The following is a 57,501-nucleotide window of genomic DNA, read 5'->3' as shown; positions in this document are numbered from 1 at the left end:
CGATGGAGGTCCTCGTTCAAGCTCATCGCAATGCCCAGCAACCCTTCCTGGGTTGCGCTGTGTGCATCCACGATGCCTTTGACTTGCCCCAGGTGCATCACCATGATCCGGTCCGACACTTCGAGCACTTCCTCCATTTCCGACGAGATGTAGATGATGGATAACCCCTGCTTCGTCAGTTCCCGCAGGAAGGACTGAATTTCGAATTTAGCCCTCACGTCGATGCCCCTCGTCGGTTCATCGAGAATCAAGATGCGGCACTGTTTCAGCAGCCATCGGGCAATAATGACTTTCTGCTGGTTACCCCCGCTTAAATTCCTGATGGGTGTTTCGGTGCGTGACGTCTTGATGCCGATGCGCGTGATGTAGTCCTTCGTGCTTTTAACCATCCGGCGCCGGCTCAAACCGTAAAAATTTCTAAACCGCTCAAAGCCGGCAATGCAAAGATTTTCCCGCACGCTCAGGATGGGAAAAATTCCTTCTTTCTTCCGCTCCTCCGGGAGGTAGACGAGGCCGCTCTTGATCGCGTCGGCAGGACCGCGATGAACCACTTCTTTACCATCAATGAAAACCTGCCCCCGATCCGCCTTCGTCAGACCGAAGATGCACTTGCCCACTTCCGTTCGTCCGGATCCGATCAGGCCTGACACCCCAAGGATTTCGCCCCGCCGGAGTTCGAAGCTGACGTTGTCGAACTCGCGTTTCCGGCTGAGTCCCTCGACGCTCAAGACGATTTCGCTTGTTTTCGCGTCCTTCACCCCCGACCGCAGATCGGCCTTCGTGAATTGCCGGCCCGCCATGTGGCGGACCATTTCGTCCTTGTTCGTCCGGCGCGGGTCGAGCTCCGTGATGTACGCCCCGTCACGGAGGACCGAAATGCGGTCCCCGTACTCAAGGATCTCATCGAGGCGGTGGGAGATGTAAAAGATGGCTCCGCCCCGTTCGCGGAAACGTGAGATGAACCCGAAAAGACTTTTGGCTTCGCGATCGGTCAGTGCCGCTGTCGGTTCGTCGAAAATCAGGATATCCGCGCGGGTGGCCGTTGCCCGAGCGATCTGCACGAGCTGCTGAGCGGCCGCGCTTAAGTCGCCAACCTTGGTTCCCGGATCGATTCGGTCATCGATCTCGGCGAGGTGTTCCTCCGCCACGCGCCGGGTCGCCTTCCGGTCGATGCTGATGCCGGCGGTGAGCTGGTTTCCGAGCACGATGTTTTCTGCCACCGATAACTGCGGGCACAAATTCAGTTCTTGAGGTGCGATCGCGATCCCGGCGCGATGCGCATCCAGGGGGGAGCGGAAGTTCAAGATCTGGCCGTCTCGCGCGAGTTCACCGGTGTCGGGCTGCAGCTTGCCGCAGATGATGTTCATGAGCGTGCTTTTGCCCGCCCCGTTCTCACCGATGACCGCGTGGACCTGGCCGGCACGAACGTTCAAACTTACATTTTTGAGAGCCTGCGTTCCCGAGAAGCTTTTGGAGATGTTGCGGACCTCAAAAAACAGCTCCTTTTTGCTTCGGGACTCCTGCATGTCGGTCGGCTGGTTTGTTGGGTTTGCGTTCGCGCCGTCTAGGCCGGTTAGTTCTCGCGTGATTAACGCGGGCGTCAATCGTGATTGATCCGTCAACGCCCGCTTGTTGGCGCGTGCTGCTACTTGCTGGCCTGAGCCTGCCCTATCTTCTTCAGGGTGTCGGCGGTTACCATCAGGATTCCGGTATCATGATCCTGGGGAATCGTCTGGCCCCGGTTCATCGCAACCAGGTATCGCAGGGTCCAATAACCGATCTCCCATTGGCGCTGGGCCATGGTGACCAGGATCACCCCTTCCCTGACGAAATCCAGCGTCTCGGGAAGATTATCGAATCCTCCGATCAGGATCTTGCCCGCTTTGCCCGCGTTTTTAACGGCCCGCGCCGCCCCGATCGGGTTGCTGGCGTTGCAGCACAAGATGGCATTGAGGTCCGGGTGCGCCTGCAAGGCGCTCTCGGTGACCGATACCGCCTGCTCGAGGTTGTCGTTGTCAGGTTGTTCAAAAACAATCTTGATGTTCGGGTACTCCGCCAGCGCCTTCTTGAAACCTTGGACGCGCCCCTGGTGCTCGGGCGCCGTCAGGCTGCCCAACAGGATGGCCACCTTTCCCTTCCCCCCCAGCTTTTCGGCCACGTACTTTCCGCACTGGTAGCCATCGTCAGTGTCTTTGTTTCGACCGACAAACGGGTATTTCGGGCCGCCCGTGGCGTTGAACGTCAGGAGGTTGACTTTCGCTTTGAGCGCCTCGTCCAGCAACTGGGCGTTGGTAGCCGGGTCCAGACACGAAACGCACAATCCGTCCGGCTTGCGGGAGATGGCGGCCTCGATCTTCCGGTTTTCTTCATCAACATCGGCCTGGGCCGGTGCGTCCCAGATGTACTCAACGTCAATGCCTTCCTTTTTCACTTCCTGAATGCCGTACTCGACGCCCCGCTTTACTTCCTCATACCAAGGGTGAACAAGCTTCGGGATGTAAATGAAAGTCAGCTTTTTGTTGATCGGTTTCAGCGGCGCGGCTTCGGGCTGATCCGCCGCGATTGCCGCGGTACAAAAAACCAGACCCGCAACGGCGAGCAGGGGAACAATTTTTGTCGTCTTCATGATGGCATCGACTGAGTTATGATTTGTCGTCTTTCGTGTTTATCTCTTTTCTTATCCTTTTTTACAAAGCAGCGGCCGGCGCTCCGGTGCGTTGGCCGCCGCCCGGTTCTCCAGTCGCTCCGCACTCAAGACATCACCAGCCCTCCATCGACGTTGACCGCTTGGCCGGTGATGTAGGAGGCGTCGTCAGAAGCCAGAAAGCTGACCAACCCGGCGATATCTTTGGCATTACCGCCACGTTTCAGGGGAACCCCTTGAATCCATTCTTTCATCAGCTCGCCTGGCTTATAGTTGCCAAGAAGCTTCCCCCAATGTTCGTCATTGTAAGCCCACATATCAGTCTCGATAATCCCAGGGCAGATGGCGTTAACGGTGATGCCGTGAGGCGCCAACTCCTTGGCCAGGCTTTGGGTCATGCCAATGACGGCGAATTTGCTGGCCGCGTAGTGAGGGGTATAGATGAAGCCTTGCCGGCCCTGGGCCGAAGAGCTGTTGATCAGGCGTCCGGAACGTTGCTTGATCATGTATCTGGCGGCGGCTTGGCAGCAGAGAAAGACGCCCGTCGAGTTAACGGCCATCACGAAGTTCCAATCCTTTTCGGTGAGGCTTTCGAGTTGGGCAATCGTGATGACACCGGCGTTCTGGACCGAAACGTCGATGGTCCCGAACTGCGCCGCCGCCCGCTCATAAAGGCTTTCGACTTGCGCCTTGTTGGTGACGTCACATTCCACGGCCAAGGCGCCGACCCCGAAAGATTTTTTTAGCTTTTCGCCCGCTTCCTCCACCTTCGGATCCCGATCAGCCACCACAAGGTTCGCTCCCTCTTCCGCGAAGCGCTCGGCGATGCCGAACCCGATGCCGCGGCCGGCCCCGGTGACCACCACAGTCTTACCGATGAAACGTTTCATCATAAATTCAGTAGCTCAGATAAGTATAAGCAGGCAGTTATGTGCGATGGGGTGATGGCCGTCTGCTTAGGACGGCAACCGGCTTGTGCAAGTCGATCGCCGTCCCGCGCGTGGGAGGACCGACCTGCACCAAAGTCCCGCGACGACCCACAGAATCCATAGTGGCGAGCACTTTCTCATTTCCTACGCATTCAATAGCAACGTTCACCCCGGCGCGGTTTTCGTCCACATCTTCCACCCACAACTCTTTAATGGCGTGGAAACGAAGCGCTTTCATGGAATGTCCGCCGATTTGCTACGCGTGTTCATCTGGTGACCCCTATGCGGGATGTGCACGATGTTCGAATGAGGGGAATACGCGACAATAGAGATAGACGGAATCCAAAAAGATGTCAAGCCGCTATGATCCCCTCACTAAAGCCGATGAAGCAGAGCAGAAGACCTGGCGTTTGGACGTGGGCCCGGTACTTCAGCAAAAGGTTAGATTCGATATCCCGGTTGAACGCCGCCATGGTGTACTGTAAAGCGACGCGATGCCCGGCTCCGTCGAAGAGGGCGGGGTAGACGTTGTTGTTCCCTCGAATGAAACGTCAGCCGGTAACGCCTAGCCGAAACGTCCATTGGGAATTTATCTGTCATACCTGGGGATTGGTTGCCTGCTTAGGGTTACGGGGTAGCTGTATGTGAAGGTGCCTCCACGAGGATCTTGATGTGAGCGCTGTCGGGGGCCGCCAGCGCGTCAAAGCCTTGCGAGACCGCCGCGTCGAGTTTGACCTTACCGGTGATGGCCTTTTCGACGGGCAGCTTGCCGGAGGCAACGAGGCCGATCACCTTTGGCCATGCCGTGTTCTTATAGGCCCAACTGCCGCGATAGGAAAGATCTTTGGTCACGAGCTTGTGCAAGTCTATGTTTGCGGGGCGCGTGGGGAGGCCTACCTGAACCACGGTCCCGCGACGACGCACCGCATCCATGCACGTTGCGAGCGCTCTCTCGTTGCCGACGCATTCGACCGCGACGTCCACCCCGACGCCGCTCTCGGTCTGTTCCCGCACAAGCGCGGGCACGTCCTGGCTTAACGGGTCGTAAATGCCGGTGAACACGTCCCAGGAGGCCAGGAATTCGCGGCGGACCGGGTTCGGTTCCGAAAGAAAGATTTTTGATGCACCGGCTGCGGAGGCTGCCATCCCAACCAGCGCCCCGATGGGCCCACCGCCGGTGATGAGGATCGTGTCTCCGGCCTTCAGGTCCCCATTTTCAATCGCATTAACCGCGACGGCGGCCGGTTCGATCATCGCGCCCTGCTCATCGGAGACCTCGGGCGGCAGTTTGGCGACGTTGTAATCGTAGACCAGGCAGCGCTCGGCCATGCCGCCCCACGGGTAACTTAAGCCGACCACCGACAGGTTATCACTCAGATGACTCCAGCCGCGCCGGTCGAAGTAGTCTCCGCCCGGGATGACGTTGGGTTGAATGGAAACGTGATCCCCGGGGTGGACGCTTTGCACCTCGGGCCCAACCGCCTCAACCACGCCGGAAAATTCGTGCCCGAGTATCAACGGGAGGACCGCTTTTGAGAAGGGGTGGGGCTTCTGCGGGATTTGGATCGGACCGTGCAAATACTCGTGCAGGTCAGTCCCGCAAATGCCGCAATAGGAGTTTTTAACCAGAACCTGGTGAGGCCCGCATGACTTCGGATCCTCCACGTCGTCCACCCGCAAGTCTTTCCGGCCGTGAAAACGAAGCGCTTTCATATGCTTGTCCTATTACCTATTATGACCCAGATTGTATGTTGTTAAGTTGTTTGCCGTCCGTCCCGTTCTGCATGCCGACAGCCCCTGAACGTTTCAACGGACCTACCGCTGCGTAAAAGGAGTCGATCGGCGGCTTGGTTCGCCTTCCGCCGCCAGGCACCGAATCCCACTTCTGCATCCGCGTCATTCATCGGCAGGAAAATATGCGCGGGTTTGCGGCCAACAGCCGCCCCGGCTCCGCCTTGATCGAACCTAACTAACGTGGCCTTTATGCGGCGGCCATTCACGCGTGCCTGGCTGTATGCTGGTGTGTTGTTTACCTGATTTGCGTCCTGCCGGAACGAAAGATGACTCAACCGGGTGCGGGTAGCTCGTCGTACGACGTCAATCCTCCGAAAGGACCTTGACCAGGGGCTTTCTTAAGGGGGAAGGAACTCAGGGGGGAGACATTCATAAAGAGCAACTTTAGGTAAGCTTAAGCTCCGAACCTAGCTAAGATTAACGCTGCGCCTACGTCAATCGATTTTACGTTGACAGAAAAGATTTTTTCCTTCCTTTGCCCATCGCCGCGCCGCCCGTGCGGTGCGCTTCCGCGTTCAGAAGTGCATAGAACGGCACGTTGCTGCAGAGAGACGGGAGTTGTTGGCAGAGATAGTTTAGGACCACAATTCACCATTCGCCGGTATAGATGCATGGTTAGTTGACGGTGAGCTGCATAGAATGGCATGGTGCAGCATAGAACGGCACGTCCTACCTTCGAAAAACGGTCGCTTAGAGTTATCTTTGTGCTCTGGGACGTGCTGGACATCAGTCACCGTCAAGCGGGTTCGCCGCTTCCGGCCCAACAACGATCACTTTCACGCGCGCGTCGTGTAAGGCATCTGCTAAATCGGCCGGCGGCGCTTTATCCGTAATGAGCACCTGCATGCTCGCGATCGGTCCGATCCGGGCGAAGGACCTTTTGCCGAGCGTGGAAGAATCCGCCATGACGATCGTGCGTTGTGCGGCGGCGATCATTTCTGAAGCCATCAAGGCGTCTTCGGGACGGTCTGCGGTGAGCCCGTCTTTTGCCGTGATCCCGTCAACGCCGATGACCGCAGAGTCGGCGTTGATGTTCATTCCAGAAAGCATCACCGGGCCGACCGTCAGCCGCGCGTCCGGGCGGCATTTTCCCCCAAGGACGTAAACGTCGGCACTGGTCACCAGTTCGAAGGGCAGGTCGAGGCTGTTGGTGACCATCCGTATGCTCCGGCCGCCTAACGCTTCGGCACAACACCACGTGGCGGAACCGCCGCTTAAGAGGAGCGTTTCGCCGTCCTTAACGAGTTGGTGAAGGGATTGCGCAAGGGGCGTTGGTTCAAAGCGATGGCCGGGTGCTCGCGGCATAAGCTTCCGTTCTTGCGGCACCTGCGATTCGATCGCGACGGCGCCCCCGTAAGCGCGGGCAAGCCGGCCCTGACGCGCCAGAAGGTCGAGGTCCCGGCGGGCCGTATCCACGGAAATTCCAAAACGATTCGCCACCTCCCTGACCGTCAACTGACCGCGGTTGCAAAGGAGACCTAAAAGTTCAAGGTGCCGTTTGACGGGGAGCACCGGGCAGAGGCGATCCTCCGCGATCCGCAACGCGACGCCCTGAGGGGTATCGGGCTGCCGGCGGTTCCGGCGCCAGGCAGATTTCGCGGCGCAGTCGATACCGCGCGAAAGATTTTCCTCGGAACCAAGGGGGGTAATGAGCGGATCCGTATTCATTTTGTTCAAATAAATGAACTTTATTTATATCTCCGCAAGGATGCCGGAAGATAAGGTCCCGAATGATAGAGAAACTCTTGGGCATGTCAAATATTAGTTTATTTAAATGAACTTTTGTAAATCTGTCCCGGCGGGGTAACGGTTTTCGGGGTGGCTCAACGAGCCTTGGCCAGGCCGTTGCCGGGGTACAGAGGTGTCCTGCCGGGTCGTGAAAGGGGCCGGCAGACCTCGCCGGGCGGTTTGCCCAATGGGCATTTCGTGAGGGCGACCGGCAAGTTTTGTTTTTGGCCCCGGAGGGACCGGCCGGCCTCTTTGAGAACGAAGGCGGTAAATACCCAATCTCCAGGACAGCAGTTATGCCGTCCTGGAGTGATTGGTCAATTGTGCCTTCGTCACCACCGCAGATCTGCGGTGAAACGTTTCACGTTGCGGTGAGCAGGTCTGCCTTGCGTTCAGCCAGCAGGCTGCGGCAGATGCCGCCGTTAAACTCGGCGTTGCGCCGCACCCCCGCCAGCCTGCGCAGGTAGCGCGACAGCTCCCCGGCCACCAAGGCCTGCCCGTCAAGCGTCACAAAGGCCAGGCGCTCCTCCCCCCACGCCGGCCACAGCCGCCGCCAAGCAAAGGCGTACAGCGCCCGCAACCGGTCGCCCTCGGCCTCCAGCGCCAGCCCCAGCAACCCCCGCAGGCTCAGCGCCGTCAGCCCTTCGGCCCGCTGCCCCCGCTCAAGCAGGTGGCGCACCAACAATTCCTGGCGCCGCTCGAAGGATTTGCCCAGGAACTTCTGGCGCACCACCGCCAGGTCGTCGTCTGACTCGCCGGGGAAGGCCTCCCGGAAGCCTTGCTTCAAGGCCACCCCCCGGTTGATCAACCCGGCGCTGAAGTGGTCCAACAGCTTCACCGAGACGCCCTGCACCCAGCTTAAGGCCCCCACCGCGTCGCGCATGTCGCTGGCCATCAGGAAGGCAAAGTTGGGCGCGCACCAGTAGGTCGGCAGCCGAAACTCGATTGACACCTCCCCGCGTTCGCCCACCTCCAGGGCGCTGATGAATTCCAGCGAGGTGACCGATTCGTCGATCTCCGGATCGGTCACCGTCTCCAGGGCGGCCCGCACCTGCTCCACCCGGTCCTCAGGCCGATCTTTCATCCCCGGCTCCATAGGCCTTAACCCACGCCCACCCCGACGTCCTGGCCCACGGGTTCTTCGATGACCGGCAGCCCCAGCCGCGCGCACTGCTTGGCGATGTTGATGTCGTAGAGCCGGGCGGCATTTTCGCCCATGATCTTCTTTTTGACCTCCAGGCTCAGGGTGTGGTTGGCCTCGGCGGCCAGGTCCTCCGTCAACTCCAGCTCCATGAACTGCTCGATGATCCATTTGGGTTGCCAGATGGCGTAGTCGCTGCCGAACAGGATGCGGTCCGCCCCCAGCCAGTAGAGCAACTCGGTCATGATCTCGGCAAAGTAGCGCTTGCGGGTGTGGATCAGCGCGCTGGCCACCGCCAGGCCCGCATAGACGTTGGGCTCCTGGGTGGCGATCCAGCAAAAGTCGTCCAGCCGCGGCAGGCCCACGTGCTCGACGATGAAGTTGAGCTCGGGGAAGCTGCTGGCCGCGTCATCGACGTCGGCCACGTCGAAGGCGTCGCGGTTGAGCGGCAGGATCGTCGGGCCCTTGTGGACGTGAATGTTTTTGATGCCCAGCTCGATGGACTTTTGCAGGTAGCGCTGCGCCCAGGGGTCGGAGAGCTTGTAGCCCTTGGAGCTGCCGTTCCAGTCGGCGGTGTAAAGCTTGACGCCTTTGAGCTTGTAGAGTTCGGCCTCCCGTTCCAACTGCTCCAGGCCCTCTTCGCCGTTGCGCGGGTCCCACCAGCCGTTGTGGATCAGCCGGTCGGGGTGCTGCTGGGTCAGCGCCCAGTTGCGCTTGAGGTTGCCGAAGCCCTCTTTATAGAACTCCCCCAAGTAGGCCGGCTGGAAGATGGCCATGTCGGCGTAGCCGTCCTCAAAGATGTCCTTGATGAGGTCCTCTTCGCTGTAGCGCTCGAACTTGTCGCGGGGCCAGAGGTATTCCTTGGGGCTGATCTTGTGGTAGTTGTAGAAACAGTTGATGAATTCCTCGCCGTGGCGGTTGCGCTGGTTGGCCGGGCTGCCATCCCACAGGGCGATGTGGGCGTCGATGACGAAGATGTTCTCTCCGTTCTTGGTGGTAAACATATGCTGGTAAGGAGGGGGGGTGTGGGTGGGTGCGTGTGCGTACGGGTTTGGGGTTAACGGCTGGCTCAGGGCACCAGCACGGCCCGGCCTTTGACCTTGCCGGCGTGCAGGTCGTGGAGCGCCTGGTTGGCCTCGCTGAGCTTGTAATGCTTGGTGGCCAGGTGGACCTTGCCTTGATCGGCTAACTCCATGAGCTCCACCAACTCGGTGTAGGTGCCCACCAGGTTGCCGATGATGCGCTTTTCGCTGGTGATCAGGTCGAGGGTCGAAATGCGCACCTCCCCGCCGTAACCCACGACGTAGTAAGCGCCGTTGTTGCGGGTGACGGCCAGCCCGACGTTGATGGCGTTGCCTTCGCCGACGAAGTCGATGACGGCCTCGGCGCCCTTGCCGCCGGTGAGCGCCTGGATGGCCTCGACTTCATGTTCGTCGGCTTTGACGGTGTGGTGGGCCCCGCACTCTTTGGCCAGCGAGAGGGCCAGGTCGGAGCGGTCCACGGCGATGATCTCTGCGGCGCACAAGGCGCTCAAGGCCTGGATGCCGATGTGGCCCAGGCCGCCCACGCCGATGACGACGGCCTTCTGGCCGGGCAAGAGGTGGGCGGCGGCCTTTTTGGCCGCGTGGTAAGCCGTCAGGCCGGCATCGGCCTGGGGGGCGACGTCCTTGGGGGCCAGCGTCTGGGGCAGCTTGACCAGCGAGCTCCAACCGGTGCGCAACAACTCGGCGTAGCCGCCGTTGGTGTTGATGCCGGGAAACTCGCTGCCCTCGACGTGCATGTCCTGGCCGCGGCGGGCTTCCAGGGCGTGGCAGTTGGAAATGAGGGGGTGGCAGATGACCGGGTCGCCCTTCTTGAGGCCGTGGACGCTCTTGCCGACTTCCTCCACCCAGCCGGCGTTTTCGTGGCCCAGGACGTAGGGCAGCTTGACGTCGACCTTCTGGCGCCAGATGCCCTCGATGACGTGGAGGTCGGTGCGGCAGACGCCGGCGCCGCCGATGCGGACGAGCACGTCGGTGTCGTTGAGCAGCCGGGGTTCGGGCACCTCTTCCAGCTTGACGTAGTCGGGGCTGGCCAGGCTGGTGTCGTACTCGTATAACAGCGCGGCTTTCATATCAGATGTCCTTTACGGCAGCCGGAGCGGCCGATTCGTTAGTTAGTGATTCCGGGTAGAATTCCAGGAGTTCCGGGCGGCCTCTTCGTTTCAGCAGAAGAAGAACTATCTCATGCGCAGGCTGCAGAAGCCGCGAACGCAACCAGCGCGCCGGTGGAAGCCACACCGGCATGGCCTCTCCGGCCTCAGGTCGCCATCTTCGATCGCGCTGACCGGGACCACCTTACCCGGCAGGCCCTACTTGTCAGTTTGCGATGCTGGCTCGCCTTGGGCGACCTTAACCCGGGGTTTGGACAGTCGCTCACCGGTAAGGAGAGCAGTACCCCTTCCGGTTCAATGTGCGGTTCGACTTGGGTCCGGCCGGAACAAAAATCGTCGGGCCCGGATTCACACAAATCTTCGCACAACATCAGTGGGTACAAAGGAACTTGCGTTGTGAGGGAGGAACTTTCATACGGAGGAACCCTAGGCACAATTAAGAACTATGCTCAGCAAACATTCGGCATATGGCTCAGTCAATAAGTTTTGCATTCGCAACACATTTCTTTGGACAAACGCGAACGGCTCACCGGGAGACGGCACATTCTGTTCCGGCGGAACAATGAGCCCCAACGAACCGGCCGGCTGCGCGTTACACGTTTTGGGACAGGGTTCGAAGCTAGGTCCCGTGTTCGGCGGGTAACCGGCCGGACTTGACGGCTCGTTGGAGGGCCTGGTGGTCGGCCTCTGTCTGATCCGCATAGGCGCGGGCAAACCGCGCGAATGCCCGGTCGGCAGTGTCTCCTTTGCCGAGATAACCGGACAACATCGTGGCGCCGGTTGTGCGGGCGTGGCCTTTGGCAAGCAGGGCGCCGCAGATCCGACCGTAATCCATGAGCGCCGAGCCATCCATGCCCTCTACGGTGATTGCGCCCTTCATGTCGCGGAACTGCCGAACGTAATAGTCACGGTGGTCAACCGTGGTCCAGCCCAGCAACGGGTCGCTGACCGTTTGCAGGGTCTGCTGGTACTCCACCACCCGCTGGCCCTGATGCGCGTGCCACGCAGTGGCGCCGTGGACGAACTCTGCCACGCAGGAACGCCGGGCCTGTTTCATTTGCAGAAAGAGCAGGTCATGAGGCCCGTTACCCTGCAACAGCGCCACGAACGATCGAAGGCCCACACTACCGACCCCGACCACCTTCAGGGCCAGGTCGACCACGACGTACGAACTGAGCACCCGGGCCCAGTGGGGTGGGAGGGTTGTCAGATAAGCCTGGAGGCCGTCCACGAGGCATTCCTTCTCGTCATCAGACACGTGCATCACGACGGGCGGCTGGTCCACGATGTGCCGTACGCCGTCGTGTTCGGCCGTCAGCTTGGGCAGGGCCCGGTCGGTGGTTCTCCGGCGGGCCAGAGTTGCCGCCCGTTCGACTTCCGCCCGCAGTGACCAGTCCGCCATCTCCTGTCGCATGCGGTCGATGTCCATCCGCTCGAAGGAGCGGGCCAGCAGCGGTTGCCCGGCCAGCCGCTCGATTTGCCGGCGGTAAGCCGACGCGCACCAGAGCACGGCGTCCTCACAGGTGGCGTCGGCCAGACCGTTCTGCCGACCGGCTACCCAGATGCTCGTCGCCAGCCGCCAAAGATCCCATTCCCAAGGACCGGGGTGCGCCTCATCAAAATCGTTCAGATCGAACACCAGGTTGCGTTCCGGGGAGGCGTAGAAGCCGAAATTGCCGAGGTGTGCGTCGCCACAGATTACCGGCTCAATCCCGGTTCTGGGGAGATGCGCGAAGTCGTTAGTCATCAGGGCGGCCGAGCCACGCAGGAAGGCGTACGGCGACGCCAGCATCCGGCTGATCCGCACTGAGATCAGCCTCTCCAGGCGTCCCAGGTTTGATTGCTCGATGAGGTGGACCGGGTCTGGGCGGCCTTCTGCGGGTCGCCACCGGCCGAGATCACCGCGTTTTATGCGGTCTCGAAGTGCGCGCCCCGCGGCCCTTCGCTCCTCGTTGCTGGGGAGCAGGGTGCGCAGTGCGTTTGCACTCTTCGTGGGCATTACCGGAATCACGGGCACGACGGGGTCGGCCTGAGGAAGCATTTTCATGGTTGTCATCTTGGTTTACGCCTTGGACCTGCCTCCAAGCCGTATCGGTCATGCGCGTGCAAACGCGCCGTGAACGGATCTCCGGCGTGACTCCGGGCCGCTTGGTGTTTTGCCGCGCCGGATTGATTCCGATTTTCAAGGTGCGGCTGTGATTCACTGCACGATGCCCGTCAGGGTAAAAGTTTTAGAAAACGCGTGTCCAGCCTTGTAAACGAAACGTGTTTGGCCTTAGGTAAAGCTTTACATACCCCGTCACTCTACCCCCCCTCAAAGGAACAAAAATGCGCGTTACCCCCAAACATGCAGCCCTTTCAGCGCTGCTCTTTCTGTGTTCAACGTTCAATGCCCAGCTCCGAGCCGCCGAACCGGAGATTGCCGTCGTGGTCAAGATCGGCGGTATCCCATGGTTTAACGCCATGGAACAAGGCATCAAGAGAGCTGGAACCGAAGACCACGTGAAGGCTTACATGGTTGGGCCGACCACGGCTGACCCGGCTCAGCAGGTGCGTGCGGTTGAGGACCTGATCGCCAAAAGGGTGAGTGTAATCGGCGTCGTGCCGAACGACGCCAAGGCACTCGAACCGGTCTTCGACCGGGCAAAGGCGGCTGGTATTCCGGTCATCACCCACGAGTCGCCTGATCAGAAAGGCAACGTCTGGGACATCGAGATGATCGACAACAAGGAATTCGGTGAACAGCACATGAAGGATTTTGCCCAGTACATGGGGGAAGAAGGCGAGTACATCGTCTATGTCGGTTCGTTGACGGTGCCGCTGCACAACCTTTGGGCGGACGCCGCCATTGCTTACCAGAAGGAGCATTACCCTAAAATGAAGCTCGTCGCCGATCGTTACGGCGTGGCGGAAAGCGTCGACGACAGCTATCGCACCGCGTTGGACGCGATGCTGGCGCACCCTAATCTGAAGGGCATCCTGACCTTCGGCAGCCAAGGGCCCATCGGGGCGGGCCGCGCGATCAAGGAGCGCGGCAAAGAAAGCCAGATCGTGCTGGTCGGGGCCTGCTCACCCAGCCAGGGCCGGAAACTGGTGAAAGAGGGTATCATCAAGTCGGGTTACATCTGGAGCCCGATCGAAGCGGGGGCCGCGATCGTAACGGTGTCAAAGATGGTGGTGGACAAGACGCCGATCACAGACGGTATGGAGATACCCGGCCTGGGTAAGGCAAGCGTGGATCCGGAGAAACGGGTGATTCGGGTCATCAAAGTGCTCAAGATAGACAAAGACACGGTTGATAAGCTCGCCTCGTTGGGGCTCTAACGCGTTAACCAACCTACCCGTTCGTCGCGCCGGTGCCGTGGGCGCGACGAACACCCGAACATGGCGGACCTAATCAGCAGCCCCGCGCCTGAGAGCCTGCAAACCGCGCCCGGCCCCGAGTTCATCGAGATGCGGGGCATCAGCAAGCGTTTCGGCGGCGTACGGGCGTTAACCGATGTCAGTTTCTCGATTCGGGCCGCCGAAATTCATTGCCTGGCCGGCGAGAACGGCTGCGGCAAGAGCACCCTAATCAAGATCCTCTCGGGGGTGCACGCGCCCGATGAAGGCCAGATCATGCTGGAGGGCAAGGCGCACTCCCACCTGACGCCGGCCGCTTCGCAGCGCTTCGGCGTGCAGATCATCTACCAGGACCTCTCGTTGTTTCCCAACCTCTCAGTGGCCGAGAACATCGCCTTCGGCCACCACATCCCGACGCCGGTGCGCCTGGTGGACCGCCCGGCGATGCGCCGTCGGGCGCAAGCGGTCATGCAACGGCTCAAGATTGCTCTGCCGCTGGACGAGCTGGTCGGGGCGCTGCCCATCGCCACGCGCCAACTGGTGGCCATCTGCCGGGCGCTGGCCGGCGAGCAGGCGCGCCTGATCGTCATGGACGAGCCGACCGCGTCGTTGACCCACCAGGAGGTGACGGCGCTGCTGGCCACCATTCACGAACTCAAGCGTCAGGGCATCGCCACGGTGTTCGTCAGCCACCGGCTCGAGGAGGTGCTGACCATCGCCGAGCGGGTGACGGTGCTGCGCGACGGGCGCAACCTGGGCACCTATTGGGTGAGAGAACTCGACCGGCGCCGCCTGGGCGAACTGATCACCGGCCACGTGTTTGAAAGCAGCCTCAAACCCCCGTGGTCGGGCCAGGCCGCCCCGGTGCTGGAGGTGCGCGGCCTGAGCCGCGCGGGCCAGTACGCCGAGGTTGACCTGGAGTTGCGGCCCGGCGAAATCCTGGGTCTGATCGGGCGGCTGGGGGCGGGGCGCACCGAGCTGGCCCTGTCGCTGTTTGGCATGAACCCGCCCGATTCGGGCCAGATCCGGGTCGACGGCAAGCCCGTGCAGCTGCGCACCAACCGCGCGGCCATCCGCCGGAAGATCGCTTACGTGTCCGAAGACCGCCTCTCGCTGGGCCTGGTGATGCCGCAGACCATTGCCGATAACACGGTCATTTCGGTGTTGGACCGGCTCACGGGGCGGCTGGGCCTCATCGAGGGGGCGCGCCGGGCCAAGACCATCGAGCGCTGGATTTTCCAGGAACTGCGCGTCAAGACCAACACCGCCGAGCGGCCGGTGCAACAACTTTCCGGGGGCAACCAGCAGCGGGTGGTCTTGGCCAAGTGGCTGGCGACCGATCCGCGGGTGCTGATCCTGGATTCGCCCACGGTAGGGGTGGATGTCGGGGCCAAAGCGGGCATTTTCCAGGCGGTCGACGCGCTGGCCGCGCGGGGGCTGGCCATCCTGCTGATCTCCGATGAGATCGAAGAGGTGCTCTACCAGAGCCACCGCATCCTGGTCATGCGCGAGGGCCGGCTCGTGGGAGCCTACGATCCGCAGCGCGTCAGCGAGCGGGAACTCCGGGAGGTCATCTATGCCTGAGAACGGCTCCGTCTCCGGTCCCTCGGCCTCCTTGCGGACGGCATTTCGGCGCCACGACGCCCAACTGGCCGGCATCGTCATCGTGATGGCGGTCATTTTCTCGGCGGTCTCGCCCGGCTTTCTAAGCGGCAAAAACCTGGTCACCTTGCTGGAGAACTATTCGGTGATGGCGATCATGGCCTCCGGCTTGCTGGTGGTGCTCATCTCGGGGGGGATCGACATTTCGTTCGCCGCCATGGCGGCCGTCAGCCAGTACCTGGTGGCCAGCCTCCTCGTGCGTTACGGGGGCAACTGGGTCATGGCCTTTGGGCTGGCGGCCTTGTTCGGCGCGCTGCTGGGCGTCATGAATGCCCTGCTGATTTACTACCTGCGGGCCTTGCCGGTGATCGTGACCATTTCGACGATGACCTTTTACTTCGCGATGCTGATGTTTGTGACCGACGGCAAGTCCATCTACGATTTACCCGACTGGTTCACGGCGGACCTGTCGCTGGTTGGGATCCCCTTTCCGGTGGTGGTGGCGGCGATCGTGCTGCTCATCACGGCCTTGCTGCTGAGCCGGTTGTCGGTCGGGCGGCAGATTTACGGCTTGGGGGGCAACCCCGAAGCGGCCAAGCGCGTCGGCTGCAACCTGCTGGGCCTGCAGTGTTTTGTGTACGGCTACTCGGGCCTGATGGCCGGCGTGGCGGGGCTGGTTCAAGCCCACCGGGTCGAAGAGGTGGTGCCCAATGCCCTGATCGGGCGCGAGCTTGACGTGCTGGCGGCGGTGGTGCTGGGCGGGGCCAGCCTGTTGGGCGGCATTGGCACCGTCGGCGGGACGGTGCTGGGCATCGTGCTGTTGGCGATCCTGCAGAATGGCCTCACCCTGCGGGGCGTGTCGTCGTATTCGTTCGGGTTTGTCACCGGGTTGATCATCCTCATCAGCGTGAGCGCCACGGCTTACGCCGCCAAACGCCAGCAAAAACGGACCGTTCGCCATGCCCATTGAAGCCGCCACTGCCCCCGCGCCCGCCGCCCCCGCGCCCCGGCCCTCCTCCGCCCTGGGCTGGCTGGGGCGGGATCCGACCATCACGATGCTGATCGGCTTGATTGTGCTGGCGGCGGTCTTCTTCGGGGCGCTGGCCCCGGCGCGGTTCTTATCGGGCGAGACGCTTCGGGCCATGGCGTTCCAGATGCCGGAGCTCGGGATCCTGGCGCTGGCCATGATGATCCCGCTGATGAGCGGGGGCTTGAACCTGGCGATCATTGCCACGGCCAACCTGTCGGCGCTGGTGATGGCGGCGATCCTGACCAAGCTGCTCGGGCCCGCCAGCGCGCCGTCGGCGGTGGCCGGGGTCATCGCGCTGGCGCTGGTCGCGGGCCTGGCAACCTCGTTGGTGGTCGGGCTCATCACGGGGGTAATCGTCGCCTTTTTGGGCGTGCACCCCATCCTGGTGACGCTGGGCACGATGACGGCGGTCAAAGGCATCGCCGTCTACGCCACCAACGGCGGGGTCATCGGGGGGTTTCCCCCGGCGATCCTGTATTTGGGCAACGGCACGCTGGGGGGGGTGCCCGTGCCGATGGTGCTGTTTGTGGTCTGCGCGGTGGTGGTGGCGGTGCTCATGAGCCACGCGGCCTTTGGGGTGTCGGTGCGCATGATCGGCTCGAACGAGCGGGCGACGCGCTACTCGGGGGTGGCCACCGACTGGATGCTGGTGGGGGTGTACGTGGCCTCCAGCGTGCTGTGCTGGGTGGCGGCGGTGGTGATGATGGCGCGGTTTAACTCGGCGCGGGCGGGCTACGCGGAATCCTACCTGCTGATCACGATTTTGGCGGCGGTGCTGGGGGGGGTGGATCCGAACGGGGGGTTCGGCAAGGTGCTGGGGCTGTTTCTTTCGTTGGTGCTGCTTCAAATCATCTCCACGGGCTTTAATTTGCTGGGCTTCAGCCCGCACCTGACCGAAGCCATCTGGGGCGCGACGATGATTCTGGCGATTGCCATCGCGCTGGTGCGCGACCGCTGGATGGCCCGCCTCTGGTTACGCGGAACGTTGAAATGAGGCGGCAGGTGGCGTGGCTCCGGAGTTCGTGGACGGACACAGAGCCGGGAGTTAATGGGACCTTCAACCGATCATGTATGCCCACGATAAAGGAAGTCGCTGCCCTTGCCGGTGTATCGACCGCCACGGTTTCGCGGGTGATCAACCAGAACGGGTACGTGACCCAAGCCGTCCAGGACAAGGTGCGGCAAACCATGGAAGCGCTTAATTATCAACCGAGCGCTTTGGCCCGGGGGCTCCGGCGCCAGAAAACGCAGTCTATTGGTGTGCTGGTCCCGAAAGTTTCACAGCCGTTTTTCAGCCTGCTCGGTTATGCGATCGAACAGGCGCTATTCAAACAGGGGTACCGCGCTTTTTTATGCAGCGCCGAAGAAAACCCGGAAAAGGAATCGGCTTACCTCGAGATGTTGCTGCGGCAACGCGTGGACGGCATCATCCTGGTGCCGACCGGTCACAGCGTGGCCAACGTCGAACGGCTGCTGCGGACCCGGGTTCCGGTCGTGTTGGTGGACCGTGACCTTCCCGCACTCCCGGTCGACCGGGTATTGAGTGACAACCTTCAGGGTGGTTACGGGATCGGCCGCCATCTGCTCGACCTGGGGCACCGGCGGATTGCCGTCGTCGGTGCAGAACCGCACAGCGAGTCGATGGGGCGCCGGCTGTCCGGGATCAGGCGGGCGTTGGATGAAGCCGGAGTCGAACTCAGGGAGGAATGGGTGGTGATCGGTTCGGGAGAACAGTTCGGCTTGGGCCTCAGCACCGCACAAGGTGTCCTGCGTCATCGCCCTTCACCCACGGCCATCGTCGCGCTCACCGACGGGCTGGCGGTGGGCGTGCTCCATGGGGCTTGCAGGGCGGGCCTCCAGTTGCCCGATGAGTTGTCGGTGACGGGTTTTGACGACATCCCGTTGGCAGCATACGTTTCGCCGGAGCTGACCACAGTCGCTCAACCGATCACGGAAATGGGAGAGCGAACCGTGGACCGGTTATTGCAGCTCGTCCAGGCGCGCTGGGTTCGCGGCGACCAGAATCATGATTTTGAATTTGAGCCCCAAAGTGCGCTCCTTCCTACCCGCGTCGTCGTTCGAGGTTCCACTGCACCTCCCCGAGCGTCGGGCTCGACGATGGCGCGACCGTGAAAGGCCACGGATGCCACAGGCCGAAGAGGGCCACAACTGAAAAAGAGGCAGGCATTCAAAGCGCATTTCCCCACAGAACCTCGAACAAAAAGGTGCTTCACCGCAGCCGAGAGCCGGTAACCCCGGCACCTTTCAAGAGTTAATTTATGAACCCCGTCGGAATACACTTCGGTTATTGGACCCAGTATTGGGAGGTGGATCCGCTCCCGTTTATCGCGCGAGCAAAAAAATGCGGCTTTGACGTGCTCGAAGTTCGCGCCCAGAAAATCGCCCGGATGAGCACTGCGGAGCGGGACACACTCAAAGGCGCGGCAGCGAATGCCGGCATCGGGCTCACCTACAGCATCGGGATGACGGCCGATATGGACATGCTCTCGGAAGACGCCGCAATCCGCAAAAACGCGATTACGTTTCTGCACGAGGTATGCCGGGGTATGCAGCAGCTGGGGGGCACCATCATGGCCGGCATCAATTATAGTTCGTGGCCGCGCCGGCCTTTGCCGGGTGAGGATAAACAACTTCTCACTGACCGGGCGGTTGAGGGTGTGCGCGAAGCGGTCAAGGGTGCCGAAGACTGCGGCGTTTACATTTGTATCGAGGTGGTGAATCGCTTCGAGCACTTTCTTATGAACACCGCTGCTGAAGGGATCGCTTTTGTTCAACGGGTCGGGAGCCCCAACTGCAAAGTCCATCTGGATACGTTCCACCTGAACATTGAGGAAGACAGCATCGGAGGCGCCATCGTCGAAGCGGGACCCTGGTTGGGGCACTTTCACATCGGCGAAGCGAACCGGCGCCCGCCCGGGCGCGGCCGGATGCCGTGGCCGGAGATTTTCGGCGCGTTGCACCAGATTAATTATCAGGGTGCCGTGGTCATGGAGCCTTTCCTGATTCCGGGCGGCGAGGTCGGGCGGGATATCGCGGTCTATCGCTACCTGCCCGGTCACGACAAGCTCGATGAAGAAGCGACCCGTTCCGCCGAATTCGTCCGGGCGGAACAGAAGAAAGCTCAGTCGGCTCAGTCCAAAAACGAGGGCTGAAACGTAAGGTCCGGGCCAGGAACCCGGCACGGGCGGGTGATCCTCGCCGGATCATCCGCCGGCGGCCGTCACGGTTCGTGTCCGGAGATGATTTACCTGCCGGCCAAACGTGTAAGTTACCTGTATGTCGAACGTCGGTTTTATTGGTTTGGGCATCATGGGTGCGCCGATGGCGCTTAACCTTCAGAAGGGCGGTCACCACCTCTTTCTGCATAGCCGGCACGGGGTTAAAGACAGGGCTTTGCTCGACGGGGGTGGGAAGGAATGCGGTTCTCCCGCGGAAGTTGCCCAGGCGGCTGAGTTCATCATCACGATGGTCCCGGATACGCCGGACGTGGAATCGGTGTTGTTCGGCGACAATGGCGTGGCAACCACCCTTACGGCAGGGTCGCACGAGGGGCACGGAAGCGATGCGGACGGGCCGCCGCAAAAGCTGGTGATCGACATGAGTTCGATCTCGCCGCTGGCAACCAAACGGTTCGCCGCCCGGATTCGTGAACTAGGGGCGGACTACATCGATGCACCCGTTTCCGGTGGTGACGTGGGCGCCAGAAATGCGACGCTGACCATCATGGCCGGATGCAGCGAAGCCGCTTTCGCGCGCGCGCAGCCGCTATTCGAATTGATGGGCAAAAACATTACCCGCGTCGGTGAGAACGGGGACGGCCAGACCGCCAAGGTAGCCAATCAGATCATTGTTGCCCTGACGATCGAAGCCGTCTGCGAGGCACTCGTGTTCGCGTCAAAGGCCGGGGCGGATCCCGCGAAAGTCCGGCAGGCGCTGATGGGCGGGTTCGCCTCGTCGCGAATCCTGGAAGTGCATGGCGAACGTCTGCTCAAACGAAACTTCCAACCTGGATTCCGGATCGAATTGCACCAGAAAGATCTGGGGCTCGCCCTTGCAAATGCCAAAGAACTCGGGATGGCGTTGCCGAATACCGCGACGTGCCAGCAACTGTTCAACGCCTGCGCCGCGCACGGCCTTTCCAAATCGGACCATTCCGCTCTGGTTCACGCGATCGAATTGCTGGCAGATCACGAGATCGGTGCGGGCACAACGTAAGAGTTCACACGGTCACACGGCGGGCACAGCGTAAGAGTTCACACGGCGAACACGGCGGACCACGGCGACCACGGCGGGAAGAGGGGGGAAGGAGTTCGGAGTTCGGAGTTCGGAGTTCGGAGTTCGGAGTTCGGAGTTCGGAGTTCGGAGTTCGGAGTTCGGAGTTCGGAGCGGCATCCTGGGGGGTGGGTGCGAGTGTCAACCTTAGAGTTGCCGCCAGGTATCGGGCCCGCCGGGCCCGCTTAATCTGTGTTAATCTGTGGACGCTTTTCTCTTTTCTGCGTTCTTCTGCGTGTTCTGCGGATGATCCTTCTTCCTGCTGTGGTCCGCAGAAAGTGATCTAATCCCCACCTACCGGCACAAAACAGCGGCGAGAAAAAAAGACCCGCCGGTCACCCGACCGGCGGGCAGGTTGAACGAGAGAAGGTATACGGGAACATACTTACAGAAAGGCCCGCCGAGGGACAATCGGGGCGTTTCCGAATCAGAGATAAGGATGTTCCCTGGCACCGTTCGGGAATGCTGCCCCCGGCTTTGCTTGTCCGCCCCTAAACGAAGAGCGGAAGTGCCTCCAGCCGCGCACCCTGTTCACGCATCACTTCCTCCTCCGGGGCGGAGACGAAGCGACTCGCCGCGTCGAGAACTTTCGGGAGCAGGTGGATGTCGCCTGGGGTCGCGAGGAAGACGTCAGGGCGCGCCAGCACCCAGTGGACGGCTGCGTCAATGTCGCGCTGGTCTTCGAACGGTTCGTACCACGTCGCATGCGTGTGCTCGCGTCCCCACCAGGGCCGTCGCGCAATCGCTTTGATCGTCAGCACGGCCGTGTTCCGCGCCTTGCACGCCGCTGCGACCCGTTCAAAGGCGCCGGCGAAATAGTCGTGCTGCATCATGAGGTAATTGTACGGCAGCAGCACCGAATCGAAGTCGAAGCGTTCAAGGCTACGCAGATGCGTCGCGGCGATCTGAGCGCCGTGCCCTGTGACGCCGATAAACCGTACCAGACCCTGCTCGCGCGCCTCGATGCAGGCCTCGAGCGCGCCTCCGGGACTCAGCGCGATGTCCCATTCGATGGGATCGGCGAGGTTATGAAGCTGGATAAGGTCAACCCGCTCCACCCCCGTACGTTTCAGCGAATTGTGAATGTCGCGCTTGGCCTCGTCGTAGGTGCGGCTGCCCGTCTTGGTGGCGAGGAAAAAGCGATCGGGATACCTTTTCAGCCATGGGGCGATTCGAAGTTCGGCATCACCGTAGCTGGCGGCGACATCAAGGTGATTGACGCCGTACTTTAGCAACACCTCGAGGGTACGATCGGCTTCGTCCTGCGTGACTCTGGACAGAGCGGCGCCGCCGAAGACGGTCCGTGTGCTCTCGTGTCCGGTGCGTCCGAAAATCTGCTTCGCAATCATGGCTGTCTCCATCCTATAGAACAAATCGACGTACGTGTATTCATAGCAGTTTAAATATGCAAACGATTTTGGGGTTCGGGGGCCGGCATTCTAACGTCCCTCAATAGGAGCGATCGCCCCGGCCGGTTCGGTCTGTCCGCCACCGGCATCGACTTTCAGTCCCGCGTCGCCCGGCCTGTAAGCTTGTAGTTCAACTTTGACCGGGTGCGCATCCCAAATCTTCCCACTGTATTCCCGAATCGCCCGGTCCGAAGAGAAAATGCCCACGCGGGCCGTATTCAAGATCGACATCCGCGTCCAATGGTCCGTATCCCTGTATGCTTGGCTGACCTGGTCCTGGCACTTCACGTAAGATTCGTAATCGGCAAACAGCATGTACGGGTCATGCTTCATCAACGAATCTACCAATGGTTCGAATAACCGGGTGTCGCCGTTGGAGAAGTGTCCCGAGCTGATCAGGTCAACTGCGGCGCGTAAATTCGCGTTAGCGTCGTAGTACTCTCGCGGACGATAGCCCGCGGCGCGCTTTTCAAACACTTCTTTAGACGTCAGACCGAACAGGAAAAAGTTTTCTTCGCCGACCTGCTGCCGGATTTCAATATTTGCGCCGTCCAGCGTGCCGATCGTCAATGCCCCGTTCATCGCAAGCTTCATGTTGCTCGTTCCGGACGCCTCATAGCCGGCCGTCGAAATCTGCTCCGACAGGTCAGCCGCAGGGAAGATTCGTTGCGCCTGCTTGACGTCATAGTTAGGCAGGAATACTACCTTGAGACGATCGCGGACGTCCGGTTCACGGTTCAGCACCTCGGCAACGGAATTGATCAGTTTGATGATCAGCTTGGCCATGAAGTATCCCGGGGCCGCCTTGCCTCCGAAAAGAAAGGTGCGGGGCAGGAGGTCGATGTTGCGATCGTGTTTGATGCGGTTGTACAGGGTAATGATGTGCAACACGTTCAAATGCTGGCGCTTGTACTCGTGCAGCCGTTTCACCTGCACGTCGAACATGCTCTCCGGGTCCACCGTGGCGCCGGTTTGTTTTTGGATATAGCTCGCCAGGTCCCGCTTGTTTGCCTGCTTGATCTGCCGGACCTCACTCCGGAAACCGGGATCTTCCACGAAGGCTTCCAGCTTCCGAAGGTCCTCCAGGCGGGTAATCCAACCATCCCCGATTTTCCGGGTCGCCAGGCGGGAGAGCCGGGGATTGCTGGAGACGATGAAACGGCGCGGGGTAACGCCATTGGTGATGTTGAGGAATTTCTCCGGCCAGAGTTCGAAGAAATCGCGTAGGGTGGTCTCCTTCAGGAGTTGGGAATGCAGTTCGGCCACGCCGTTGACGGCGTGGCTGCCGACGGTCGCAAGGTAAGCCATCCGGACGTAGCGTTCACCGCTTTCATCGATCAGGGACATCCGCGCAACCCGCGCCGGATCATCCGGATACTTCCGGCGAACCTCGTCGAGGAACCGACGGTTAATCTCGTATATGATCTCCAGGTGCCGCGGCAGGAGGTCGCCGAACAAGCGGACCGGCCATTTCTCGAGCGCTTCCGGCAGGAGCGTGTGGTTGGTGTACGCAAACGTCTTACGGGTAATGTCCCAGGCGGTTTCCCACGCTATCCGGTGCTCATCCACGAGTAACCGCATGAGTTCGGCGATCCCGATCGACGGATGGGTATCATTCAGTTGCACCGCAAACGTCTCATGGAATTCCTCCAGGCTTCGTCCCAGACGCAAGTGGATGCGGATCATGTCCTGCACAGAGCAGGCAACGAAGAAGTATTGCTGTTCCAGCCGCAACTGCTTTCCCTGGACCACGGCGTCGTTGGGGTAAAGAACTTTGGAGATGGTCCCGGTCACCACCTGTTCGTGAACGGCGCCGTAGTAGTCCCCCTGGTTGAATTCCTGAAAGTTGAACGATTCAGAGGCTTCGGCCTTCCACAGGCGTAACGTATTGGCCGTGTTGACGTGGTAGCCGAGAATTGCCATATCGTGCGGGACACCGCATACGATCCGCCTCGGAATCCAGCGCATCCGGGAGCGGCCCTGATCGTCCGTGTAGCATTCGGTACGGCCGCCGAAGCCGACCTCCACGGTGCGGTCAGGACGGCGGATTTCCCACGGGTCGCCCAGGCGCAGCCACTGGTCGGCGACTTCGACCTGCCAGCCGTCGCGAATCTCCTGGGTGAAGATTCCGAATTCGTAACGGATTCCGTAGCCGATGGCGGGAACTTCCAGGGTGGAAAGAGAATCCATGAAACAGGCGGCAAGCCGTCCCAAGCCTCCGTTACCCAGACCCGGTTCGGCTTCCTGTTCGAGCAAACGTTCAAGGCGAAGCCCGGACTCTTCCACCGCCTGGCGGACTTGCTCGTAAATTCCCAGGCTGATCAGGCTGTTTCCTAAGCGCGGTCCAAGCAGGTATTCCGCGGAAAAATAGGAGACGATCCTATGGTGTTTTTGTTTAAGGTAGGTTTCAATGGTGTTGATCCAGCGGTGTAACTGGCGATCACGCACCGTATAGGCCAGCGCCATGTAGAAATCATTTTGCGTCGCGATCTCCGGAAACCTGCCCTGAACGTAAAATAGGTTGTCCGCAAAGGCTCGTTTGAGGGTTTCGACGCTCAAGCCGGTACGATCGTCCTCAATGGAGAGATTTTTACAGCAGGAATCCAACGGTTTATCAGGTAAGGGATCCATAATGTATCGTACAGGGCATACTGAACGGGCGTAAAACAAACGGTAAAACTCGCGCTTTGCAAGGCACGTGAATCGAAGATCGCCGTTATCCCCGGCCCGGCGGAGCTCGCCTGGCCGGGTGATGTGGCAGCACACGGGCAGGAGTCCCAATGAACTGCGACAGCGAATTCAGTTTGAAAGCGGACGGTTAGCCCCGGAACATGGCGCCTAACTTCGTGCCGATCAACCGCGACGCGGCCGCGACGGTGACGGCCAGAAACACCATCGCCCAGACGCCGAGGGCGGCCGCAAGGTACCGGCCCTCGCCGAGAATCGTCGACAATTCGTAGATCGCTTTCGCGATCGGATAATCGTTTTGCTTCTGTGCGAGTACGAGCGAGTCCGACACCTCGAGCATGGCAAACGCGAATGCCAGGAGGGCTCCGGAAAGCAGGTTCGCGCTGATCAAGGGTAACGTGACCCGTGTCAACGCACGGAAGGGTGCGGCGCCTGCGCTTTGGGCCGCTTCCTCCAGCACGATGCTGGCCTGCTGAAAGCCGGCGGTTGCCGACCGGACCACGTAAGGGATCCGCCGTACGGCGTAGGCTACCACCAGGAGAACGAGCGGGTCACGGGTCGGATCCAGGAAGTTCAGAAAGCTGCCCCGGCGCGTAAGGGCCAGGTATCCGAACGCGAGGATAAGTCCCGGCACGGCGAGGGGAAGCGTGGCGAGAGCGTCCAGCAGGGAGCGGCCGGGGATTGCGGTTCGTGTCACCAGGTAGGCGATGGCGACTCCGAGCAAAAGATCGATCAGGGTAGACAGGGAGGCGTAGATCAGGCTGTTCCGGATGGCGGGAACGGTCAGGTGATCGCCCAGCGCCAGAGCGTAATGCTGCAGGGTAAAGGAGTGCGGCAGGATCGCCCGGTACCAGTCCCTGGAGACCGAGACGAGAATGACGCCGATGTGGGGCAGGACGGCCAGCAGGCAAACGGCCAGGAAGAAGGCGGAACACAACGTCCCCCGGAGCCCGTGCAGGGAGTGAATTTGCCCGCTATGCCCGCCGCGCCCGGGCGAGGCCGGCGGCGGCGACCCGATCGCGATTCGGACGCTGAGGTAGATCAGCGCAGAACTGATGAGCGTCACTGCGACGAGGGCGTAAGGAAACGGATTGCTCCCGATGTCCCTGATGCCTTCGAAGATCTGGACCGGGGTCACCCGGTAGTAATCGAACATCAGCGGCACACCCAGCTCGGTGAATGCCCAGATGAACACGATGCTGCCGCCGGCAAAAATGCCGGGCATGATGAGCGGGAGAGTTATCCGCCGGGCGCGCCGCAGGCCTGAACACCCGAGATTTTCCGCGGCCTCCATCAATACGGGATCAACGTTTGCCAGGGCCGCAACGAGGTTAAGGTAGAAGATCGGGTAAAGGTGCAGTGCATTGAGCAGAATGATGCCCCATTGACGACCGCTCCCGAGCCAATCGATCACCTGGCCGGGCCGGAGCCATCCGGCGGCGTGGAGCAGGGCGTTGGCGGCGCCTTCCTGGCCGAAGATCTGGCGAAATCCGATTGCGCCCACAAAGGGCGGCAGCATCATCGGCAGCAGTAAAAGCGCCGAGAGCGTGCGCTTGGCCGGAAACTCGAACCTTTGACCGAGCCAAGCCAGGGGCGCGGCAATGGCGAATGCCAGGAGCGTGCTCCCGGTCGCAAGTTTCAGCGCGTTGACAAACCCTTCCAGGTAGACCGGGTTCCGAAAAACCTCGACGACATAATCAAACGTTAAGGCGCCGGTCTGATCCAGAAATGCCCCCCGGAGCGCGGTTAGAATCGGCAGAACAAAAAAGATCCCGAAAAATGCCAGGATTCCGAAATACAGGAATGCCAGCATTGGATGTGAGCCGGTAGGGATCCGTCGCCGCCGCCGCCGCCTGCTCCCGCGGACGGCGCGCGTTGCATTGGAAGGGGATTCGATCATGCCTCAATGCCCCTCTCGCGCCAGCCGTTCGGCCTGGCGGTATTGGTCGCGGAAGTGAGTCGTGAGCTCTTCGGCCAGACGGATTTCCTGGACGCGGTCGGCGGATCGAAGCGTTTCCCGGATTTGTTGCCGGGCGACGTCGTAGCGAACGCGGGAAACATCGAGCAGTTTCTGGAAACCGGGCGAGTTTACCGGGGCGTTGCCGATGGCGCGGCGAGCCGCCACGAGTTCCTCGCGTGAATCGATGCACATGACGCGGACTAAAAACCGGATTGCGGAGAAAAGCGGCGCGGTCCACCCCTCATGGTACTGGAAGGCCTCAGCGTCGCGGTAGGGGTCGGCGTCCCGGTCCGCGAGGGACGAGCGCAGCGGTTCGCGGTAAAATTCCTTCCGGACCGGCAACCGCCTCAGCACATAGCGCACGGGGCCGCCGGGCGTCCCCGGACGAAAGTCCCAAAGCTTTTGACCTTCGGGTTGCAGGACAAAATCGATGAACGCCCTGGCGACCTGCGAATGGGGCGCGCCACGAAGCAGCGCGATCGAATCGACCCCGACGGAGGTTCCACCCAGGACGTTGGTGTACCCGAGCCGGCTCCGGCCGTTTCCGTCGGCCACGGCCTCGCTTTCAAAGCGGCCGTAAAAGTCGATGCACATGCCGGCCGCCGCTTCTCCGTAGGCGACATCCAGAGGCACCTTCGACGCCGCATCGCTGAAGTAGCGGGCGTTGGCCGCGAGCCGGATCAGGAGCTGGAGCGCGCGCTGCCATCCTTCGGCCACGGCTTGCGCTTCCAGCTTTTCCCGGGATTGATCTTTCGCTGACCCCGATAACTCAGACAACCGTTCATTCATCTGTTGCTGGATCAGCAGCTCAAAAGCCTTCGCGGCAGAACCGCTTTTGGTCGGATCGGCCAGCGCAATCGCTTTGAAGAAGTGTGCGTCAGCCAGGTCAGCCCATTGTTGCGGCGGCGATGGAACGCCCAGGCGCTCCAGAACATCGGGATTGTAACAAATGCCGAATCCGGCCAGGCAGGTGCCGACCCAGCGGCCCCGCTCGTCCCAGTATGGTTCGCCGCCGAGGGACCGTGGGATCGCCAGGTCGCCGTTGCCGCCGAACAGTTCCGGGAAACGGCCGAGCGCGCCGCTGTCGACGAGAAACCCGCGATTGGCGAAGTTGATAAAATCAAAGCTGCCGCCCCCGAAAAGGAGATCGATCCCGCAGCCGGCGTCGGAACTCAAAAATGCCTTTCTGGCGGCCTCGCCGGGGGAACCTTGCTGGGCGTCGGCGCGCACTCGCGGGTTGGAAAAGCTCTCGAGGACCTCACGGGTCCAGGGACGGTGGAGCGTTCCCGACCAGTAGGCTCGAAAGGCTGCTTCAAATTCCGAGTCGAGGTACCGGACGATCTCGGCGGTACCGCCCGGAAGGCGCCAGTCAAGGCGGACCGTGCGCCCGGTCTTTTTCCGGTAGTAATCGGCGAAGGCGCGGGTGAATTCGAACCGGATGGTCTCGTCATGGGGCGAGATGATCACGAGTGAATCCTGGGCCGAATCATGGCCGGCTTCCTGCGGTTGCCGGAGCAGGAGCGGGACCGCCAGAATCAGGCCGAGACACAACAGAAGGGGAAGTACGCCGCGCATCGTTCTATTCCCCGAGGAGCGTCACCTCTTCAGGGTCCACGCCTAAATAATATTCGCTACCGGGTTTCACGCGGCCCGGCCGCGGATTCAACTCGGCAACTTTAAGGGTATCAGTCCCGCAATGAAACCGGTGCTGGGCAATCTGGCCAAGGTAGGTGGTTTCGAGCAGCTTCGCCCGCCACGCAGGCCCCGGCGGCTGGTTGTCTGAGATGCGAATGGCTTCCGGACGAAGGCAAAGCACGACGCGTGACCCGGGGGACAGGACGTGCCCGGGGGGATCGGCGGCCCGCAGGGAGCGGTTACCAACCTTGATGGTCAGGAATTCGTCGCGGCCGACGATCTGCCCGACCAGGAAATTGCCTTCGCCGATAAACTCCGCCACGAACCGGCTACGCGGCCGGCGGTAGATTTCCGCGGGCGTGCCAACCTGGAGCAGTTTGCCGCCGTCAAGGATCGCGATGCGATCGGCAATGGAGAGGGCTTCCTGCTGGTCGTGCGTAACGTAGAGTGAGGTTAACCCGAACTGCCGGCAGATCCGGCGGATCTCGCCTCGCATTTCCAACCGGAGATTGGCATCCAGATTGGATAACGGCTCATCCAACAGGAGGCAGGCCGGCCGGATTACGAGCGCCCGCGCCAGGGCCACCCGCTGCTGCTGGCCGCCGGACAGTTCGTGAATCTTGCGTCGGGCCATGTCTTCGAGCCGGACGACGCGCAAAGCTTCGGCAACCCGCCCTTCGATTTCCGGTTTAGGGAGGTGCCGTTCCTCCAGGCCGAACGCGACATTCTTTGCCACGGTTAGGTGGGGCCAGAGCGCATAGTTCTGGAAGACCATGCCCGTGTTGCGCCGGTGAGGCGGAACGCGGGTGACGTCTTCGCCGTCGAACAGGATCCTGCCTTCGTCGGGTTGATAGAACCCGGCGACGTGGCGGAGGAGGGTGGTCTTGCCGCAGCCGCTTGGACCCAGGAGAAAGAACAGCTCACCCGTTTCGATTTTCAACCCGACGCGGTCGAGCGCGAGAAAGTCACCGAACCGTTTGGAAAGATTCTCAATCGTAATCATGCCGTACGCCCTCCGTCCCGTTCGTTTGTTTGTGCGCTGACGCCTCAGCGGTCATCTGGTATCAGTTGCATGATAAGCGCCGGGGAAGCAACCGGAGCGGCGATGGGTGAGCGGGCCGCAAGGCCGTGGTTTTCTTTCCGATTTTTATCGAAATGCCGTTTGACAACCTGGCACCGGCGCACAATATCGTGTTACTGGCACGAGTTATTAAACCGGCGCGAGACCCCCGTGGAGGTTAGTTTATGGCCGATGCGCGGCGAGGCTCCGGGTTTTAGCGCTGCCATCCAACACTCCAAAGTTCCCCGGAAATGTCCAGCTCAATCCCCGTTGCGTCTGATTCCGCGACCCTCGCGACCCCGGCGATCCGGCCGCGACGCAGCCTGCTCGCCAGCCAGGCATTTTGCGGTTGGCTGTTTGTCTTTCCCGCGCTGATCGGGTTTACCCTCTTTTATTTCCTGCCGACCATCCGGGCGTTTTACATCGGGCTGACCAACTGGAACCTGATGCGGGCGCCGAAGTTCCTGGGGCTGGAAAACTATCAGAAGTTAATCGCCGACCAGAGGTTCTGGGAATCGATGTGGGTCACGCTCCTCTACGTGATTTATAACATCCCGGTTCAGACCGTTTTCGGGCTGTTGCTGGCGGTGCTCATCAACCGGTTGACCGGGTCGGTGTTGATGCGCTCGATTCTGCTGGTTCCATACCTGATCTCGAACGTGGTGGCCGCCATGATCTGGCTCTGGATGCTCGACCCTGTTCTAGGGATCGTGAACATCATTCTGGAACACATCGGCCTCGGACGCCACGCCTTCTTTAGCGAGGGGAGCCTGGCATTGCCGACGATTGCGGCCATCAACATCTGGCGTCACACCGGCTTTATCGCGCTGCTGTTTTACACCGGATTGCAGGCGATCCCGCGGCACCTGTACGAAGCGGCCCGGATCGAGGGCGCTTCCGAATGGAAGATGTTTTGGTCCATCACCCTGCCGCTGCTGCGGCCGACGCTGGTGTTTGTGCTCGTGACCAGCGTCATCGGTTCATTCCAGATCTTTGATACCATCGCCGTCACCACGCAGGGTGGTCCGGGGATATCCACCCGCACGATCGTCTGGTACATCTATCAGCTGGCCTTCAGCAGCATGCGCATGGGCTACGCGTCGGCCATGTCGACCGCGCTCTTTTTCGTCCTGATCATCATCACCGTCATCCAGATGCGGGTCTTGCGCTCCGGGCAATCGGACCTGGGATGAAGCGAAGCAGAAGAAGGAGGTCTGGCGTTTACATGGAAAAATCGACGCGAAAACCGAGCGTGGGCCGATGGTTGGGCTACGCGGCCCTGGTCGCGTTTGCCCTGCTTTCGCTGGGGCCGGTGTGGATCGCGCTCAAGACCGCGCTGACCGGTTCAAACGCGCTTTTCCAGAGTGCGGGCTCGGTCCTGCCGCAGGATCCGACGCTGTTCAGTTTCCAGCGGGTGCTTGGGCTGATCGATCCCTCCGATCCGCGCCTGCAGCAGACGGGGTTGGCCAAGGTCGATTTTCTGCGGGCACTGGTCAACAGCATCATCTTCACCATCGTGGCGGTGGCGCCGCAAATTTTCTTTAGCGCGATGGCGGCTTACGCCTTTGCACGGTTGAAGTTCCCCGGCGGCAAGTTGCTGTTCTTCCTTTTCGTCGCGGCCACCATGATACCGGCAGCCGTCCTGTTTATCCCGAATTTTATCCTGATCCATGATCTGGGCTGGTTGAACACTTTTCAGGGCATGGCCGCGCCTTACGCGCTGATGACGCCGTTCGCGGTGTTTTTCCTGCGCCAAATGTTCCTGGGCACCCCGGGTGACGTCGAGGAAGCGGCTCGCATCGACGGCGCTTCGTATTTTTCGATTTTCTTCCGCATCATTTTGCCGCTGCACCGGACTTCGCTCGCCACGCTGGCGATCCTGACGACGGTGGCGACCTGGAACGACTTCTTCTGGCCGTTCCTGATCGGGCGTGACCCCTCGGTGCGCGTCATTGCCGTTGCGATTAACGCTTTTCGCACGCAGCAGCAGTCCGGCGTGCCGGACTGGACGGGCTTGATGGCCTGTACGGTCCTCGCGATGATTCCCGTTGCCGTGCTCCTGGTTGTCTTCGGCCGCAAGGTGGTCGAGTCGTTCCAGTTCAGCGGGATGAGATAAAAACCTAAAACTCCCCAAACTATCAATGTTGCACCTTAGCAAACCGCTGTTTGCCGCCCTGCTGTTAGTCAGCGCGTCAGCCCATGCTGCCACTACCATCAATTACTGGCTCTGGGACCCTGCCCAGTTGCCGATGTACCAGGCTGCCGCGGCCGCCTTCCAGAAGGCCAACCCGGATATTAACATAAAAATTACCCAGACCTCCTGGGGCGACTACTGGACCGCGTTGAGCACCGGCTTTGTTTCCGGCACGGCGCCTGACGTGTTTACTGATCACCTGTCTCGCTACCCGGAATTCGTCCAGAATGATTTGCTGGTCGACGTCGGCCCGATGATCAAGAAAGAAAACGTGCCTACGGACAACTACCTGGGCGGCCTTTACCAACTGTGGGGTAAAGGGGGCAAGCAGTACGGGTTTCCGAAAGATTGGGACACCATCGGCATCGTTTATAACAAGGCGATGCTCGACAAGGCCGGGGTGGATCCGAAAGAGTTGAATGACCTCACGTGGAATCCGAAGGACGGGGGTACGTTCGGGCAGTTGATCGCCAAGCTCTCGATTGATGAGGCCGGCAACAACGGCTCGTCGCCTAATTTCAACCCCAAGAAGGTTAAACAGTACGGCCTCCTGATCGATGGCATGCCGGACGGTTTCGGCCAGACGGAATGGAGCCATTTCGCGGTTTCGAACGGCTTTAAGTTTCATGATGGTCCTTGGGCGAAGGGCTTTCATTACGACGACCCTCGGCTGGCTGAAGCCCTTCAATGGATCGCCGACACGAGCCTGAAAAAGGGGTTTATCATCCCCGCCAAGGACGCCCGGCAACTCGGGGCCAACAGCCTGTTTGCGGCCCAGAAGGGAGCGCTGGCGCTGACCGGTTCGTGGAACATCAATTGGTACCTTGACAACGCCAAGTTCGATAAAAATTTCGCTCCGTTACCGAAAGGCCCGCAAGGCAGGAAATCGATGTTCAACGGCTTGGCCGATTCCATCTGGACGGGCAGCAAGCATAAGGCCGAGGCGTGGAAGTGGGTTAAGTTTCTCGGATCCGAAGACGCGCAGAAGATTGTGGCCAGCTACGGCGTGGTGTTTCCCGCGATCAAGGGTACGGCTGAGGTCGCGGAACAGGCGATGAACAAAAAAGGCGCAGAAGTGTCGCCGTTCGTCCAGGAAGCGACCGACCCGAACGGGACTTTTCTTTTCCCGATTGCCGACCACGCCGCTGACGTCCTGCGCATTATGCGCGTGGCGCTCGACGCGATCCTGCTGAATGGCGCGGACGCGGCGTCTACGTTGAAGAAGGCCAATGCCGAAGTGAACGCCCTATTCGAGGACTAAGTTTGCTGGTTTTTTTGGTCCTGATGCTACCCGGATCCTCGCGTGTAGACGCGAGGATCTCCTGTTTCCAAGCCTCTTATTCGAAGAACCGCCCACATGAGTAACCCAAACCGAAAGATCACCTTTATCGGGGCAGGCAGCACCGTGTTCGCCAAGAACCTGATCGGTGACATTTTGTCGTTTCCCGAGTTGGCAGATTCCAATATTTGCCTGTTCGACATTGATCCGGAGCGTCTGAAATCGTCCGAGATCGTGGCCCGCCGGATCATCCAGACTCTCGGGGCATCGGCGAAAGTGGAGGTGACGACAGATCGTTCCCAGGCACTCGAAGGGGCCGCCTACGCGATCAACATGATTCAGGTTGGGGGCTACCGGCCCTGCACCGTCACCGATTTCGAAGTGCCCAAGCGCTACGGGCTTCGTCAGACGATCGCTGATACGCTGGGCATCGGGGGCATCATGCGGGCCCTGCGGACGGTTCCGGTGTTGATTGACATGTGCCGGGAAATGGAGCGCCTCTGCCCGGACGTCGTGCACCTGAATTATGTTAACCCGATGGCGATTAACTGCTGGGCCATGTACGAAGCCTCGAAGACGCGCACGATTGGGCTTTGCCACAGCGTACAGCATACAGCGGATGAGTTGGCTCAGGACATCGGCGTGCCGGTGGAGGAAATTAATTACTTGGTGGCCGGCATTAACCACATGGCCTTTTACCTGAAATTCGAGCGTGACGGCCAGGACCTTTATCCGGAAATCCGGCGAGTGGTTGATGAAGGACGGGTTCCCGAGTGGAACCGGGTGCGGTATGACCTGTTCACCCGGGTCGGCTACTTCGTGACGGAATCGAGCGAACATTTTTCCGAGTACGTACCTTGGTTTATCAAGGAGGGCCGGCCGGATCTGATCAAGAATTATAACGTGCCCTTGGATGAGTACCCGCGCCGTTGCGAAGTCCAGATTGCGGAGTGGCAAAAACTGCGGTCTGACCTGGAAAGTTCGGATCAGCCGGTCGAGGTCCGCCGCAGCGTCGAGTATGGCTCCAAGATCATTCATAGCCTTGAGACGGGCACGCCTCGGGTCATCTATGGCAATGTGGCCAACCATGGCCTCATTGAGAATCTGCCGGCTGGCTGCTGCGTTGAGGTGCCGTGCCTGGTGGACAAAAACGGGGTTCAACCAATCCGGATCGGGCGTATCCCGGCGCATTTGGGCGCATTGATGCAGACGAACATCAATGTGCAGGCGCTCACGGTTGAAGCGATCCTGACCGGCAACCGTGATCGTATTTACCAGGCGGCAATGCTTGACCCGCACACGGCCGCCGAACTTGACCTGAATCAGATCTGGGCCTTGGTGGATGATTTGCTCGCAGCCCACGGCGAGTGGATCCCGGAACGCTTGCGAGCCGTTCCGAGGAAGGAAAAAGCTGTGGCGGCTTAGGGCAAAGCTGCGGCGGGGGTGCTGGCAGGCTTTTGCGCGCGCAGCCGGCATCCGGGGCAGGTAGGTAGGTTGCCCGCATGCCCCTGGTAGCGCTAACCTCACTGTGGAAGGTTATGAAGGGACGCGTTACCAGTCATGACATCGCCCGGGAAGCCGGCGTGGCACGTTCCACGGTGTCACTCGTCCTGACGAATAACCCGAAGATTCAGATCCCGGACGCTACCCGGAAGCGCATTCTGGCGGCGGCCCGGAAGCTCGGTTACGTGCCCAACTCAGCCGCCCAGATGCTCGTCAGTGGGCGTAGCCGCACGGTGGGATTGATCTTGTCGCGGCCGGATCTGATGGCGGTGGATGCGTTTGTGCCGAGGATGGTGTTCGGCATCAACGAGGGATGCCGCGCCCGCGGGTACCGCCTGTTGATGGAGACCGTTGTGGATCCGTCCAATGGCGACGCCTACCTGGAGTTAGCCAAGAGCAAGCGCATTGACGGCCTCATCGTCATCAACCCTCGCAAGGGGGATGTTGCTCTCGTCAAGCTGATCGAATCGAAGTTTCCCGTTCTGATCTTCGGTTCCTGCGGGCATTCGGCCGAGAATGCCGTCGGCACCAAGGACGGTGAAGCGAGTTGCCGGGCAACCGAACACCTCCTGGCACTGGGCCGGCAGCGGATCGCGCATATCAGCTACGCCGCCTTGACGTACCTGCCCGCTTCCAAACGGCTGGAAGGTTATCGCGCCGCGCTGAAACGGGCGAAGATCCCCTTCGATCGGCAACTGTTTGCAGAGGGCGACTTCAGCCTCGAGAGTGGCCACGCCGCAATGAAGCGGATTCTGGCGTCGAACGCTCGGCCAGCGGCGCTATTCGCGGGCAATGATACGATTGCTATCGGGGCCATGGCGGCCATTCGTGAAGCCGGGCTCTCCATCCCGGAGGATATTGCCGTGGTCGGGTATGATGATTTACCGGCGGCAAGCTTTACCAGTCCACCCCTGACGACGGTTCGATCCCATGCCATCGAACAGGGGCGCCGGGCCGGTGAAGCACTGATCGCCCTGTTAGAGCGGGAAGCCATCGGACGCCAGCTCGACATGGTTCCCCTGGAGTTGATCGTCCGCGCGTCCTGCGGGGCAGAAACGATCTCAAGAAAGAGGAATGCTCCCTCGGTTACTCGTGAGGACGCACGGCCTGCATTCCCGCCTGCACGCTCACGGGGGTCTCCGAAACGGCGGTAACCGGATCTTCTCTGAATCAGAGTTTGGTTCTCCGTTGAAGGATACCTGCGTTTGACCAAGCCTGTGCTGTCGCCCGGCCAATTGTGCTGGCCCCACCGGCGCTACCGCCAGCTGCGGGCGGAAGTGGCCCGGTCAGGCGGCCTCGTTCAGGGAAGCTTGAGGCGCGAAGACGCGCGCGCATGGTGTCTGCCGCGCAATGTACGTGGCAAAACCGCCATCCTGTTTCTCTCAGCGGCGTAGACCAGCGCCGCTCGGCAGTCCTTCGTCGAACCACCGCCGGCTCGAAGCGCTCCTTCTTTAAAGGCGTTCACGCAGTGAAATGGCCCTCGTGGGCGCCGCACCCGGCGGTAAGAAACGGCCTGGTGCTGGCCAGCCAAAACCACGCTCAACTTACCTCCATTTCGGGCAGGGCGTAACGCCGCTCATGGCGGTGATCAAGAGCTCTTCGATATGCACGGAATGAAACGGGTCTAAACGACACAAGGAGGCGACGATCAAGGCTGGATCGGCACGGTCGAGACACGCAGTCAGGGCAACGCCGCCGTAAGCTTTCCGCCCAAAAAAGGTCCCAACCAACCTCGCAGTGAAAAAAAATATTTAAACATTATTTTATTATGTTATCATATGGGTCGCTCTATGCGCCAGCCCCGCCTCAAAGGCTCCGCCCACCCCTGTTTCTACCATTGCATCTCACGCGTCACCAACGGCCAGCGCATCTTCGAGGGCTCTGGGTCCGGCTGCCCCGAGGCGGAGTACTGGGTGCGCCTCCTGCACCGGCTGGCCGCCTTCTGCGGTATCCCCGTGCTGACCTATGCGGTGATGGCCAACCATTTCCACCTGTTGTGCGAGGTGCCCCAACCCCGCCTCCTGTCGGATCCCGAGTTGCTCGAGCGCGTGGAAGCCTTGTACGGCCAAGCGCGCCGGCACGCCCTCCAGCGGGTGCTGGCCGGCCAGACGCCGGGTGGGGAACTGGCCGCCCAAACCTTGCGCGAGGCGCTACAGGCGCGCATGTTCGACCTGTCGAGGTTCCTCCAGGAACTCAAGAGCCGCTTTGCCCAGTGGTATAACCGCCGGCACGGCCGCTTCGGCCCGCTGTGGGCCGAGCGCTTCAAGAGCCTGTTGGTCCAGGACGGCACAGCCTTGCAGGCCGTGGCGCTCTACATCGATCTCAACCCCGTGCGAGCCAAGCAGTGCGCTGACCCGAAGGATTACGGCTACTCCGGGTACGGCGAGGCGGTCGGGGCGGGCCGGGTCCAAGCGCGCGCGGGGCTGGCGCGCGCCTTGGGGTACGAACCGGACCAAACGAGTTGGGCCGAGGTGGGGGCTGAGTACCGGTGCCTGCTGTTTCGGGCCGGGGTGGTGGCTGCTAAGCCGGAGCAGGCGGTGATAGAGCCCGAGGTGGCCCGCCGGGTGGTCGAGCAGGAAAAAGGGGCGTTGCCGGCCGGGGTGAGCCTGGGCTGCCGGCTGCGCTTTCTGACCAACGGGTTGGTGCTGGGCAGCCGCCGCTTTGTCGAAGAACAGCTGAGCCGCTGGCGGGGCCCGGGCCAGCCGCCCGGGCCGGGCGCTGAGCCGGCGGGGGCGGCCCAAGGGGGCGGGGCGGAGTGGTTTGTGTGCTGGCGGGGCCGGGCCGTGCCGGCACGAGGGGCCCCGGGCTGAAGGGGGTAAGCGGGGCGGATGCCTTGGGCCGTTCGTGGATCGGCTGCCGGACCCCGTTGACACAAACGCGGTGCCAGCTTGGCGGCCGCAGTAGACCTGGATGGACCACGGCCCGCGCGGCTGAGGGCCGACCCGTATTCCGTCAAAGGGGGGCCAGTGAGGGCCGCTCGGCCCCGGCGCCCTTGGCGCGTTTGGCGGGCGGCAGTCCATGGCCGCTCGGCCTTCACTGTCGCCCAGACCGGCTTCCTATTCCATCCAGCCGCCTGAGGCGGGCGGGCCCGCCTCTGCTGCGGCTTGGTGCTGGCTTAACGGCTGGTATCTGGTAACCCTGGCCTTGCTCCTGGACCGGGACGCTCCCCTTTACCCGTTTTCGCCGAGGGGCTTTGAAGGAGGACGGCTCCGTTAGGCCCGCGCGTTAGCAGCCGCTTTCAACGCGGGGAAGGGCCACCCGTCGTTTTCACCCCGCCACCCTTATACCTTAGCGCCCTTCGAGCCAGGTCCCGTGCTTCAGGGTCTGTCCCTTTTGCCTTGCGGTAGGAGGGTCTGTCCCTTTGCCCGGGGTCCAACCTGGCCCGGGCGGGCGCATTCCAAAAGCCGGGAACATCCAAAAGGGGGACAGGTCCGAATGGCGCTAAGTTAAGGGTGGTTTCGGCCGGGTAGGTCGGGGCCGTCTCTTGACGCCGGGGGCGGAGCCCAGCAGGGCAATCTCACTGAGTTGGCGCATCTCGTGCAGCAGTTCTTCGAGCCGGCGGTGATTGGCAATGGCCTGCCGAAACGCGTCGGCCTGCGCGGCCGAAAGCGCCAGGGTCACCGTCTTGCCCTGGACTTTACGCGTCAGGCGCCAGGCGCGCGGGGCTTTGGGCATGAGGCTGCCCTGAACGATCCAGCCCAACTGGGCCACTTCGGCCTGCAGGTGGCGATAGCGCTGCTGGAGTCGGCGCAGTTCGGGGGGCGACAGCACCGGCTCAGTCATAAAAAAAGCTCGCGTTAGGGGGGCGTAGGCTTACGTCCCTAGATGCACGCTTCTGCCCTCCCCATTTTGCCCGGCTTTCAGGCCTTGCTCTTGGGCCAGGCTGCCCGCCGGGCGCGCCCCCAGGTGCCCCCGGCGGTGCTCCAGGCCAAATCGCTGAGCCAACTGCGGGCCCTCTTCGGCCTGTTGATCCCCGACAGCCGCTGGCAGGGCCTCCCGCGGGGCCCGTCCGGCCGGCAACGGCTCTTTACTCCCCTGATCACCTTCTGGGCGTTTTTGTCGCAAGTGCTTTCGGCCGATTCTGCCTGCCGCACCGCGGTGCGTAAAGTCCAAGCCTGGTGGATCCGGCAGGGCGGCGGGCCGATGTCGGCCAACACCAGCGCCTATTGCCAAGCGCGCGCCCGCTTGCCCGAGGCGACGCTCGAAGCCATCCACCAGCAACTCGCTGGCGGGATGGAAAGCGAGCTACCCGACCCGCACTGGTGGCGCGGCCACCAAGTTAAAGTCGTCGAGGGCACCACCTGTTCGATGCCCGATACGGCCCAAAATCAGGAGGCCTACCCCCAACCCAGCGGTCAGAAAGCCGACTGCGGCTTCCCGATGCTGAAGTTAGTGGGCCTCTTCTCGCTGGCCACGGGGGCCTTGTTGCACGCGGTGCACGGCCCGGTGCGGGTGCATGACGTGCAGCTATTTCGACAACTCTGGCACCACTTAGCCCCAGGCGATGTGCTGGTGGCGGACCGGGGGTTTTGCTCCTTTGGCTTGCTGGCCACCTTGCAGCAGCGGGGCGTCGATGGCCTCATGCGGCTGCATCAGGCCCGGCGCGTCAATTGGCGACGCGGCCAGCGCTTGGGCAAAGCGGATCGGCAACTGGCGTGGACCAAGCCGCGCGGCTGTCCCCGCACGCTGAGTGCCGAGCAGTTTGCGGCCTTGCCCGACACCCTGACGGTGCGCCAAGCGCGCGTCAAGGTCACCCTCAAAGGCTTCCGCCCCCGCAGCCTGGTGTTGGTGACCACCCTGCTGGATCCGGTCGCCTACCCGGCCGAGGCCCTGGCCGGCCTCTACCTGCAACGCTGGCAGGTGGAGTTGCATTTCCGCGAACTCAAAACCCTGATGCGGCTCGACGTGTTACGCTGCCGCTCGCCGCAGATGATCGGTAAAGAATTGTTGATGCACTTTATTGCTTATAACCTGGTGCGCGCCGTGATGCTGCAGGCGGCCCTTCAGCACCAGGTGGCCTTAAGCCGGCTCTCGTTCAAAGGCACGCTGGACGCCCTGCAGGCCTTTGCGGCCGTGCTGCAGGGGGGCGGCCTGAGCGTGCGTCAACAAGCCGCGCTGGAGAGCGAATTGCTGCGGCTGATTGCCTCCGATCCCGTGCGGGCGCGGCCTGACCGGGTCGAACCCCGGGCCAAGAAACGCCGGCCCAAAAACTACCAACTGCTGACCAAACCCCGCCACCAATTCGTCCTGACCCAACGCCGTAGCCGTCACAAAGCGCCCTTAACTTAGCGCCATTGGGGACAGGTCCACTTATTTACTTCACTGGTCAGACCTGAGAGGGACAGGTCTGTTTGTTTGGTGGAAAACGTTGGTTCAGCTGGGACCGGTTTTGCTTTTTGAGGAAATCAACCGTTTGATTGGCTTATGACGCCCCTCGGACCCGTCCCTCATGATTTGACAGGTTTTTTTTGCGCGGCGACCGTCGCCGAACTGCGGGAAAAAGGGATGATGACAGTCGCCGGGGCCGACCGGCCGGTGTTGCTCTGCTGGCATGAAGGCGTCGTTTTTGCCCTGGATGATCGCTGCCCCCACATGGGATTCCCGCTGGCCAAGGGCAGTGTGCGCGACGGCATCCTGACGTGCCATTGGCATCACGCCCGGTTCGATCTCCGCAGCGGATGCACGTTCGATTTGTGGGCCGATGATACCCCAAGCTTCGAGGTGCGTGTCGAAGGCGAAAACGTCTGGGTGGCGCGCCAGCTCCGGCAAAAGGCCGACGCGGCATTTTACGCCGCCCGTCTCCGGCGGGGCCTGGAGCAGGGAATCGGGCTCATACAGGCAAAAGGGATCGTTGCCTTGCTGGCCCAGCGCGAACCGGTGGAAACCATCGTGGGCCAGGTCGCCGAGTTCGGCGCGCGGCATCGCCGGACCTGGCGAGACGGGATGACTCTCCTGACCATCGCCGCCCGGCTGAGTTCCCGATTGAGCGAAACCACCCGGGTTTATGTTCTGGCGCTCGCGGCGCGAACGGTAGGACAGAATTGCGCCGGCCAAGCCCCGCGGTATTCTCCAGGAGGGTTCGGCGGAGAATGCTTTGATGAGGACCGGCTCAGTCGCTGGATGTTTCATTGGGCGAAGGTGCGTCATGATGACGGGGCGGAGAGGACCTTGCTGACGGCGCTCGAATCCGGTCTGGGCCGCGACGCCGTTCATCGCCTGGTTTTTGGCCCTCTTCAGGCGCGAATCTACGCCGATAGCGGCCACGCGCTCGACCTGTCCAACAAAGCCTTCGAACTTCTGGAGGTTATCGGCTGGCAACACGCCGCCGTGGTGTTGCCGCTCATTGTGGAGAACCTGACCCAGTCACAGTCCGAGGAAGAAAGCGGCAGTTGGCGCGCGCCGACGGATCTGATCGAGCTGATTCGAGCAGCTGAGGATGCGCTTCGTGCAGGTCCGAAGCCCGTGAAGTCAGGGGGTGCCTGCCGCCGCGAATTTTATCGGATCTTCCTCGGCGAAGATCCCCGGGCGATTCTTGGGGCGATTACGGAAGCCGTTCGGCAGGGTACGTCGCCGGAGGCAATCGCCCGTCACCTTGCGCTGGCGGCGGCCTGGCGGCTGGCGTGTTTTCCTGAATCGAATGATATCGCGGATTGGTTTGCTCCCATGCACACCTTTTCATTCTGCCATGCCCTTCACCAGGTGCTGGGCCGGAGCGAGGGAGAAACTGAGTTGGTGCGCGGATTGTTTCATGCCGCCATGTCAATCTATACGGACCGCTTCCTCAACATCCCGCGGGCCCCGTTGCCGGGCGAAAGACCGTTAGATCAGCTTCCAGATACACCAGACGAATTTCGGGAAGCGATGCTCTCCGCGCTGGACCAGAGGCGGGGCTGGGCGGAACTGCCGCGCTTGGTGACCGGCTATCTGCGCCGGGGCCACCCGGAGGAGGGTTTGATCGACGCGCTGGCGTTTGGTACAGTGCGTGAGGACCTCGACTTCCACATGCTGCAGGTGCTTGATGCCGGGATTACAGAAGCCGCAACGTGGCCGCAGGGCTGTGCAGAGCGCGAACTGTTGTATGCGGCCGTGGCACGCCACCTGGCTGCACATTGCCCCACAACGCGCAGTTCCGGCCAAGCGGTTGCCGTCGCCTTGCGGCTGCATCGAGGCGACGAACTGCATGCCGGTTGATGAAGGTAGTTTCCTGAAAGGCTTCCTTATGAATTCTCTCAAATTCGCCGCTCTCGGCGACGTCAAAAAGCTCGGGTTCAGCGTACCGGAGGCCACCGGGCGCCTCGTTCGTTTCGCGTACGTTGAAAAACGGCTGATGTTTTTCTGTGCCGCCCGCATGGTCGACGTCCGCGATCGTGACCTGAAGGTTTACCTCGGCCGGTTACAGTACCAGGCGGCGAGCCGTGCAGACGCGTTACGGGGACGGCTGCGCGAGATGCGGATGCCGAAAATCAAAATCGACGCTTTTTCCGATCCTGCGCTCGAGATCCTCGCCGACGAAGCTATGCATGCAGGTAATGACGCGGAGGTGGTAGCGATTCTCCATTGGCTGCATGCCGGCCTGGAAGGAGCCTACCGCGGTTATCGCGGCACGACTAACCCGCTGGCGGATGCGCCGACCTGCGATCTGCTTGACTCCTTTGAGAATTCGCTCCGTCGCGTGGTCGAGCGCCTGGATGCCTGTCTTGATGAGGTTGGCCCGGAAAAGTCCGGGAGCGCGGCAGCAGACCTGCTGGGGCCGTACCTGAGCGCAGCCGGAGGGTGGGGAGGGACGCATCCCAGGTCCGAGCTTCCACCCCGCCAGCGGTCAATCGAACCGTTCAGAATCCCCCGGCAACCCGGCCGGGATGTTTCGTCCCCTCGGGTCTGGGATTTCGTAAAACCGGCCATGGAGGACGTTGAGGCGCACCTTATCTACATGATGGGAATCCGCCTTTCGGAGATCAACGTGGCCGAAGGCTTGAGCCTGGTGCTTTGCGAAACGCCGGGCATGCCGTGGGAATTTTACTTCGACATTTCACGCCACCTCTGGGATGAGGTCCGGCACTCGTTGATGGGTGAGGCCGCCATTGAGTCGACCTTCAGCTCGAGGGACGCCGTGCCGATGCGGGATTACGAGAGCGTCTACTGCATGGAAGCCACCCCGCTGGAGCAGTACGCGACGCTTGGGCTGGAAATTGAAGGTGGGCAAATGAAATACCCGGTTGGAAAGCGTGGCGAATGGGAGTTTTGCCGGGATGCCGCCCGCCATGCCTTGATGACGACGTTTCAGGATTACGATTGGGCGGATGAAGTGCTGCACGTCAACCTGGCTAAACGGCGGTTATCCGAGTGGTTTCCCGACGGGACGGAGCGACTCGGCCATCTTGCAGCGCAGGGTAAGGCGCGCCGGAGCGCGGTGAAGAACCGGCAGCAGCCGGTGGCGTTGGATCGGCCCGCGGCGGCAGTGCCCGTACGGGACTGATACGGACGGATTTTCGTCCCGAGTCAGGAGAGGGTGGACAGCAAGTCCTGTGGCGCCCCGGCCTGGAAAGGCGGGGGAACCCAAAGACTTTGATCACGGCCATGGCCACGGCCAAAACCATCGGCCCGGCTTGGCGGGAAGCTTCGAGAGCGCCTGCTTCGCATCCGCGTTGCCGCTGCCGGCGGCCTGCTGATACCACTCGCGAGCTTGGGCGTAATCCCGGGCCACGCCTTGGCCGTTCCGGTACAGCACGCCCAGGTTGTACATCGCAGCGGTGTTACCGGCTGCGGCCGCTTTTTGATACCACTGCCGCGCCTGGACATAATCCTGCCGCACGCCCCAGCCGTTGTGATACAGGTAACCCAGGTTGGCCATCGCGTCCGCGTTGCCATCCTCGGCGGCTTTCTGGAACCACTGGCGTGCGCGGGCATAATCCCGGGGACCGCCTTCGCCGTTCCGGTAGAGCTCGCCCAAGCTGCTCATGCCATACGCGTTGCCGGCCTCGGCGGCTTTCTGGAACCATTGGCGCGCCTGGGCGTAATCCCGGGGGCCGCCTTCACCGTTCCGGTACAGCACGCCCAGATTAACCATAGCAGGTGCGTTGCCGGCCTCGGCAGCCTTCTGGAACCACAGGCGCGCCTGGGCATAATCCCGCGCCCCACCCTGGCCGTTCCGGTACAACCCGCCCAAGTTGTACATCGCGGGTGCGTTGCCGGCCTCAGCCGCCTTCTGGAACCACTGGCGCGCCTGGGTGTAATCCTGAGCCCCGCCCCAGCCTTTGCGGTACAGCCAAGCCAAACTGTACATGCCCTCCGCGTCACCGGCCTCGCCGGCCTTTTGGTACCACAGGCGCGCCTGGGTGTAATCCTGAGGTCTGCCCCACCCTTTCTCGTACAGGCCCCCCAGGTTAGTCATCGCAGCCGCGTTACCGGCCTCGGCGGCTTTTGAGTACAACTCATAGGCTCGGCCATAATCCTGGGGAACCCCACGGCTGTAACAATACAGCTCGCCCAACTGGTTCATGGACTCCGTGTCACCGGCGTCGGCGGCCTTCAGCAGGAGCGGCAGCGCCGTTGCGTAATCCTTGGCGTCAAGGTAGGGCCTGGCCTCACCAAGTCCTTCCGCACCTGCGGGGGTCGACCCTGGCGCAGCCTCGCTGAGTGCAGGTAACAAGCCGGGCGAAACCCCGTTCGCCGCAGGGGTTGGACCCGGTGTCGTCTCGTTGGCCAACGGCGCCGGGCCTGGCGCGACCGGACTGACTGCAGGCGCCGGGCCGGGTGAAGGCTGGTCAACTGCAACCGCCGGGCTGGACGCAGCCTGGCTGACCGCCGGAACCGGGCCCGGCAGAGTTTTTTCGGCGGCCACTGCGGTTGGGCTCGGCGCGGCTTGACTGACTGCCGGAAGCGGGCTTGGTGCAGCCTCGCCGGCGGCCTCGGTTGGGCTGGGTGCAACCTGGATGACTGCAGGCATCGGGTTCTTTACGTCAGGCGCAGGAGTACTGATAATTTTGGTAGGAACAGTGTTAGTCGTATTAGTACTATTATCCGTAATAGCAGGCGGAGGTGGGGTCGAGGGCGGTGTAGGCCCCACGGAAACAGACGGCGGCCGTCGTGCCTCGAAAAAAAGCGTCATGCCCAGCAAGAGAACCGCAGCCGCAATTCCAGTAGCAACCAACGGCCGCCTCAACATTGGATGAGTTGTGGCGCCCGTTTCGGCCGGGTCCGGATCTTCCTTAACGACCTGGATGGGGGGCTTCACGGGTTCCGGCGGGAGGCTGGTAGCAGTTGTTGATTTTCCAACCGCCAAACCTTTCAGGCTCCGGTGAACGTTCCTGGCGTTCCCATCAGGCGATGAAGGGGCCCCGGAACCGGCATTAGTGCCCTGCAGCGTTTGATCCCCGGGCGGTTTCGCCGCGGTTAGAGGTTCGGTATCGAGATTTGGCTGTCCGCTTGAAGGTTTTGCTTCCTCGGGTTTCGAGACCTGCTGACTCCATCTAGTGGGGAACCTTACAGGAATAGAGGGAGCGGGCGGAGGAGGTTCCGCTTCCGCCGGTTGCAACACCTGGTGGCGACGTGCAGCTTCCAGGCCTTCTTTCGCACCCTGGTCAGTTTGCTGCCGTTCCTGGTGTACCAGCAACTGCTGCTCGGCGTTTAAGCTCGCCTGTTCCTCGTGCCGGGGCTCACGCCGCACGGCCTCCTGCTCCCGCGGGCCGGCTTGCAACGGTTCCCTGTCAGTCTGCGCGCGGCGCGCTATATCGACGGGCGCCTGCTCCTGACGATCGCGCCGATCTTGGGTTCGAACGGTCTTCAACGCTCGCTGGACGGCGCCGGTCAGTTGCTCCAAATCATCCAGGAATTGATCCGGGCTGACGTTGATCGCTCGCCGGCGAACCAGCGCTTTTAATTCGTCAGGGAGTTCGCCGGATCGGGGCATCAACGCGCCCTCCACCAGCACGGGGATTACGCGAATGCCGCGCTTAAGGGCGGTCCCGATCTCGGTCCGAACAAAATCCTCCGGATCATCCAGCCGCCGTTTTCCTTCTTCGTCAGAAGCATCCAGCCAACGTTTGCCGATTATGGCGATCAAGACGTCGCAGGAAGGGTTCCCGTCTTTTGGGCCGGGTTCTGCAGGGTTGATCTCCGGGGCAGCATTGGCGTCCATTGAGATCCGGTTTTGGGCACAGTGTGTGGATAAGCGGTCGTACACGCGTCCTGCCTCTGACGAAGCGTCATCGGGACGATAAACGATGAAGATCTGTCCGCTCATGTTTGCGAGGTTCCATTTGCTGCTGAGTTAGAGTAGGTCCTCTGGCCAGCGGCGGATCATCCGGCCGCGGCCGGTTGGACAAGTGAGGTTGCCGGCGTGAGTTTCGCGAGCGAGCCACCAAGAAGTTAGAAAAAGGATTACAAATCGTCAATACCATCGGCACAGAAAATGATTTCTGTGCAGCGCGTGCGCGCGTGTAATCACGTGATCGGTGATTGCCGGTCTATTAGTGCGGCGGGGTGAGCGCGATCCCGGTAATGATGCGCTCGACGGCATCGATCGTCGTCTGCTTAGGTTCGATGTCGTCGGCCACCTTTCTGCCGCGCCGCAGGACGATGATGCGATCCACCACCTGAAACACGTGGTAGATGTTGTGGGCGATGAAGATGCAGGAATGCCCGGAGTCGCGGGCGTTCCGGACGAAGCGCAGCACTCCCTGGGTCTCCTGAACGCCAAGGTTGTTGGTCGGCTCGTCGAGGATGATCAGGTCGCTCTCGAAATGCATGGCGCGGGCGATGGCGACGGATTGCCGCTCACCGCCTGAAAGTGCGCTGATGGGGGTGGTCGGCGGGATGTCTTTGGTAATACCCACCTGCCTGAGGAGCTGGCGTGCGGCCTCATTCATGGCGTGTTGATCGAGCCGGCCGAAAAGGCGTGGGCCCTTGACCGGTTCGCGTCCCAGGAACAGGTTGCGCGCAATTGAGAGCTGGGCCACAAGCGCCGAGTCCTGGTAGATCGTCTCGATTCCGTGGGCGATAGCATCGGTCGTGGTGCGGATGTCTACCTTGTTGCCGCGGATGTAGATATCCCCGCTGTCGGCCCTGAGCGCACCGGAAAGGATCTTGATCAACGTCGATTTGCCGGCGCCGTTGTCGCCCAGCAGACCGACGATTTCGTTCGGGCGCACGGACAGGGTGACGTCATTGAGCGCCTGCACGCGACCGAAGTACTTGTTGATGCGCTCCATGCGCACGAGTTCGTCCGCCATGATCCTCAGGTGCCGGCGTGGTGACGGCGTTCGAGCCAGGAATGAAGCGCCATCATGGCGAGGATGATGGCGCCGATGAAGATGTTGTAGGCGAGGCCGGGGACGCCGACGAGGACGATGCCGTTACGCATCATGCGCAGGATCAGCACGCCGATGACGGTGCCGATGATGGTGCCGCGCCCGCCGTTGAGGGCGGTGCCCCCGATGACCACCATCGCGATCACCTCGAGCTCGTAGCCGGTCCCGCTGTTCGGGTTGGCGGCTGAGACCCGGATCGAACTGGTGACGCCGGCGTATGCCGCGATCACCGCGGTGAGGATGAACAGGATGCTTTTGGTGCGCGTTACGCGCACGCCGCGCGCGCGGGCGGCTTCCGCGTTGCCGCCGGCGGCCTGAATCCAGTTTCCCGCTTTTGACCTGGTGAGCACGTAATGGAGGAGAAGGGCGAACAGGAGAAACCAGAGCAGCGACGCGTAGAGGTGCAGTTCGCCGGCTGCGAATTCGCCGACGATGACTCTCATCAGCCACGAGTTGGCCGTCCAGGTCCTTTGCGGGAAACCGCTGGTAAGGTAGAGAGCTGTTCCGCGCACAACCAGCAGCATGCCGAGCGTGACGAGGAACGAGGGGATCTTCAGGCGGGTAACAAACCAGCCGTTAATAGAGCCGATGACGGCGGCGAGCGCGATCGCGATCAGGAATCCCCCCTCCAGGGAGGCGGTGTGAGTGTTATAGAACGTCCACATCACCACGGGGGCAAAGCCGAAGACCGAGCCTACCGACAGGTCAAACTCCCCGGAGGTCATCAGCAGGGTCATGCCCAGCGTGATCATGCCCAGTTCGGGAGTGAAGGCCAGCAGGTTGCTGATGTTGCCCGGCGACATGAAGGCCGGAGACCGCGCGGTGAAGACGGCGGTTTCCAGGACGAGCAGGACGAACGGTCCGAACTCAGGCCTGGAAACCAGCCGTTGGAGGGGTGAGGGCAATCGCAAGCGTATGCAGGTCCGAATCCGTGCCGTTACTTATGTTCTTTGGGGGCCGAACTTTGCATGATCTTGAGGTAGTTTGCCGCCTTATCCTTTTCGTAGAGGGTCCCGACGCTGATATCGAATCCGGGCGGAATACCGCTGGCCGCCATTGCCGCCATCGACAGGGCCATGTAGCTGGTGGCCTGCGGATCCTGCCACATGGCCGCATTTACGTAACCATCCAGAACTTCCTGGGCCGTGTCGGGTGAGTTGCCCCAGCCGACGACCGGAATGCTGCCGGCCTTGACCCCAACCTGGTCGAACACGCGCTTTATGCTGCCGGTCACCAAGTCACCGAGACCGATGATTGCCTTGATCCGGTTGCGGTTGGCGGTCAGATAGTCCGACATGCGGGTAATGATCTCAGCCTGATCGAGGGTAGCCTCGGTGATTTCATCGGTTACGCCCAGGGGTTCAAACACGGTGGTGATCCCCTGAGTCTCAAGCGTCTGGTAGGTGGCACCGGGAACCTCTACCGGCATCCAGACAAAATCGCCCTTTTTGATAAAACCGTGATCGACCAGGTACTGGGCCCAACGACGGCCGATGGCGACGTTGTCCCCGCCCACGTAGGCGTCCCGGCCACTGGTCTTGTCTTCGGTATTCATGATGATGACCGGGATGCCGGAAGCGTGGGCCTCGGCGATGACCTTCGTGAGGCTGCCCGGATCCGGGGTGCTGGTGACGATCCCTCTTGCCTTGGCGGAGATGGCCGCGCGGATCGCTTCCTGGTGCGACGGAACGTCGCCGCTGTGAAATGACGTGCGAACCTCGTTTCCGGTGTCCTTACCCCACTGCTCAGCGCCTTGCAGAAAGTACGTCCAGACCGGGTCGGTCGGGGCGCCGTGCGACACCCAGTAAAAAACCCGTTTTGCGTCCTGGGCTAAACCGGCGAAAGGAGCTGACAGCGGCACGACGGCGCCGAGCATCAGCAGGAATAGGCGTAATCTTTTAAGCATGGGGGTGCTCTTTCTGGTAAAAGGCCTTAATGCGGGGCCTGCTCTTCCAAGCCCCGACGGGGGGTAGCGTCGCAACATAGCCGAACGTGGCGTTACCGTCAGCAGAATTCGTCCGGTACGGAATTCGACGCAAACTTGCAGCTGCGCTTGACCTCAAGTAGGGATCAGCAGTCGTTTGACACGCTACCGCCTCGGCGGCGTCGTCCTGGGCCCGACGCATGGGGACGTCATGCGGGGCGGGGTTGACGTGAACGAAAGCCGAATCATGCGAGAAAACCTGATTAAAGCTTCCTGGCAGCGCGATGAACCGGTCGTGAACGGCTGGCTAACCCTGCCCACCAGCATCACGGCGGAGGTCATGGCGCACGAAGGCTGGGATTCGCTTACCATTGACCTGCAGCACGGCCTTATCGATTACCAGACCGCAGTAACGATCCTGCAGGGGATTTCCACGACAAATACCGTGCCCCTGGTAAGGGTCCCTTGGCTGGAGCCCGGCATCATCATGAAGGTACTGGACGCGGGCGCGTACGGGGTAATCTGCCCGATGATCAATTCGGCGGAGGAAGCGGCGCGTTTTGTGGCGTGCTGCCGGTATCCGCCGGCGGGTATACGCAGTTGCGGGCCGATCCGGGCGAACCTTTATGCGGGTCCTGGGTACGTGGCAGGGGCGAACGATCACGTCGTGACGATGGCCATGATCGAGACCCGCCCGGCCCTGGATCAGCTCGATGAAATTCTTTCCGTGGATCACCTGGATGGCATCTACGTCGGACCGTCCGACCTTTCAATCTCGCTCGGTTATCCGCCGCGTCTGGACAGCGAGGAACCGGAGGTGGTGGCGGCGATCGATCTCATTGTGGCACGGGCGCGCGAGAATAAGATTTTTGCCGGGATTCACACCGAGTCGCCCGCGTACGCTCAAAAAATGATTGAGAAGGGATTCCGGTTTGTGACGATCGCCTCGGACCTGCGGCTGTTGACCAGCAAGATTGCCGAGGTTTTGCAACCGTTCGGAAAAATCCGGCCGGGTACGGTCGAGCGCGTTTCCCCCGTGGGACGGGGACCGTACTGAGGGGCGGGAGCAGCGTGAACGAGGTTGGATCAGGGGATGAGCAAGATCGTTATCACTGACCCGGTACCGCCGGCGGCGCTCGGGGTGTTGGCGCAACGCCCTGACGTGCTGACGGAACTGGCGGTCGGCACAAGGAGCGAAGACGAGCTTGCCGCCCGGGTAGCCGAGGCGGACGCGATCCTCGTCGGTCTGACGCCGATCACCGCCAAAGTCATCGAGTCGGCGCCTAAGCTTAAGGTGGTCTCCCGCCGTGGGGTGGGCTATGACAACGTGGACCTGGCGGCGCTGCGCCGGCGCAACGTTCCCCTGGCGATTGTGGGGACCGCCAACTCGTCGAGTGTGGCTGAACACACCCTCTTTTTCATCCTGGCGCTGGCCAAACAAGCGATCGTTTACGACCAGGCGGCGCGGACCGGGAACTGGGACCTGCGCGAAAGCAGGTCTGCCGTGGACGTGCTTGATAAGGCGCTTTTCCTGGTCGGCTTCGGAAGGGTAGGGCAGGCCGTGGCACCACGGGCGGCAGCGCTCGGAATGAACATCATCGTTTACGATCCGTTCGTGGACTTGCTGCCGGTCCGGAACGCTCCGGTCCGTTTTGTGGACAACTTACGGGAAGGGCTGGGGGCTTGTGATTTCGTCAGCGTACACGTCCCGCTGACCCCGCAGACGCGTGACTTGATCGGGGCCGAGGAGTTAGGTCTGATGAAGCCGGGCGCTTTCGTAATTTCCACGGCCCGCGGCGGGATCGTCAATGAGGCGGCCCTGGTAGATGCATTGAGCAGCGGCCGGATCCGCGGGGCGGGGTTAGATGTGTTTGTGGAGGAGCCTTTGCCCGCGAGCCATCCGCTGGTTAAGCTCGAAAACGTGATTCTCTCACCGCACACTGCCGCGCTGACGCGCGAGTGCGCCGCCCGCATGGACCGGGTGGCAACTCAGAATTGTCTCGACGCCATCGACGGCAGATTGGATCCGGCGCTGATCGTGCCGAACAGGTAGGTTCGGATTCCCAGGTCCGGGGACGACCGGGACCGGATGCGGCTCTATTCGTATGTATCGTAGTCCTTGGTCGCCCAATCCGTCGAGTTTCGGATCAACGCATCGAGGAGGAGGCTGTTGACGTATTTCGCGTCGTAGAAAAAGTCGGTCGGAATCACGCGATCGAGGCGAACGGCCAAAAAGGAGCTGATTCCGAGCACTTTGGTTTGGATGTATAGCCAAAGCAGGTCCGTAGTACTGGCCGTGGTCAGGCTGGCCTCGTCTGGAAAAAACTCGGGGAAACTATTCAGCGTCGTTTTGGGGCTTTTCTCGACACGTCCGGTCACCTTCCCAATCGTCTCCGTGGTCTCCTTGGTCATCCCCCGATTCGAATGCTCGCGTAATGCGGCCCCGATCAGGATTGGTTTTTTCGGCACGACTCCCGGCAACGGTTCCGCTTCAGGGAGGGGCAACCGTACCCGCAAGTCCTTTTTGGACTCAAGCAGGCCGTTGATCTCACCGGACTTTGCTTCGTCGAGGTTGTTGAGGACGCCCCGGTCGCGCAAATAAATCTTCATTGCGGCCGCCTGATGGCATGCGCAAGAGAAGGCCGCACAGGTGATCCCGCGGTTAACGCTCAACGGCGCACTCGTCTTCAGTCGATACGTCCATTTCATAAGCCGAACCAGGCCGGCAGCTTCGATCGGGATGCTTGCGATCGAGGTAGTTTGCATCATCGCGGAGAATCGGTTGGCCCGGAGCCCCTTGGTTGCGCTCTCCTTGGAGCCAGGGTAGCTGCCGTAGGGTGTGGTTGTGGCGGTGTTCTGGTTGATCGTTCGATCGGCGGCCCAGACTTTGGCTGCCTTTGCCGCTTCCGCCGCCAGATCTCCGCTCCGGCGGGCGTGACGGTACTTAGGCATATCCTTCCAGGCGCTTATGCCTTCGATCATGACCCCGTCGGTGGACGAATGAATGAAAGCGGGCAAATTTGATGGTGAATCCGCCGGGGCCAAATAAATCGTGACATGCAGCGGACGGTTCACGCCGGGTAGATAAGTGATAATGAGGTCACCGGTTTTGAACCCTTGGACAGCGTCTTTGAGGGCTGACATAAATTTCTCCTCGGCTGACGGGTGATCAGCTCTTAGAGACAGCCCTCCAGGCTAGGCCGCCACCGGAGGTTTGTCCAGCGTGTGGACGGCTTTCAGAAACGCCGCGGGATCGGGTCGTATATGTCATAGAACCGTCCGCAGTTCCTTCATCGGCTACAGTGACGTTTGATTTGCGACGCGGCGGGCATTATGTGTGCACAACCGGCGTTTTGGACGGACGGGGCACGTCCTCACCGGCACGGCTTTACCCTCCCGGACGATGATGATGGAGACCGGCTCCGCAGATTCGTTGGTGCGGGCAGCTTACCGGCGGCCTCAAGATGGGGGAGGCGTGCGGTGCAGCAGCGGGACCATTTATGAAAGAGGAAGTACGTTGCATAGGGGTGATCGGCCTTGGGGCGATGGGCATGGGGGTAGCCCAATCACTGTTGCGCGCGGGCCTGACGGTGCACGCGTATGATGTACGGCCGGAGGCGGTCCAGAAGGTCGTCGATGCGGGCGGACGCGGCGCGGAGTCGCCGGCAGCGCTTGCGGCTGAGGTGGAAGCGGTTCTGATCCTGGTGGTCAACGCGCAGCAGACTGAAGCCGTTTTGTTCGGTCAGGCGGGGGCGGCGTCGCGGCTCAAACCCGGATCGGTGGTGATCGCCAGCGCGACGGTCTCGCCGGAATTCGCGGTCTGGTTGGGCGAGCGGCTGCAGGCCATGAATTTGCACTTAATCGATGCGCCGGTCTCGGGCGGCGTGGGTAAAGCAGCTTCCGGGGAGTTGTCGGTCATGGCGTCCGGCGCACCCGAAGCGTTCGCCCGGTGCGAGGGAGTATTCAAGGCGATCGCGAGCCGGGTGCACCGGTTGGGCGACAAGCCGGGCCAGGGTGCGACGGTCAAGATGATCAACCAGCTCCTGGCGGGCGTGCACATCGCAGCGGCTGCGGAGGCGATGGCCCTCGGGTTGCGGGCGGGCGCGGATCCCGCCGAACTCTACGAGGTAATCTGCAGCAGCGCCGGGAACTCGTGGATGTTCCAGAACCGCGTGCCTCATATTCTGGCCGGCGATTACACGCCGTTATCAGCGGTTAATATTTTTGTGAAAGACCTCGGGATCGTGCTCGATTACGCCAAGGCGAAGGTCTTTCCCTTGCCGCTGTCGGCGGCAGCGCATCAGATGTTTCTGCAGGCGTCGGCGGCAGGTTTGGGCCGCGAGGACGACTCGGCGGTGATCAAGGTCTTCCCGGGCATCGAACTTCCGGCGGCAAATAAAACGGCAGGCAGCTGACGCAAAGGTTTCGAAAAGGAAAATCCCCATGGCTGCAATCCTTGGATGCATCGCGGACGATTTTACCGGCGGTACCGACCTCGCCGGTATGCTCGTCAAGCACGGGATGCGCACCGTCCAGATGATCGGCGTGCCGGAGGCGGAACCGTGTCCGGCGGACGTCGATGCGGTCGTGGTCGCCCTCAAATCGCGGACCAATCCGGCAGCCGAAGCGGTCAGGGAATCCCTGGCGGCGCTCCGGTGGTTGCAGGAAGCCGGGTGTAAACAATTCTATTTCAAATACTGTTCGACGTTCGATTCAACTCCGCAGGGCAACATCGGTCCGGTAGCTGAAGCGCTGATGGACAGACTGGGCGCAGACTTCACGATCGCCTGCCCGGCGTTTCCCGCCAACCGGCGTACGATCTATCAAGGGTACCTGTTTGTCGGGGATGTGTTGCTCAACGAAAGCGGGATGCGGCACCATCCCCTTACGCCGATGACGGACGCCAACCTGATGCGTGTGCTGCAGGCGCAGGTTAAGCGACGGGTTGGCCTTGTCGATTATGGCACGGTGTCCCAAGGGGCGGGCGCGATCGGTGAGCGATTTGCGAGCTTGCGCAAGGACGGGTGCGGCTTTGCGGTCGTAGATGCAGTGTCAAATGAGGATTTGGTCGGGCTCGGCGCGGCGTGTGCCGGTCTGCCGCTGGTCACCGCGGGTTCCGGCCTGGCGGTGGGACTGCCGGAGAATTTTCGCCGAAAGGGTCTGCTGGCGGGGAATGTGGTCGCCGATGCGTTACCCGCCACGGGAGGTTTGCGGGCCGTGATTGCGGGCAGTTGTTCCATTGCCACGCAGGGTCAGGTGGCCCGGATGCGCGAACGCCATCCGGCGTTTCAGGTTGATCCGATAAAGCTGGCAGGCGGCGGTGACGTGGCCGGTGCGGCGCTGGAATGGGCGGCGGACCGGGTCGGCCGGGAACCGGTGCTAATCTACGCCACGAGCACGCCGGAGGCGGTGAAGGGAGTGCAGGCGCAATTGGGGGCGGCCAGGGCGGGGGAACTCGTTGAAGCGGCGCTCGCGACCGTGGCCTGCGGGTTGGTTGAGCTTGGCGTGGGACAATTGATCGTGGCCGGCGGCGAGACGTCGGGGTCGGTGGTGAAAGCTCTCCGCGTCAAGGGACTGCGGATCGGGCCGGAGATCGATCCCGGCGTGCCGTGGACCACGGCCCTTCAGGCCGAAAGCGCTCACGAGCGGCCCTTGGCGCTGGCGCTCAAGTCCGGCAATTTCGGCACGCCCGATTTTTTTCTAAAAGCCTGGAGTTACCTTTCATGAGTACGATGATTCAGACCAACAGCGACGAAATGCGGCTGCGCGAACAGATCGTCGAGTTCGGCCGTTCGATTTTCGACCGGGGTTTGACGGCCGGCAGCAGCGGCAACCTAAGCGTGCGGCTGGAGGACGGCTGGCTGCTCACGCCAACCAATGCGTCGCTCGGCAGGCTTGACCCGGCGCGTCTGGCCAAGCTGGATTGGAAAGGCAACCGGGTATCGGGTGATGCGCCGTCCAAAGAAGCGTTCCTGCACCGGGCGATGTACGAAGAACGGCACGGGGCAGGGGCCATCGTTCACCTGCATTCGACGCACTCGGCTGCCATCTCGTGCATGGACGGGCTGAACCCGGCCGACTGCCTGCCGCCCCTTACTGCCTATTATGTGATGAAGATCGGCAGATTACCGCTGATCCCGTATTACCGGCCGGGCGATCCTGCCTTGGGAGAAGCGATTCGCGGCCTGGCGGGCAAACATTCCGCCGTGCTGCTCGCGAATCACGGGCCGGTCGTGTCGGCCAATACGCTGGAAGCGGCCGTGTACGCAGTTGAGGAGCTGGAAGAAACGGCCAAACTGTTTTTGCTCCTGCGGAATGCGCCTACCCGCCCGCTGAACGCCGAGCAGGTCCAAGAACTAAAAACAGCGTTCAAACTGGACTTCTAACTCCCGCAATCCGCGCTTTCCGCCCCCGCCGCGTCCTATGCCGAAATTCGCCGCGAATCTGACGATGATGTTTAACGAAGTGCCGTTTCCGGAGCGGTTTGCCGCCGCGTCAAAGGCCGGTTTTACGGCGGTTGAATTCCTTTTTCCTTACGACTATCCGCCCCAAGAGGTAGCGCAGTGGCTCAAAGAGAGCAGGCTGGAAAGCGTGCTGATCAATCTGCCGCCGGGCAACTGGGCAGCGGGCGAGCGGGGGATGGCCGCGTTGCCCGGGAGAGAAGACGAATTCAGGGCCGGGGTCCGCACCGGGCTTGAGTACGCTCGCGCCCTGGGCACGCCGTGTCTTCACGCCATGGCCGGGCTGATCCCGGCGGGGGCAGACCGCGAGCGGCATCGGGCAGTGTACATCGGTAATTTACGGTTCGCCGCCAAAACACTCGCCGGGGAGAATCGAATGCTCCTCGTCGAGCCGATCAACACCCGCGACATGCCCGGTTATTTCCTGAATACTCAGGGTGAGGCGCACGCCATCTGCGAAGAAGCGGGTGAGCCAAACCTCAAGGTGCAGATGGATTTGTACCACGTGCAAATTGGGGAAGGTGACCTCGCCGTAAAATTGCGCCGCTACCTGCCGCGCGTCGGCCACATTCAGATCGCCAGCGTACCCGAACGCAATGAGCCGGACGACGGTGAGGTGAATTACCGTTACCTGTTCCGCCTGCTGGACGAGTTAGGCTACGAGGGGTGGGTGGGTTGCGAATACCGTCCGCGCGCCGGCACGGAGAATGGGCTGGATTGGTTCAGGGGGACGAAGCAGTGAGCAAGGTGCTGGCCCTGGTTGTTGTCGATTTCTGTGTCCGATGCCTGGCTGCGCCCTGGGATGCTCTGCTTAAGGCTTGGCGAGCGGTTGCGAGCCGCGGCGGTCAACCGGTTCGCCCGGCCCGCGGGGCGGGGCCCGGCTGGTTTGGTGCCGCCGTCGCCGGCCTCAGCCTGGCGCTGGCCCCGGCTATCCCGGCCCAGACGGTGCGGGACGAAGCGCCCCTGCTTGACGATGCGCGGGCCCCGTTCGTCTACGAAGCGCAGGCCGAACTGCCGTCCCCGCCCGAAGACTTGGCCGGCTATGTTTCTTCAGCTTACCGGCGCTCGACCGATGAGTTCGAACAACACGCCCTATTGGAGAGGATCAAGCCGGCTATCGAGCGGCGCATCGCCGAAGCGCGGGCGACCAAACGCTTCATGGTTAAGTTCCCTTACCCGCTGCCGACCTACGACTTTGAGCGGCAAGGGTTCCGTACGCCGCTGAGCGAAACGCATTACCCGACCTTTGATAACGGCACGTACGTCGTGAGGTTTACCAATGGGGCCGACCTGGACTTCATTCCCTTTGAGCAAGCGCAGGCGAGGTACCTGGAACCGGCGTTGCGCGCCAGCGGCCGGCAGGCGGTGCTTCGCATCTACGGGGCGCTGAAGGAATGCCGGGAGGAGCCCATCAACGGCTCGGATCGCAAGGTGATCTACCTGGAGGCGACCAAAGCGGCGCTGGCGGTGGGGGTCGAGAGCCGGTTTGCGGGCCAAAAGGTGCTCAGCGACGACCCGGAGGCGGCGGGCACACCGGTGCCGAGTTAGCCGCCACCGGGCGCCAGCCATTCTTCGGGCGCCCGCGGGAGCTCAAGGATCGAGGATGACCCCCGATACGCGCCGTTGGATGAGCGATTAAACGAAGTTTACTTGAGCTTGCGTGCGAGGCTCTCCCCGGCGCGACGGGAGCAACTGAGAGAGTCTGAGCGCGAGTTTCTCAATGACCGTGATCGGTGCAGGGAGAACCCCGACCTCTATTTTCAGCGTACTGAAGAACAGATCACAAGTCTGGAAGAAAGACTCAATGCGCTCCAGTAGTGGTTTGAGGCCCCAGGAACGCTACGCGAGAGGTTGAACACCGGCCTGCCATCCATTGAGACTTAACCTGACTTCCTGACGAAAAACCGGCACTCCCTCGAGAAAGGTGCAATTTGCACGGAAAATGTAGGAACTACCACTCCATTTTCGCCGCGCCGGCGCCCCAAAATTTCCTTGTTTGGCATCGATCACACCATTTCGATGGCCATCGAGGTGAAACTCTGTCTTAGGCCCAACGGGCCGGAAGAGCTTCACCCACATTTTTTGATGGCAGCGCGGGGATGGCCGTGACCGTCTTACGGCCCGAAGAGCCAAGGGAACTTAGCCCAGGGCTTTACTCCCTGGGTAACCGTAAAATCACGATCGAGCCCTGAGAGGGCGTCAGAACCCGGGAGCGACGCTTTCTGCCGCCCTTTCAGAGCTCGATCGAGGGGGGAAATGCGTTCCCAGGGTTTTACCTCTGAGCTTTACCCACATTGTTTGAGGGCAGCGCGGGACAGCCGTGACCGTCTTACGGCCCGAAGGGCCAAGAGAACATAGCCCAGCGTTTACCCCTCGACCTGACCCGCAATTCTGCCACCGTCAAGCAAGACCCGGCACGCGCCAC

Annotated in this window: 46 protein-coding genes; 26 read left to right on the top strand and 20 right to left on the bottom strand. The window is 61.5% G+C overall.

Going from position 1 to position 57,501, the window contains the following annotated elements:
- The 9 genes from JO015_02605 to JO015_02565 form a co-directional block, all read right to left on the bottom strand.
- Nucleotides 1-1,526: sugar ABC transporter ATP-binding protein (locus tag JO015_02605; GenBank protein MBV9997982.1), on the bottom strand; the 1,526-nt coding region annotated here is incomplete at its 3' end.
- A 119-nt stretch (nucleotides 1,527-1,645) separates the two neighbouring features.
- On the bottom strand, nucleotides 1,646-2,626 hold the full coding sequence (locus JO015_02600; protein ID MBV9997981.1) for a substrate-binding domain-containing protein: 981 nt from the start codon (nucleotides 2,624-2,626) through the stop codon (nucleotides 1,646-1,648).
- A 125-nt stretch (nucleotides 2,627-2,751) separates the two neighbouring features.
- A complete protein-coding gene (locus JO015_02595; GenBank protein ID MBV9997980.1) occupies nucleotides 2,752-3,534 on the bottom strand; it encodes an SDR family oxidoreductase in 783 nt (260 codons plus the stop codon).
- 666 nt (nucleotides 3,535-4,200) lie between these two features.
- Nucleotides 4,201-5,286: a 2,3-butanediol dehydrogenase gene (locus JO015_02590; protein ID MBV9997979.1), complete on the bottom strand. Its 1,086-nt coding sequence runs from the start codon at nucleotides 5,284-5,286 to the stop codon at nucleotides 4,201-4,203.
- Between the two features lie 807 nt (nucleotides 5,287-6,093).
- Nucleotides 6,094-7,035, bottom strand: a complete 942-nt coding sequence (locus JO015_02585; protein ID MBV9997978.1) for a DeoR/GlpR transcriptional regulator — start codon at nucleotides 7,033-7,035, stop codon at nucleotides 6,094-6,096.
- Between the two features lie 421 nt (nucleotides 7,036-7,456).
- Nucleotides 7,457-8,179 (bottom strand): iron-sulfur cluster assembly protein, encoded by a 723-nt coding sequence (locus JO015_02580; GenBank protein ID MBV9997977.1) that lies wholly within the window; start codon nucleotides 8,177-8,179, stop codon nucleotides 7,457-7,459.
- Between the two features lie 17 nt (nucleotides 8,180-8,196).
- Nucleotides 8,197-9,240, bottom strand: a complete 1,044-nt coding sequence (locus JO015_02575) for an amidohydrolase (GenBank protein MBV9997976.1) — start codon at nucleotides 9,238-9,240, stop codon at nucleotides 8,197-8,199.
- A gap of 65 nt (nucleotides 9,241-9,305) precedes the next feature.
- Nucleotides 9,306-10,349, bottom strand: coding sequence for an NAD(P)-dependent alcohol dehydrogenase (locus tag JO015_02570; protein MBV9997975.1), 1,044 nt, complete (start codon nucleotides 10,347-10,349; stop codon nucleotides 9,306-9,308).
- Nucleotides 10,350-11,007: 658 nt separating this feature from the next.
- Nucleotides 11,008-12,429, bottom strand: a complete 1,422-nt coding sequence (locus tag JO015_02565) for a DUF2252 domain-containing protein (protein MBV9997974.1) — start codon at nucleotides 12,427-12,429, stop codon at nucleotides 11,008-11,010.
- A 287-nt stretch (nucleotides 12,430-12,716) separates the two neighbouring features.
- Between JO015_02565 and JO015_02560 the strand changes: the two genes are divergently transcribed.
- From JO015_02560 to JO015_02530, 7 genes are all read left to right on the top strand, one after another.
- Complete coding sequence (locus JO015_02560; GenBank protein ID MBV9997973.1) at nucleotides 12,717-13,712, top strand: autoinducer 2 ABC transporter substrate-binding protein; 996 nt, start codon at nucleotides 12,717-12,719, stop codon at nucleotides 13,710-13,712.
- A gap of 60 nt (nucleotides 13,713-13,772) precedes the next feature.
- Nucleotides 13,773-15,314, top strand: coding sequence for a sugar ABC transporter ATP-binding protein (locus JO015_02555; GenBank protein MBV9997972.1), 1,542 nt, complete (start codon nucleotides 13,773-13,775; stop codon nucleotides 15,312-15,314).
- The gene (locus JO015_02550; GenBank protein MBV9997971.1) at nucleotides 15,307-16,302 is read left to right on the top strand and encodes an ABC transporter permease; all 996 of its coding nucleotides are present in this window, start codon (nucleotides 15,307-15,309) and stop codon (nucleotides 16,300-16,302) included. The genes JO015_02555 and JO015_02550 overlap by 8 nt, the downstream gene beginning before the upstream one ends.
- A gap of 85 nt (nucleotides 16,303-16,387) precedes the next feature.
- Nucleotides 16,388-17,356, top strand: a complete 969-nt coding sequence (locus JO015_02545) for an ABC transporter permease (GenBank protein ID MBV9997970.1) — start codon at nucleotides 16,388-16,390, stop codon at nucleotides 17,354-17,356.
- Between the two features lie 77 nt (nucleotides 17,357-17,433).
- A complete protein-coding gene (locus tag JO015_02540) occupies nucleotides 17,434-18,495 on the top strand; it encodes a LacI family DNA-binding transcriptional regulator (GenBank protein MBV9997969.1) in 1,062 nt (353 codons plus the stop codon).
- Between the two features lie 146 nt (nucleotides 18,496-18,641).
- Nucleotides 18,642-19,535 carry a sugar phosphate isomerase/epimerase gene (locus tag JO015_02535; GenBank protein ID MBV9997968.1) on the top strand — a complete coding sequence of 298 codons (894 nt, stop codon included), beginning with the start codon at nucleotides 18,642-18,644 and terminating at the stop codon, nucleotides 19,533-19,535.
- 124 nt (nucleotides 19,536-19,659) lie between these two features.
- Nucleotides 19,660-20,598 carry a 2-hydroxy-3-oxopropionate reductase gene (locus JO015_02530; GenBank protein MBV9997967.1) on the top strand — a complete coding sequence of 313 codons (939 nt, stop codon included), beginning with the start codon at nucleotides 19,660-19,662 and terminating at the stop codon, nucleotides 20,596-20,598.
- A gap of 548 nt (nucleotides 20,599-21,146) precedes the next feature.
- Here the strand turns inward: JO015_02530 and JO015_02525 are convergent.
- The 5 genes from JO015_02525 to JO015_02505 all read right to left on the bottom strand — a co-directional run bounded on the left by JO015_02525 (nucleotide 21,147) and on the right by JO015_02505 (nucleotide 29,350).
- Nucleotides 21,147-22,004, bottom strand: coding sequence for an aldo/keto reductase (locus JO015_02525; protein ID MBV9997966.1), 858 nt, complete (start codon nucleotides 22,002-22,004; stop codon nucleotides 21,147-21,149).
- Between the two features lie 90 nt (nucleotides 22,005-22,094).
- Nucleotides 22,095-24,695: a glycogen/starch/alpha-glucan phosphorylase gene (locus tag JO015_02520; GenBank protein ID MBV9997965.1), complete on the bottom strand. Its 2,601-nt coding sequence runs from the start codon at nucleotides 24,693-24,695 to the stop codon at nucleotides 22,095-22,097.
- A 187-nt stretch (nucleotides 24,696-24,882) separates the two neighbouring features.
- Nucleotides 24,883-26,565 carry an iron ABC transporter permease gene (locus JO015_02515; protein ID MBV9997964.1) on the bottom strand — a complete coding sequence of 561 codons (1,683 nt, stop codon included), beginning with the start codon at nucleotides 26,563-26,565 and terminating at the stop codon, nucleotides 24,883-24,885.
- Between the two features lie 90 nt (nucleotides 26,566-26,655).
- Entirely contained in the window at nucleotides 26,656-28,287 is a 1,632-nt protein-coding gene (locus JO015_02510; protein MBV9997963.1) for an extracellular solute-binding protein, read from the bottom strand.
- 4 nt (nucleotides 28,288-28,291) lie between these two features.
- Nucleotides 28,292-29,350: an ABC transporter ATP-binding protein gene (locus tag JO015_02505; protein ID MBV9997962.1), complete on the bottom strand. Its 1,059-nt coding sequence runs from the start codon at nucleotides 29,348-29,350 to the stop codon at nucleotides 28,292-28,294.
- A 308-nt stretch (nucleotides 29,351-29,658) separates the two neighbouring features.
- On the opposite strand from JO015_02505, the gene JO015_02500 reads away from it, so the two are divergent.
- The 7 genes from JO015_02500 (at nucleotide 29,659) to JO015_02470 (ending at nucleotide 37,193) form a co-directional block, all read left to right on the top strand.
- Nucleotides 29,659-30,600, top strand: coding sequence for a sugar ABC transporter permease (locus tag JO015_02500; GenBank protein ID MBV9997961.1), 942 nt, complete (start codon nucleotides 29,659-29,661; stop codon nucleotides 30,598-30,600).
- A gap of 32 nt (nucleotides 30,601-30,632) precedes the next feature.
- Nucleotides 30,633-31,523: a carbohydrate ABC transporter permease gene (locus tag JO015_02495; protein ID MBV9997960.1), complete on the top strand. Its 891-nt coding sequence runs from the start codon at nucleotides 30,633-30,635 to the stop codon at nucleotides 31,521-31,523.
- A 25-nt stretch (nucleotides 31,524-31,548) separates the two neighbouring features.
- The gene (locus JO015_02490; protein MBV9997959.1) at nucleotides 31,549-32,862 is read left to right on the top strand and encodes a sugar ABC transporter substrate-binding protein; all 1,314 of its coding nucleotides are present in this window, start codon (nucleotides 31,549-31,551) and stop codon (nucleotides 32,860-32,862) included.
- A 96-nt stretch (nucleotides 32,863-32,958) separates the two neighbouring features.
- Entirely contained in the window at nucleotides 32,959-34,305 is a 1,347-nt protein-coding gene (locus tag JO015_02485) for an alpha-glucosidase/alpha-galactosidase (GenBank protein MBV9997958.1), read from the top strand.
- A 113-nt stretch (nucleotides 34,306-34,418) separates the two neighbouring features.
- Nucleotides 34,419-35,537, top strand: a complete 1,119-nt coding sequence (locus tag JO015_02480; protein ID MBV9997957.1) for a LacI family DNA-binding transcriptional regulator — start codon at nucleotides 34,419-34,421, stop codon at nucleotides 35,535-35,537.
- A gap of 51 nt (nucleotides 35,538-35,588) precedes the next feature.
- Nucleotides 35,589-35,777 carry a hypothetical protein gene (locus tag JO015_02475; GenBank protein ID MBV9997956.1) on the top strand — a complete coding sequence of 63 codons (189 nt, stop codon included), beginning with the start codon at nucleotides 35,589-35,591 and terminating at the stop codon, nucleotides 35,775-35,777.
- Between the two features lie 396 nt (nucleotides 35,778-36,173).
- Nucleotides 36,174-37,193, top strand: coding sequence for a transposase (locus tag JO015_02470; GenBank protein ID MBV9997955.1), 1,020 nt, complete (start codon nucleotides 36,174-36,176; stop codon nucleotides 37,191-37,193).
- Between the two features lie 631 nt (nucleotides 37,194-37,824).
- Here the strand turns inward: JO015_02470 and JO015_02465 are convergent.
- The gene (locus tag JO015_02465) at nucleotides 37,825-38,166 is read right to left on the bottom strand and encodes a hypothetical protein (GenBank protein MBV9997954.1); all 342 of its coding nucleotides are present in this window, start codon (nucleotides 38,164-38,166) and stop codon (nucleotides 37,825-37,827) included.
- A gap of 42 nt (nucleotides 38,167-38,208) precedes the next feature.
- Between JO015_02465 and JO015_02460 the strand changes: the two genes are divergently transcribed.
- The 3 genes from JO015_02460 to JO015_02450 all read left to right on the top strand — a co-directional run bounded on the left by JO015_02460 (nucleotide 38,209) and on the right by JO015_02450 (nucleotide 42,859).
- Nucleotides 38,209-39,672, top strand: coding sequence for an IS4 family transposase (locus JO015_02460; GenBank protein MBV9997953.1), 1,464 nt, complete (start codon nucleotides 38,209-38,211; stop codon nucleotides 39,670-39,672).
- A 216-nt stretch (nucleotides 39,673-39,888) separates the two neighbouring features.
- Nucleotides 39,889-41,574: a Rieske 2Fe-2S domain-containing protein gene (locus JO015_02455; protein MBV9997952.1), complete on the top strand. Its 1,686-nt coding sequence runs from the start codon at nucleotides 39,889-39,891 to the stop codon at nucleotides 41,572-41,574.
- 28 nt (nucleotides 41,575-41,602) lie between these two features.
- Nucleotides 41,603-42,859 carry a hypothetical protein gene (locus tag JO015_02450; protein MBV9997951.1) on the top strand — a complete coding sequence of 419 codons (1,257 nt, stop codon included), beginning with the start codon at nucleotides 41,603-41,605 and terminating at the stop codon, nucleotides 42,857-42,859.
- A gap of 93 nt (nucleotides 42,860-42,952) precedes the next feature.
- Here the strand turns inward: JO015_02450 and JO015_02445 are convergent, their stop codons facing one another.
- Nucleotides 42,953-44,329: an SEL1-like repeat protein gene (locus tag JO015_02445; GenBank protein ID MBV9997950.1), complete on the bottom strand. Its 1,377-nt coding sequence runs from the start codon at nucleotides 44,327-44,329 to the stop codon at nucleotides 42,953-42,955.
- Nucleotides 44,330-45,028: 699 nt separating this feature from the next.
- On the opposite strand from JO015_02445, the gene JO015_02440 reads away from it, so the two are divergent.
- Nucleotides 45,029-45,262, top strand: a complete 234-nt coding sequence (locus JO015_02440; GenBank protein MBV9997949.1) for a hypothetical protein — start codon at nucleotides 45,029-45,031, stop codon at nucleotides 45,260-45,262.
- A gap of 589 nt (nucleotides 45,263-45,851) precedes the next feature.
- On the opposite strand, the gene JO015_02435 is transcribed toward JO015_02440, so the two are convergent.
- Genes JO015_02435 through JO015_02425 form a run of 3 tightly spaced genes read right to left on the bottom strand, consistent with a single transcriptional unit; the run spans nucleotide 45,852 to nucleotide 48,597 of the window.
- Nucleotides 45,852-46,613 carry a sugar ABC transporter ATP-binding protein gene (locus JO015_02435; protein ID MBV9997948.1) on the bottom strand — a complete coding sequence of 254 codons (762 nt, stop codon included), beginning with the start codon at nucleotides 46,611-46,613 and terminating at the stop codon, nucleotides 45,852-45,854.
- Nucleotides 46,614-46,618: 5 nt separating this feature from the next.
- The gene (locus tag JO015_02430; protein ID MBV9997947.1) at nucleotides 46,619-47,602 is read right to left on the bottom strand and encodes an ABC transporter permease; all 984 of its coding nucleotides are present in this window, start codon (nucleotides 47,600-47,602) and stop codon (nucleotides 46,619-46,621) included.
- Nucleotides 47,603-47,628: 26 nt separating this feature from the next.
- The gene (locus tag JO015_02425) at nucleotides 47,629-48,597 is read right to left on the bottom strand and encodes a substrate-binding domain-containing protein (GenBank protein ID MBV9997946.1); all 969 of its coding nucleotides are present in this window, start codon (nucleotides 48,595-48,597) and stop codon (nucleotides 47,629-47,631) included.
- A gap of 265 nt (nucleotides 48,598-48,862) precedes the next feature.
- On the opposite strand from JO015_02425, the gene JO015_02420 reads away from it, so the two are divergent.
- Nucleotides 48,863-49,672, top strand: a complete 810-nt coding sequence (locus JO015_02420; protein MBV9997945.1) for a 2,4-dihydroxyhept-2-ene-1,7-dioic acid aldolase — start codon at nucleotides 48,863-48,865, stop codon at nucleotides 49,670-49,672.
- A 36-nt stretch (nucleotides 49,673-49,708) separates the two neighbouring features.
- On the top strand, nucleotides 49,709-50,668 hold the full coding sequence (locus JO015_02415; protein ID MBV9997944.1) for a hydroxyacid dehydrogenase: 960 nt from the start codon (nucleotides 49,709-49,711) through the stop codon (nucleotides 50,666-50,668).
- A 44-nt stretch (nucleotides 50,669-50,712) separates the two neighbouring features.
- Here the strand turns inward: JO015_02415 and JO015_02410 are convergent, their stop codons facing one another.
- Nucleotides 50,713-51,759, bottom strand: a complete 1,047-nt coding sequence (locus tag JO015_02410; GenBank protein ID MBV9997943.1) for a hypothetical protein — start codon at nucleotides 51,757-51,759, stop codon at nucleotides 50,713-50,715.
- Nucleotides 51,760-52,115: 356 nt separating this feature from the next.
- Between JO015_02410 and JO015_02405 the strand changes: the two genes are divergently transcribed.
- The 6 genes from JO015_02405 to JO015_02380 all read left to right on the top strand — a co-directional run bounded on the left by JO015_02405 (nucleotide 52,116) and on the right by JO015_02380 (nucleotide 56,894).
- On the top strand, nucleotides 52,116-53,030 hold the full coding sequence (locus JO015_02405; GenBank protein ID MBV9997942.1) for an NAD-binding protein: 915 nt from the start codon (nucleotides 52,116-52,118) through the stop codon (nucleotides 53,028-53,030).
- A 28-nt stretch (nucleotides 53,031-53,058) separates the two neighbouring features.
- Nucleotides 53,059-54,342 carry a four-carbon acid sugar kinase family protein gene (locus JO015_02400; protein ID MBV9997941.1) on the top strand — a complete coding sequence of 428 codons (1,284 nt, stop codon included), beginning with the start codon at nucleotides 53,059-53,061 and terminating at the stop codon, nucleotides 54,340-54,342.
- The gene (locus JO015_02395) at nucleotides 54,339-55,001 is read left to right on the top strand and encodes an aldolase (protein MBV9997940.1); all 663 of its coding nucleotides are present in this window, start codon (nucleotides 54,339-54,341) and stop codon (nucleotides 54,999-55,001) included. The genes JO015_02400 and JO015_02395 overlap by 4 nt, the downstream gene beginning before the upstream one ends.
- A 37-nt stretch (nucleotides 55,002-55,038) precedes the next feature.
- Complete coding sequence (locus tag JO015_02390) at nucleotides 55,039-55,818, top strand: hydroxypyruvate isomerase family protein (protein MBV9997939.1); 780 nt, start codon at nucleotides 55,039-55,041, stop codon at nucleotides 55,816-55,818.
- Nucleotides 55,815-56,624: a DUF4852 domain-containing protein gene (locus tag JO015_02385; protein MBV9997938.1), complete on the top strand. Its 810-nt coding sequence runs from the start codon at nucleotides 55,815-55,817 to the stop codon at nucleotides 56,622-56,624. Before JO015_02390 ends, JO015_02385 begins: the two co-directional genes overlap by 4 nt.
- A 75-nt stretch (nucleotides 56,625-56,699) precedes the next feature.
- Nucleotides 56,700-56,894 carry a DUF1311 domain-containing protein gene (locus JO015_02380; protein MBV9997937.1) on the top strand — a complete coding sequence of 65 codons (195 nt, stop codon included), beginning with the start codon at nucleotides 56,700-56,702 and terminating at the stop codon, nucleotides 56,892-56,894.
- Nucleotides 56,895-57,501: the final 607 nt, after the last annotated feature.

This window comes from Verrucomicrobiota bacterium (assembly GCA_019247695.1).
Lineage (GTDB): Bacteria > Verrucomicrobiota > Verrucomicrobiia > Chthoniobacterales > JAFAMB01 > JAFBAP01.
This window is presented reverse-complemented; position numbering and strand designations above follow the sequence as displayed.

Coding starts and splice junctions, on each gene's coding strand:
- JO015_02600 (MBV9997981.1), bottom strand. CDS start 2,626: ATGAAGACGACAAAAATTGTTCCCCTGCTCGCCGTTGCGGGTCTGGTT.
- JO015_02595 (MBV9997980.1), bottom strand. CDS start 3,534: ATGAAACGTTTCATCGGTAAGACTGTGGTGGTCACCGGGGCCGGCCGC.
- JO015_02590 (MBV9997979.1), bottom strand. CDS start 5,286: ATGAAAGCGCTTCGTTTTCACGGCCGGAAAGACTTGCGGGTGGACGAC.
- JO015_02585 (MBV9997978.1), bottom strand. CDS start 7,035: ATGAATACGGATCCGCTCATTACCCCCCTTGGTTCCGAGGAAAATCTT.
- JO015_02580 (MBV9997977.1), bottom strand. CDS start 8,179: ATGAAAGATCGGCCTGAGGACCGGGTGGAGCAGGTGCGGGCCGCCCTG.
- JO015_02575 (MBV9997976.1), bottom strand. CDS start 9,240: ATGTTTACCACCAAGAACGGAGAGAACATCTTCGTCATCGACGCCCAC.
- JO015_02570 (MBV9997975.1), bottom strand. CDS start 10,349: ATGAAAGCCGCGCTGTTATACGAGTACGACACCAGCCTGGCCAGCCCC.
- JO015_02565 (MBV9997974.1), bottom strand. CDS start 12,429: ATGCTTCCTCAGGCCGACCCCGTCGTGCCCGTGATTCCGGTAATGCCC.
- JO015_02560 (MBV9997973.1), top strand. CDS start 12,717: ATGCGCGTTACCCCCAAACATGCAGCCCTTTCAGCGCTGCTCTTTCTG.
- JO015_02555 (MBV9997972.1), top strand. CDS start 13,773: ATGGCGGACCTAATCAGCAGCCCCGCGCCTGAGAGCCTGCAAACCGCG.
- JO015_02550 (MBV9997971.1), top strand. CDS start 15,307: ATGCCTGAGAACGGCTCCGTCTCCGGTCCCTCGGCCTCCTTGCGGACG.
- JO015_02545 (MBV9997970.1), top strand. CDS start 16,388: ATGCTGATCGGCTTGATTGTGCTGGCGGCGGTCTTCTTCGGGGCGCTG.
- JO015_02540 (MBV9997969.1), top strand. CDS start 17,434: ATGCCCACGATAAAGGAAGTCGCTGCCCTTGCCGGTGTATCGACCGCC.
- JO015_02535 (MBV9997968.1), top strand. CDS start 18,642: ATGAACCCCGTCGGAATACACTTCGGTTATTGGACCCAGTATTGGGAG.
- JO015_02530 (MBV9997967.1), top strand. CDS start 19,660: ATGTCGAACGTCGGTTTTATTGGTTTGGGCATCATGGGTGCGCCGATG.
- JO015_02525 (MBV9997966.1), bottom strand. CDS start 22,004: ATGATTGCGAAGCAGATTTTCGGACGCACCGGACACGAGAGCACACGG.
- JO015_02520 (MBV9997965.1), bottom strand. CDS start 24,695: ATGGATCCCTTACCTGATAAACCGTTGGATTCCTGCTGTAAAAATCTC.
- JO015_02515 (MBV9997964.1), bottom strand. CDS start 26,565: ATGCTGGCATTCCTGTATTTCGGAATCCTGGCATTTTTCGGGATCTTT.
- JO015_02510 (MBV9997963.1), bottom strand. CDS start 28,287: ATGCGCGGCGTACTTCCCCTTCTGTTGTGTCTCGGCCTGATTCTGGCG.
- JO015_02505 (MBV9997962.1), bottom strand. CDS start 29,350: ATGATTACGATTGAGAATCTTTCCAAACGGTTCGGTGACTTTCTCGCG.
- JO015_02500 (MBV9997961.1), top strand. CDS start 29,659: ATGTCCAGCTCAATCCCCGTTGCGTCTGATTCCGCGACCCTCGCGACC.
- JO015_02495 (MBV9997960.1), top strand. CDS start 30,633: ATGGAAAAATCGACGCGAAAACCGAGCGTGGGCCGATGGTTGGGCTAC.
- JO015_02490 (MBV9997959.1), top strand. CDS start 31,549: ATGTTGCACCTTAGCAAACCGCTGTTTGCCGCCCTGCTGTTAGTCAGC.
- JO015_02485 (MBV9997958.1), top strand. CDS start 32,959: ATGAGTAACCCAAACCGAAAGATCACCTTTATCGGGGCAGGCAGCACC.
- JO015_02480 (MBV9997957.1), top strand. CDS start 34,419: ATGAAGGGACGCGTTACCAGTCATGACATCGCCCGGGAAGCCGGCGTG.
- JO015_02470 (MBV9997955.1), top strand. CDS start 36,174: ATGCGCCAGCCCCGCCTCAAAGGCTCCGCCCACCCCTGTTTCTACCAT.
- JO015_02465 (MBV9997954.1), bottom strand. CDS start 38,166: ATGACTGAGCCGGTGCTGTCGCCCCCCGAACTGCGCCGACTCCAGCAG.
- JO015_02460 (MBV9997953.1), top strand. CDS start 38,209: ATGCACGCTTCTGCCCTCCCCATTTTGCCCGGCTTTCAGGCCTTGCTC.
- JO015_02455 (MBV9997952.1), top strand. CDS start 39,889: ATGATGACAGTCGCCGGGGCCGACCGGCCGGTGTTGCTCTGCTGGCAT.
- JO015_02450 (MBV9997951.1), top strand. CDS start 41,603: ATGAATTCTCTCAAATTCGCCGCTCTCGGCGACGTCAAAAAGCTCGGG.
- JO015_02445 (MBV9997950.1), bottom strand. CDS start 44,329: ATGCCTGCAGTCATCCAGGTTGCACCCAGCCCAACCGAGGCCGCCGGC.
- JO015_02435 (MBV9997948.1), bottom strand. CDS start 46,613: ATGGCGGACGAACTCGTGCGCATGGAGCGCATCAACAAGTACTTCGGT.
- JO015_02425 (MBV9997946.1), bottom strand. CDS start 48,597: ATGCTTAAAAGATTACGCCTATTCCTGCTGATGCTCGGCGCCGTCGTG.
- JO015_02420 (MBV9997945.1), top strand. CDS start 48,863: ATGCGAGAAAACCTGATTAAAGCTTCCTGGCAGCGCGATGAACCGGTC.
- JO015_02415 (MBV9997944.1), top strand. CDS start 49,709: ATGAGCAAGATCGTTATCACTGACCCGGTACCGCCGGCGGCGCTCGGG.
- JO015_02410 (MBV9997943.1), bottom strand. CDS start 51,759: ATGTCAGCCCTCAAAGACGCTGTCCAAGGGTTCAAAACCGGTGACCTC.
- JO015_02405 (MBV9997942.1), top strand. CDS start 52,116: ATGAAAGAGGAAGTACGTTGCATAGGGGTGATCGGCCTTGGGGCGATG.
- JO015_02400 (MBV9997941.1), top strand. CDS start 53,059: ATGGCTGCAATCCTTGGATGCATCGCGGACGATTTTACCGGCGGTACC.
- JO015_02395 (MBV9997940.1), top strand. CDS start 54,339: ATGAGTACGATGATTCAGACCAACAGCGACGAAATGCGGCTGCGCGAA.
- JO015_02390 (MBV9997939.1), top strand. CDS start 55,039: ATGCCGAAATTCGCCGCGAATCTGACGATGATGTTTAACGAAGTGCCG.